Source organism: uncultured Nisaea sp. (assembly GCF_963974195.1).
In the GTDB taxonomy this organism is placed as follows: Bacteria; Pseudomonadota; Alphaproteobacteria; order Thalassobaculales; family Thalassobaculaceae; genus Nisaea.
The window spans coordinates 1-57,671 of the sequence record NZ_CAXBDC010000011.1 but is presented as its reverse complement, the minus strand read 5'-3'; the positions used below and the strand labels follow the sequence as shown (position 1 = coordinate 57,671).

The 57,671-nt window shown below is 63.1% G+C and carries 43 protein-coding genes and 2 tRNA genes (1 of these 45 running past the window's edge); 25 read left to right on the top strand and 20 right to left on the bottom strand.

Annotated elements, in window-relative coordinates; translation table 11 throughout:
* The 6 genes from AAC126_RS04440 to ectB form a co-directional block, all read left to right on the top strand.
* The coding region annotated (locus AAC126_RS04440) for an amino acid adenylation domain-containing protein (protein WP_339850478.1) crosses the window boundary (this coding region is incomplete at its 5' end): on the top strand, positions 1-3,545 show 3,545 of its 9,002 nt. 5,457 nt of the annotated region lie to the left of the window's left edge.
* Between the two features lie 10 nt (positions 3,546-3,555).
* Complete coding sequence (locus AAC126_RS04435) at positions 3,556-6,153, top strand: amino acid adenylation domain-containing protein (protein ID WP_339850476.1); 2,598 nt, start codon at positions 3,556-3,558, stop codon at positions 6,151-6,153.
* Between the two features lie 25 nt (positions 6,154-6,178).
* Positions 6,179-6,937, top strand: a complete 759-nt coding sequence (locus AAC126_RS04430) for an alpha/beta fold hydrolase (protein ID WP_339850474.1) — start codon at positions 6,179-6,181, stop codon at positions 6,935-6,937.
* Between the two features lie 24 nt (positions 6,938-6,961).
* Positions 6,962-8,083: a hypothetical protein gene (locus AAC126_RS04425; protein WP_339850472.1), complete on the top strand. Its 1,122-nt coding sequence runs from the start codon at positions 6,962-6,964 to the stop codon at positions 8,081-8,083.
* Positions 8,080-9,210, top strand: coding sequence for an FkbM family methyltransferase (locus AAC126_RS04420; protein ID WP_339850471.1), 1,131 nt, complete (start codon positions 8,080-8,082; stop codon positions 9,208-9,210). Before AAC126_RS04425 ends, AAC126_RS04420 begins: the two co-directional genes overlap by 4 nt.
* Positions 9,203-10,519: a diaminobutyrate--2-oxoglutarate transaminase gene (gene ectB, locus AAC126_RS04415; RefSeq protein ID WP_339850469.1), complete on the top strand. Its 1,317-nt coding sequence runs from the start codon at positions 9,203-9,205 to the stop codon at positions 10,517-10,519. Before AAC126_RS04420 ends, ectB begins: the two co-directional genes overlap by 8 nt.
* Positions 10,520-10,529: 10 nt before the next feature.
* On the opposite strand, the gene AAC126_RS04410 is transcribed toward ectB, so the two are convergent.
* Positions 10,530-12,317, bottom strand: coding sequence for an ABC transporter ATP-binding protein (locus AAC126_RS04410; protein ID WP_339850479.1), 1,788 nt, complete (start codon positions 12,315-12,317; stop codon positions 10,530-10,532).
* A gap of 356 nt (positions 12,318-12,673) precedes the next feature.
* On the opposite strand from AAC126_RS04410, the gene AAC126_RS04405 reads away from it, so the two are divergent.
* The 4 genes from AAC126_RS04405 to AAC126_RS04390 are packed head-to-tail and all read left to right on the top strand — an operon-like array spanning position 12,674 to position 18,255.
* A complete protein-coding gene (locus AAC126_RS04405) occupies positions 12,674-14,974 on the top strand; it encodes a TonB-dependent hemoglobin/transferrin/lactoferrin family receptor (protein ID WP_339850468.1) in 2,301 nt (766 codons plus the stop codon).
* 4 nt (positions 14,975-14,978) lie between these two features.
* Positions 14,979-16,754, top strand: coding sequence for an SbmA/BacA-like family transporter (locus AAC126_RS04400; RefSeq protein WP_339850466.1), 1,776 nt, complete (start codon positions 14,979-14,981; stop codon positions 16,752-16,754).
* Positions 16,751-17,434 carry a hypothetical protein gene (locus AAC126_RS04395; RefSeq protein ID WP_339850464.1) on the top strand — a complete coding sequence of 228 codons (684 nt, stop codon included), beginning with the start codon at positions 16,751-16,753 and terminating at the stop codon, positions 17,432-17,434. The genes AAC126_RS04400 and AAC126_RS04395 overlap by 4 nt, the downstream gene beginning before the upstream one ends.
* The gene (locus AAC126_RS04390; RefSeq protein WP_339850463.1) at positions 17,434-18,255 is read left to right on the top strand and encodes a ChaN family lipoprotein; all 822 of its coding nucleotides are present in this window, start codon (positions 17,434-17,436) and stop codon (positions 18,253-18,255) included. The genes AAC126_RS04395 and AAC126_RS04390 overlap by 1 nt, the downstream gene beginning before the upstream one ends.
* 39 nt (positions 18,256-18,294) lie before the next feature.
* Here AAC126_RS04390 and AAC126_RS04385 read toward each other — a convergent pair whose 3' ends face one another.
* Genes AAC126_RS04385 through AAC126_RS04355 form a run of 7 tightly spaced genes read right to left on the bottom strand, consistent with a single transcriptional unit; the run spans position 18,295 to position 29,209 of the window.
* Complete coding sequence (locus tag AAC126_RS04385) at positions 18,295-20,781, bottom strand: hypothetical protein (protein ID WP_339850461.1); 2,487 nt, start codon at positions 20,779-20,781, stop codon at positions 18,295-18,297.
* Positions 20,781-21,614, bottom strand: a complete 834-nt coding sequence (locus AAC126_RS04380) for a hypothetical protein (protein ID WP_339850460.1) — start codon at positions 21,612-21,614, stop codon at positions 20,781-20,783. Before AAC126_RS04380 ends, AAC126_RS04385 begins: the two co-directional genes overlap by 1 nt.
* Positions 21,599-23,296 (bottom strand): cyclic nucleotide-binding domain-containing protein, encoded by a 1,698-nt coding sequence (locus tag AAC126_RS04375; protein ID WP_339850459.1) that lies wholly within the window; start codon positions 23,294-23,296, stop codon positions 21,599-21,601. The genes AAC126_RS04380 and AAC126_RS04375 overlap by 16 nt, the downstream gene beginning before the upstream one ends.
* 11 nt (positions 23,297-23,307) lie before the next feature.
* Positions 23,308-24,375 carry a cytochrome c family protein gene (locus AAC126_RS04370; protein WP_339850458.1) on the bottom strand — a complete coding sequence of 356 codons (1,068 nt, stop codon included), beginning with the start codon at positions 24,373-24,375 and terminating at the stop codon, positions 23,308-23,310.
* Between the two features lie 20 nt (positions 24,376-24,395).
* Positions 24,396-25,661: a 2Fe-2S iron-sulfur cluster-binding protein gene (locus AAC126_RS04365; RefSeq protein WP_339850457.1), complete on the bottom strand. Its 1,266-nt coding sequence runs from the start codon at positions 25,659-25,661 to the stop codon at positions 24,396-24,398.
* 12 nt (positions 25,662-25,673) lie between these two features.
* On the bottom strand, positions 25,674-27,053 hold the full coding sequence (locus tag AAC126_RS04360; protein ID WP_339850455.1) for a hypothetical protein: 1,380 nt from the start codon (positions 27,051-27,053) through the stop codon (positions 25,674-25,676).
* Positions 27,050-29,209, bottom strand: coding sequence for a multiheme c-type cytochrome (locus AAC126_RS04355; protein WP_339850453.1), 2,160 nt, complete (start codon positions 29,207-29,209; stop codon positions 27,050-27,052). Before AAC126_RS04355 ends, AAC126_RS04360 begins: the two co-directional genes overlap by 4 nt.
* 36 nt (positions 29,210-29,245) lie before the next feature.
* Between AAC126_RS04355 and AAC126_RS04350 the strand changes: the two genes are divergently transcribed.
* Both AAC126_RS04350 and AAC126_RS04345 read left to right on the top strand, forming a co-directional pair.
* Positions 29,246-31,159: an amidohydrolase family protein gene (locus AAC126_RS04350; RefSeq protein WP_339850452.1), complete on the top strand. Its 1,914-nt coding sequence runs from the start codon at positions 29,246-29,248 to the stop codon at positions 31,157-31,159.
* 38 nt (positions 31,160-31,197) lie between these two features.
* Positions 31,198-32,145, top strand: a complete 948-nt coding sequence (locus tag AAC126_RS04345; RefSeq protein WP_339850451.1) for a CobW family GTP-binding protein — start codon at positions 31,198-31,200, stop codon at positions 32,143-32,145.
* Positions 32,146-32,225: 80 nt separating this feature from the next.
* Here AAC126_RS04345 and AAC126_RS04340 read toward each other — a convergent pair.
* Positions 32,226-32,300: transfer RNA gene (locus tag AAC126_RS04340), tRNA-Thr, on the bottom strand.
* A 131-nt stretch (positions 32,301-32,431) separates the two neighbouring features.
* Here AAC126_RS04340 and AAC126_RS04335 point away from each other — a divergent pair.
* From AAC126_RS04335 to yacG, 11 genes are all read left to right on the top strand, one after another.
* Entirely contained in the window at positions 32,432-32,611 is a 180-nt protein-coding gene (locus AAC126_RS04335; protein WP_339850450.1) for a hypothetical protein, read from the top strand.
* Between the two features lie 204 nt (positions 32,612-32,815).
* Entirely contained in the window at positions 32,816-34,126 is a 1,311-nt protein-coding gene (gene murA / locus AAC126_RS04330; protein WP_339850448.1) for a UDP-N-acetylglucosamine 1-carboxyvinyltransferase, read from the top strand.
* Between the two features lie 15 nt (positions 34,127-34,141).
* The gene (locus AAC126_RS04325) at positions 34,142-34,660 is read left to right on the top strand and encodes a DUF2948 family protein (RefSeq protein WP_339850446.1); all 519 of its coding nucleotides are present in this window, start codon (positions 34,142-34,144) and stop codon (positions 34,658-34,660) included.
* Positions 34,661-34,715: 55 nt separating this feature from the next.
* On the top strand, positions 34,716-35,378 hold the full coding sequence (hisG, locus tag AAC126_RS04320) for an ATP phosphoribosyltransferase (protein WP_339850443.1): 663 nt from the start codon (positions 34,716-34,718) through the stop codon (positions 35,376-35,378).
* A complete protein-coding gene (hisD, locus tag AAC126_RS04315) occupies positions 35,368-36,669 on the top strand; it encodes a histidinol dehydrogenase (protein WP_339850441.1) in 1,302 nt (433 codons plus the stop codon). Before hisG ends, hisD begins: the two co-directional genes overlap by 11 nt.
* 13 nt (positions 36,670-36,682) lie before the next feature.
* Positions 36,683-37,207: a UPF0262 family protein gene (locus tag AAC126_RS04310; protein ID WP_339850439.1), complete on the top strand. Its 525-nt coding sequence runs from the start codon at positions 36,683-36,685 to the stop codon at positions 37,205-37,207.
* 7 nt (positions 37,208-37,214) lie between these two features.
* Complete coding sequence (locus AAC126_RS04305; RefSeq protein WP_339850437.1) at positions 37,215-37,715, top strand: arsenate reductase ArsC; 501 nt, start codon at positions 37,215-37,217, stop codon at positions 37,713-37,715.
* Positions 37,716-37,812: 97 nt separating this feature from the next.
* Positions 37,813-38,031: a translation initiation factor IF-1 gene (infA, locus tag AAC126_RS04300; protein ID WP_028467089.1), complete on the top strand. Its 219-nt coding sequence runs from the start codon at positions 37,813-37,815 to the stop codon at positions 38,029-38,031.
* A gap of 19 nt (positions 38,032-38,050) precedes the next feature.
* Positions 38,051-38,671 carry a nucleoside triphosphate pyrophosphatase gene (locus AAC126_RS04295; protein ID WP_339850433.1) on the top strand — a complete coding sequence of 207 codons (621 nt, stop codon included), beginning with the start codon at positions 38,051-38,053 and terminating at the stop codon, positions 38,669-38,671.
* Entirely contained in the window at positions 38,664-39,983 is a 1,320-nt protein-coding gene (locus AAC126_RS04290) for a ribonuclease E/G (protein ID WP_339850432.1), read from the top strand. Before AAC126_RS04295 ends, AAC126_RS04290 begins: the two co-directional genes overlap by 8 nt.
* Positions 39,984-39,999: 16 nt before the next feature.
* A complete protein-coding gene (yacG, locus tag AAC126_RS04285) occupies positions 40,000-40,230 on the top strand; it encodes a DNA gyrase inhibitor YacG (protein WP_339850431.1) in 231 nt (76 codons plus the stop codon).
* Positions 40,231-40,234: 4 nt separating this feature from the next.
* On the opposite strand, the gene AAC126_RS04280 is transcribed toward yacG, so the two are convergent.
* Positions 40,235-42,076, bottom strand: a complete 1,842-nt coding sequence (locus AAC126_RS04280; RefSeq protein ID WP_339850430.1) for a methyltransferase domain-containing protein — start codon at positions 42,074-42,076, stop codon at positions 40,235-40,237.
* A 3-nt stretch (positions 42,077-42,079) separates the two neighbouring features.
* Positions 42,080-43,285, bottom strand: coding sequence for a putative 2OG-Fe(II) oxygenase (locus tag AAC126_RS04275; protein ID WP_339850428.1), 1,206 nt, complete (start codon positions 43,283-43,285; stop codon positions 42,080-42,082).
* A 169-nt stretch (positions 43,286-43,454) separates the two neighbouring features.
* On the opposite strand from AAC126_RS04275, the gene AAC126_RS04270 reads away from it, so the two are divergent.
* A tRNA-Phe gene (locus tag AAC126_RS04270) sits at positions 43,455-43,530 on the top strand.
* A gap of 307 nt (positions 43,531-43,837) precedes the next feature.
* Positions 43,838-44,383 (top strand): PAS domain-containing protein, encoded by a 546-nt coding sequence (locus tag AAC126_RS04265; RefSeq protein WP_339850426.1) that lies wholly within the window; start codon positions 43,838-43,840, stop codon positions 44,381-44,383.
* 107 nt (positions 44,384-44,490) lie between these two features.
* On the opposite strand, the gene trxA is transcribed toward AAC126_RS04265, so the two are convergent.
* From trxA to AAC126_RS04220, 9 genes are all read right to left on the bottom strand, one after another.
* Positions 44,491-44,811 (bottom strand): thioredoxin, encoded by a 321-nt coding sequence (gene trxA / locus AAC126_RS04260; RefSeq protein ID WP_339850424.1) that lies wholly within the window; start codon positions 44,809-44,811, stop codon positions 44,491-44,493.
* Positions 44,812-44,946: 135 nt separating this feature from the next.
* Complete coding sequence (gene addA, locus AAC126_RS04255) at positions 44,947-48,468, bottom strand: double-strand break repair helicase AddA (protein ID WP_339850423.1); 3,522 nt, start codon at positions 48,466-48,468, stop codon at positions 44,947-44,949.
* A gap of 3 nt (positions 48,469-48,471) precedes the next feature.
* Positions 48,472-51,474: a double-strand break repair protein AddB gene (gene addB, locus AAC126_RS04250; RefSeq protein WP_339850422.1), complete on the bottom strand. Its 3,003-nt coding sequence runs from the start codon at positions 51,472-51,474 to the stop codon at positions 48,472-48,474.
* 23 nt (positions 51,475-51,497) lie between these two features.
* Complete coding sequence (locus tag AAC126_RS04245) at positions 51,498-52,262, bottom strand: nucleotidyltransferase family protein (protein WP_339850421.1); 765 nt, start codon at positions 52,260-52,262, stop codon at positions 51,498-51,500.
* Positions 52,263-52,278: 16 nt separating this feature from the next.
* Positions 52,279-53,292 (bottom strand): phosphotransferase, encoded by a 1,014-nt coding sequence (locus AAC126_RS04240; protein WP_339850420.1) that lies wholly within the window; start codon positions 53,290-53,292, stop codon positions 52,279-52,281.
* A 23-nt stretch (positions 53,293-53,315) separates the two neighbouring features.
* On the bottom strand, positions 53,316-53,846 hold the full coding sequence (tsaE, locus tag AAC126_RS04235; protein WP_339850419.1) for a tRNA (adenosine(37)-N6)-threonylcarbamoyltransferase complex ATPase subunit type 1 TsaE: 531 nt from the start codon (positions 53,844-53,846) through the stop codon (positions 53,316-53,318).
* A complete protein-coding gene (locus tag AAC126_RS04230; RefSeq protein WP_339850418.1) occupies positions 53,843-56,299 on the bottom strand; it encodes a PAS-domain containing protein in 2,457 nt (818 codons plus the stop codon). Before AAC126_RS04230 ends, tsaE begins: the two co-directional genes overlap by 4 nt.
* A gap of 89 nt (positions 56,300-56,388) precedes the next feature.
* Positions 56,389-57,069 (bottom strand): hypothetical protein, encoded by a 681-nt coding sequence (locus AAC126_RS04225; RefSeq protein ID WP_339850417.1) that lies wholly within the window; start codon positions 57,067-57,069, stop codon positions 56,389-56,391.
* 21 nt (positions 57,070-57,090) lie between these two features.
* Positions 57,091-57,671: pyridoxal-dependent decarboxylase (locus AAC126_RS04220; protein ID WP_339850416.1), on the bottom strand; the 581-nt coding region annotated here is incomplete at its 5' end.

Genomic DNA, 57,671 nt, shown 5'->3' with positions numbered 1-57,671 from the left:
TGCAGGTGCAACATCAGGAGAACAGCCAGTTCGGCTATGTCCCGCTTGCCGATATCCAGCGGGACAGCGGGATCGCACCGGGCATGGCCCTGTTCGACAGCCTGCTGGTCTTCGAGAATTACCCGCTCGATCCGCACCTTCCGGCAGGACAGGACAGCGGCGCGCACTTCTCCGAAGGACGCGCGATCGATCACACCAACTATCCGCTGACCCTGATCGCGGCCGCTTATGGCGACGAAATCCGGCTTCGTGTCGGTTATGACAGCGCCCGGTTCGACCCGAACGGCATAGAGCGGATTGTCGCGTTCCTGACCACAGCGTTGCGGGGCCTGATCGATGCGGAGGCGGAACAGCCGCTCGACCGGATCGGGATCGTCAGCGCTGAGGAGCGCGCGGCTCTCTGGCACGCAGGGCGCGCGCAGTGCCGCCTGCCGGTCACGGATACGCTGATCAGCCGCTTCGCGTCCCAGGCCGCGCAGCATCCCGACCGCCTCGCCGTCACCTGTGCGGACGCCTCCCTCACTTATGGCGAGCTCGATGCCCGCGCGGAACAGATCGCCCGACACCTCCAGGCGCTCGGTGCCCGGCCAGACCATCTGGTCGGCCTGCTCGCGGAGAGATCCGTCGATCTCATCGCCGGACTGCTCGGGATCGTGAAATCGGGTGCGGCCTATCTGCCCATAGATCCGGCAACGCCCGCAGCGCGTGCCGGTTTCATGCTGGAGGATGCCGGGGCAATCGCCCTTGTGACGGAACGGGTCCACGCGGCCAGCATCACTGGACTGGACCTGCCCTGCCTTTATCTCGACGATCCGGCGGAAGAGACGGTAACGCCCCCCGCACCCGATAAAGCGAGTATGCCGGGCCCGGATCACATGGCGTATGTGATCTACACGTCAGGCTCCACCGGCCAGCCCAAAGGGGTCATGGTCAGCCATGCCAATGTGCTGCGCCTGTTCGATGCGACCGCGACGGACTGCGCTTTCTCGGCCGAGGATGTCTGGACGATGTTCCATTCCGTCGCCTTCGACTTCTCCGTCTGGGAGATCTGGGGGGCGCTGCTGCATGGTGGCCGCGTGGTCGTCGTTCCGGACGATGTCAGGCACTCGCCCGCCGCTTTCCACGACATGCTGGAGAATGAAGGCGTCACCATCCTGAACCAGACGCCGTCGGCCTTCCGCCATCTCATTCCCGAAGCCGTCGAACGCGGACGCACGCTTGCGCTCCGCATGGTCATCTTCGGCGGCGAAGCGCTCGACCTGCCGGGTCTGAAACCCTGGTTCAGCCTTTACGGAGAGGAACAGCCCCGGCTGGTCAATATGTACGGCATTACCGAAACCACGGTGCATGTCACCTGGTGCCCGCTGCGTGAGGGGGATTGCAGCAGCACGGCAAGCCTGATCGGCCGTCCCTTACGCGATCTCGACCTGCATCTGCTGGATGACCGGGGCGAGCCGGTTCCGGACGGTATGGCCGGGGAGATTCATGTCGGCGGGGCGGGACTGGCGCGCGGTTATCTCAATCGTCCCGCATTGACCGCCGAACGCTTCATCGATGGCAAGGTGGAGGGCACTCCCGAACGTCTGTATCGCAGCGGCGATCTCGCCCGGCGGCGTCCGGATGGCGGGCTTGAATATCTTGGCCGCATCGACAAGCAGGTCAAACTGCGCGGCTACCGCATCGAGATCGGCGAGATCGAAGCGACGTTGAGCCAGCACCCGGCAGTGCGCCAGGTGGCGGTGATCGCGCAACAGGATCAGGGCCGCCTCATCGCCTATCTGGTTTGTGACGAAGGTGCGATCCTGGAGCTGCGGGACTGGGCGGCGGCGCGTCTGCCCGCCTACATGGTCCCGGCACTTTTCGTGCCGCTGGAATGCATTCCGCTCACCCGCAACGGCAAGACCGACCACCGTGCGCTGCCTGAACCCGATGCCTACGCCAGCCCGGAAAGCAACCGGAGGGCACCGCAGACCGATATCGAGCAGCGGCTTGTGGAAATCTGGCGAGAGGTGCTCGGCGTCGGGACGATCGGCATCGATGACGATTTCTTCTCGCTCGGCGGACACAGCCTGAAGGCCTTGCAGGTCGTCTCCCGCACCAACCGGGATTTCGGGATCAAGCTGCCCATAGCCCTTCTTCTGAAGCATCCGACGATTGCCGCTCTGGCGCCCTTCCTCGGCAACCATGGCAACTCCAGCTACGCGCCGATCCGGCCTGTGCCCGAGCAGGAAACCTATCCGCTGTCCCATGCCCAAAAACGTTTCTGGCTCGAGGACCGGCTTGCCGCCGACGCCCGCTACAACATGCCGGCAGCCTTCGAGCTGCAAGGCCCGGTTGACGCGGAAGCCCTGCACCGGGCGCTGGAACAGCTGATCGCCCGGCATGAGACCCTGCGCACTATCTTCGTGGAAGTCGATGGCGAGCCGCGACAGCGCATCCTCGGCTCCATTGATGTTCCGCTGAAGAGCATCGCCCTCGACGGTGGAGAGGACGCGGAAGCGCGGACCCGCGCCATCGTCGCGGAAGAGAACCGGACGCGCTTCTCCCTTGAGGCCGCGCCATTGTTCCGCGTGACCCTGATTACCCGGGACGGCGGGCCGACCGTGTTCGTGCTCGTGATGCATCACATCATCGGCGACGGCTGGTCGATGGAGATCTTCTATCGCGAGCTTCTGACGCTCTATCGCGCCGCGCGGGACGGCACAGCCAGCCCGCTGCCGCCGCTGACAATCCAGTACCGGGATTACGCAATGGCGCAGGACCGGCGTGACCGTTCCGAAGATGCACGCTTCTGGGCGGAGCAGCTTGACGGCCTGCAAGGGCCGCTGCGCCTGCCGCACGATCTTTCCGGAACTCCGGGGGCGGTCGCGCAGGGCAACCGGGTGCGTCTGCTGTTGTCGGAAGGGAGCAGCACGGCTCTCCGCGCTCTTTCACATGAAAAGGGGACAACACCCGCCAATACCCTGCTCGCCCTCTTCAAGCTGTTCCTGTTCCAGCTCACCCGGCAGCAGGATATCTGTGTCGGGATGGCCGCCGCCAATCGCGGGAGACCGGAGCTTGAACCGCTGCTCGGCGCGTTCGTGAACCTGCTGCCGCTCCGCACCCGGATCACACCGGATCTCGAATTCGGAGATCTGCTCGACCGGGTAACCCGGACCAGCGCCGATGCTTTGGATCATCAGGATTACCCCTACGACCTGATCCTGCGCGGCCGGGGTCCGGCGGCGGACAACCGCGATCCGGTCAATGTCATCTATGCCTATCAGAATGCGGCCGACATTCATCCGGACGGTGCCGCACCCACCGAGGAGGGGCGCGGAACACCGCACGGAACGCCGGAAGGACCCGACGCAAAACCCCTCGACCTCATCTTCCCGTTCGCCAAGGTCGACCTCATGCTGCTGGTCGAGGATCCGGGCTCCGCCTTCGCGCTGACCCTGGAATATGACGCTGGCCTGTTCACGGCTGAAACCGCCGAACGTCACCTGCAGAGCCTGAACCGTTTCGCCGAGGCCATCGCCGCCGGCGCATCGGATGCGGCGTGAGAGGACAGATATGAAACTTTCCAGCTTCAACCTCGTCGAACCTACCGAAGATATCCGGGATGACGCGGCCCTGATCGAAAGCTTCAACCGCACCAGGCGTGACTATCCCAGAGACCGCACAGTGGCCGAACTGTTCTCGGAGCAGGCCGCGGCCCATCCAGACGCGATTGCGTTGAGTCTCGATGGCCAGAGCATGACCTACGGCGAGTTGGAGCGCAGGGCCAACCGTCTGGCGCATTATCTCTCCGATCATATCGGGCTGCGCGAGGGCGCCCTGATCGCATTCGGTCTGGAGCGTTCGTTCGACCTGATCGTGACGATGCTCGGCATCCTGAAAGCCGGGGGCGCCTATCTCCCGCTCGATCTTGCATACCCGGCGGAACGGCTGCGCTTCATGCTGGAGCATTCCGGAGCGGAGGCTCTCATCACCCGTGCGGATCTTTGCGCAAACCTTCCGGAGGCCGGCGCCCGCCTGATCCAGCTGGATTGGGACGGTCCCGCGATCAAGCAGGCGCCCGACACCCCGGCGATCAGCACCGGAGCCGGCGGCAACCTTGCCTATGTGATGTACACCTCCGGCTCGACCGGCCGCCCCAAAGCGGTCGCCGTGCCGCAGCGGGCCATCACCCGTCTTGTGCGCGGCGCGGAATATGCCGATTTCGGGCCGGACCAGGTGTTTCTGCAATATGCGCCGGTCTCTTTCGATGCCGCGACATTCGAGATCTGGGGGCCGCTGCTGAACGGTGCCCGGCTGGCTCTCGCTGCGGGCGGAAAGCAGAGCCTCGCTGATCTCGGCAGCCTGATCAGCCGCGAGGGCGTGACCACGCTCTGGCTTACGGGCGGGCTGTTCAACGCGATGCTCGACACATATCCGGAGAGCCTGAAACCGCTGCGCCAGTTGCTCGCGGGCGGCGAGGCTCTCTCCGTCGCGCATGTCCGCAAGGCGCTGGACATGCTGCCCGGCTGCCGCCTCGTCAACGGCTACGGGCCAACCGAGAACACCACTTTTTCCTGCTGTTACCAGATTGCGCCCGGCGACTACCGGAACGCCATTCCGATCGGGGCGCCGATCGCCAATTCGACGGCCTACATTCTCGATGACCGGATGCGGCTTCTGCCGCCCGGCACAGCCGGTGAGCTTTATGTCGGCGGCGACGGCCTCGCCATCGGATACTGGAACGATCCCGCTCTCACCGCCGAACGCTTCGTCGCCAATCCCTTCGCTTCCGGAGAACGGCTGTATCGCACCGGCGATCTGGCCTGCTGGCGCGGCGATGGCAGCATTGATTTTCTTGGCCGGCTGGACGATCAGATCAAGATCCGGGGTTTCCGGATCGAACCCGGTGAGATAGAGGCCGCCCTGCACCTCTATCCCGGCATTACCGGCGCCGTCGCGCAGGCGTGGTCCTTGGCGGGGCGTCACGACCGGCGCACACTCATCACGCATTACACGGCGGAAGATGCCATCGACGAGAGCGCGCTGCGGGAGCATCTCGAGGCGACACTCCCCGATTTCATGGTGCCCACGCACCTGATCCGGCTCGACAGCCTGCCCCTCAATCCGAACGGCAAGATCGACCGCGCCGCCCTGCCTCCACCCCCGATGGATGCGGATAGCGCACCCGAGCCACCCTCCGGTGAGACAGAAACCGCACTGGCGGAGATCTGGAGTGACCTGCTCGGAACATCCCCGGTCGGGGCGACAGACGATTTTTTCATGCTCGGCGGGCACAGCCTTCTGGCCGCCAAAATGGTCGCGACGATGGAGAAGAGATTTGGCGTAACGCTGCCACTGACCTCTGTGCTGACCCACCCCACGATCCGCGAACTGGCAGGGGTCATCCTGGACGCGGCACGGTTTGGCACGGCCGAAATCGACCAGCCCTGCGTGCGCCTGAGCAAGCGTCCAGGCGAAAAACCGCTCTTCGCACTGCCGCCCGGAACCACGGATGCCTTGAGCTATGGCCGTCTGGCCGGAGATCTGGAGAATGTTGATTTTCACGCCTTCAACTTCATCGAAGCGGAAACCCGGATTGGCGAGTACGCAGACCTGATCACCGGGGCGGACCCGGATGGCCCGCACATACTCTTCGGCTATTCCGGCGGCGGCAATCTGGCCTTCCAGGTGGCACTGGAGCTGGAGCGCCGGGGCCGACGCGTCAGCGACATCGTGATGCTGGACGCCTCCCGTTTCCTCAAACATTTCGATTATCCGGAAGAAGAGGCGGACCGCCTTGCCCGGACGGTTCTTGAAGCGGACGGCGCGGCCTCCATCGTCTCCAGCAGCGTGCTGCGGGACAAGCTCCACCGCCGGATCCGACGCTATTACGCCTTCCTGTCCTCAACCACCGAGACCCGGCCCGTCACCGCCAACATTCATCTGATCTGCAGCCCTGCGGGCGAGGACGAATACCGGGACGATGACGGAACGCTGATCGCCAGCAAGCAGGCCTGGGCAGAGGTCACACGCGGCGCGTTTCACCGGCACGAAGGCCATGGCGATCACGGCGCCATGCTGCTTGAGCCTTACTACCGCGCCAATGCCGCGCTTCTCGGCGCAATCCTGACATCCGCCCGGGCACCGGCCACGGCGTCCGCCACCCCGTAACCACTCGAAACCACCGGAGAGTGCAATGAACGCGACTGCGAAAACCGATCCCTGGATCCGATGCGCCAAACCGAACCCGGCGGCCAGGCTGCGGCTCTTCTGCCTGCCTTATGCGGGCGGCGGCGCCTCCCTGTTCCGGGATTGGGGACAGGCGCTTCCAGACTCTGTCGAAGTCTGCGCCATCCAGCTTCCCGGGCGCGAAGACCGGATCGCCGAGACACCGTTCCGGCAGGTTGAGGACTTACTCCCGGTATTGCTGGAAAAGCTGCGGCCCTATCTCGACCGTCCCATCGCCTTTTTCGGTCACTCCATGGGCGCATTCCTGTCCTACGAGCTGGCCCGTGCTCTGACAGAAGAGCATCGCGGCCCCGCGCATCTGATCGTCTCCGGCCAGCGCGCGCCGCACCTGCCGCTGTCGCGGCCGCCGAGCTACCACCTGTCCGACTCCGCCTTCTGCGACCGGTTGCGCAGTCTGAACGGCACGCCCGCGTCGGTACTGCAGGAGCCGGAACTCCTGACCATGATCCTGCCGCTGCTGCGGAGCGATTTCGAGATGAGCGAGACCTATCTCCGCACGTCCCGCAGCCAGCTGGAATGTCCCATCAGCGTGCTCGGCGGCGAAGAGGATGACGAGGTCGATCCGGCCGGGCTGGAAGCCTGGCGGGAAGCCACCGTCGGTCCGGTGAGCGTCAGGATGTTTCCGGGCGACCACTTCTTCCTGCAATCCCAGAAAGACGCGCTTTTGACACTGACGGAGCAGACCCTCCGGCCGCACCTGCACTGACCCTCAGAACGGAAAGGAAGCGACATGAGTGATCGCGACGCGGCCCTGGCATATGCCGCCTTCGAAGACCGGGATCTGGAAACGGCAGCACGCCGGGCCGACGCCGCGCTCCGCGCCGGTTTCACGCCCATCCGGCAATTGGGGGCCGTCATTGCCGCCCAGCGCGGTGATTACGCGGACGCGATCGCCAGACTGGAAGCCATGGAAGATCACAGCGAGGCCTCGATCGCCCTGCTGATCCGCCTGCACCTGCTGGCGGGCGATGCGGGTAAAGGCGGCCTGCTCCTGCTCGATTGCTGCAAGGCCAATGCGTTCGGCCCTCCCCTTCACCCGATCCCGCGCTGGCAGGGCGAGCCGCTTGAGGGGCGCCGCATCGTCGCCTGGGGCGGCGGTCTTGGCGATGACATCCTCTATGCTCGCTTCCTGCCCATGCTCGCCAAAAGCCACGGCGCCGAAATCACCCTGCAATGCCGCCCCGGCCTCGTGGAACTGTTCAAATCTCTCACCGGTGTCGACCGGGTGCTGCCTCTGGAAGCCGAGATACCGGAATGCGATTTCCACGTGCAAACGGCGGAGCTCGCGGCCCATTTCGGCATCCAGCAAAACAGGCCGTGGGATGGTCCCTATCTGCATGCCGCGCCGGTCGCGCTTGCCGGAGACGGCCTCAAGGTCGGTCTGGTCTGGGCGACGACTGCCAGCCATTGGGAAGGCGCCTCCCGCAGTGCATCGCTGGCCGAGATGGCACCTCTGGCGGAGATACCGGGGGTCAGCCTGTACAGCCTCCAGTTCGGGGCACCGACCGCGCAACTGACACCGCCGCCCAAAGGCATGGTCATCGAGGATCTCAGCGACCGGATCAGGGGCTTCGCCAATACCGCCGCGGCGCTCGAAGCTCTGGATCTGGTGATCTCGATCGACACTGTCGTCGCCAACCTGGCCGGTGCCATGGGTCTGCCTGTCTGGGTGGCAACGCCGGCCATGCCGGACTGGCGCTGGGGCCTCGAAGGCGATCACACTCCCTGGTTTCCGAGCGCGAAGGTTTACCGGCAATCGAGCGCGGGGAAGTGGCGGGGTGTGTTCGAGACAATGGCGTCCGATCTCGCCCGTCTGGCGCAACAGACCGACAAACGGCAGGCCAGCCGATGAGCACGGCATGCGATTGCACATTGTGCCGCGCGGACCCGCATCATCCGGGCAAACGCTTCCATGACAGTTTCCGGCGTATCGCCGCCTGCATGCCGGAAAGCGATCTCGCCTCCTGCCTTGTGCAATATGCGAAAATCTCCGCAATGGGGGATGGGGACGACCGGATCCTGCAGCAGATCGGCCAAATGGACGAGGCCAGGCTCGTCCTCGCGCGCCGGGCCGTGCAGCAGGATCAGGACGAGATCCGACGCAACCTCGCCGGAGCCACAGATAAAATCCCCGCCCTCGCCACGACCGGAGAGACGCGGGACTGGCTCACCGCCGTCGCCAGAGCCGCCGCGAACCACTCACCCGACTTCCGGCTTCGGGGAATGCAGCTTTCCATCGGGCTGAATGACCGGGAATACCGGATATTCATGCCGCCGGACTGGATGGCCTATGCCAACCTGTTCGAGGTACTGCTGCGCCGAAACTACGCGCATGATCATCGCCCGGTCGGGACGGTCTTCGATATCGGCGCCTTCATCGGCCTCTCGTCCGTCTATCTGCACAGCTGCTATCCGGACGCGGAGATCATCGCGGTGGAACCGGGACGGGCCAATCTCCGCGCTCTCGATAAAACACTCGGGCAGAACCGGAAACAGATCCGCTCCCGGACCATCGGCAAGCTCGTCGCGGCGGAGTCGGGGACCGCGACCATGGCCAGTCTGGCGGACGGGCCGGACACAACCAGCATGCTGCATTCGACTGTTTTCGACATTACCGCCGCGTCGACGGAAAGTGTCGAGGCCGTGGGGTTTTCGGAGCTGGTCGGCGACACCCGCCATTACGGTATCAAGCTGGATATAGAGGGCGCTGAATTCGGCCTCGCGCCCTGCCGGGACGTACTTGCCGGCGCGGAATGGATCCTCGGCGAATTTCACTTCGGACCATGGTCGCGCCCCGAAGACCGGTGGCTGCCGGATCTCCTCCGGCGCGACTTCAGCCTCGAATTGCAACTCCCCCGGCTCGAGATGACGCCCGGCGGGGAATATTTCTGCATTGCCCAGGATTACCGGGCCGTGAAGCCGGCGGAGACGGTACGCGCCGACATGGATACGTCACTCAGGAGCACCGAACATGCATGATATTTTTGAGGTCGCCGAATCCCAGGTCCGGAGCTATTGCCGAAGCTTTCCCGCCCTCTTCACCAAAGCCGTCGGCCATGAGCTCATCACCGAAGACGGACGCCGTTTCACCGATCTTCTGATGGGGTGCGGCGCGCTGAATTACGGGCACAACAATCCGCTGATGAAAAACGCGGTGCTCGATTATCTCCGCGACGACGGCATCCTGCAGGCCATGGACCTGCATACCGGCGCGAAACGGGAATTCCTGCAACGCTTCAAGCGCGTCATCCTGGACAAAAGAGGCATGCCGCACCGTGTGATGTTCACCGGCCCGACCGGAACGAACGCCGTGGAAGCCGCCCTGAAACTCGCACGCAAGGTGACGGGGCGCTCGACGGTCCTCGCTTTCACCGGCGGCTTTCACGGCATGACGCTCGGCTCCCTCTCGGCAACCTCCAACCGCGACAGCCGGCGCGCTTCCGCCCATCTTCTGTCAAACACACTGCGCCTCCCCTATGACGGTTACCTGCCCGATGAAGACGGCCTCACCTTTCTGGAGCGAAGCCTGGACGACCCGAGCAGCGGGATCGAAGCACCTGCCTGCATTCTGGTTGAAACAGTGCAGGGGGAAGGCGGATTGCGGGCGGCTTCGGCCTCCTGGCTGCGCCGTCTGCGGAGCATCGCCACCCGCTGCGGCGCGCTGCTGATCGTGGACGATATCCAGGCCGGCTGCGGACGCACCGGCAGCTTCTTCAGTTTCGAGGATTTCGGCATCCAGCCGGACCTGATCTGCCTCTCCAAATCCATCAGCGGTCTCGGCCTGCCGATGGCCCTGCTGCTGATCGCGCCGGACTTCGATATCTGGCAGGTGGGCGAGCATAACGGCACCTTCCGTGGCAACAACCTGGCTTTCGTCGCCGCCGCCGCGTCCCTGCAGTATTGGGAAGATGACAGCTTCCGGGATGATCTTGCCGACAAGATTACAATACTCGACAACCGCTTGCGGACGATGGCGGAGCGTTACCCGGATCATATCGACGAGGTCAGGGGGCGCGGCATGATGCGCGGTCTGGTTCTGCGCGGCGCCGATACGGCAAATACCGTGTCACGGAGCCTTTTCGCACGCGGCATTATCGCCGAAACCTGCGGTGCCGGAGATCAGGTCCTGAAGCTTTTGCCCGCCCTGACGATCCCGACCAACGCCCTGTGCGCCGCCCTCGACTGTATTGAGGTTGTGATCGCACAACTTCCCTCCCGGGGCAGAGACATCGCGGCTGTACGCCCGGCTCAGGAAAGGCCCCAACTCACCCAGATGGGTGCCGGTTAAGGCCCTTTCTTTACTCCCCGGCCAAAGTGCCGAGAGGTGAGGTCACGGTCCGATCATTGGCGATCGCAGCCTCTGCCGGTGCATCGCCCGTCTGGACCGCATGCAGGCTGCGGTAGCGGCCATTGGGCCGGGCGAGCAGTTCGGCATGGCTCCCCTGTTCAATGATCCGGCCTTCTTCAATGACGAGAATACGATCGGCATTGACGATCGTAGCTAGACGATGAGCGATCACCAGTGTCGTGCGGCCGTCGGACAGGTCGGCCAGCGATTGCTGAATGGCGCGTTCTGTCTCGGTATCGAGGGCGGAGGTCGCCTCGTCCAGGATCAGGATCGGTGGATTCTTCAGAAAGATGCGGGCAATGGCCAGCCTCTGCTTCTGCCCGCCGGAGAGTTTTACCCCGCGCTCGCCAATGACGGTATCGAGGCCATTCGGGAGCCCCGCGATCACATCATCAAGCCGGGCGCGCCGCACCGCTTCGGCGATCTCTTTCTCTGATGCTTCCAGCCTGCCATAGGCGATGTTTTCCCGGATCGTGCCCGCGAACAGGAAAACATCCTGCTGCACGATGCCGATATTGGAACGCAGCGATTTCAGCGTCAGGGCTCTGGTGTCGATACCGTCGATGGTGATCACCCCGCCGCTGACTTCGTAGAAGCGCGGCAGCAGCGAGCAGATCGTCGTCTTGCCTGCCCCGGAAGGCCCGACAAAGGCGATGGTCTCCCCCGCCTTGATGGAAAGGCTCAGATCCTCGAAAACCGGAGAGCCCGGCTGATAGTCGAACCGCACGGCACGGTATTCGATATCGCCCTTGAGACGGTCGACGGTTTGCGCATCGGAGCGATTGGTGATGTCCGGCCGGGTGTCGAGAAACTGCGCGTAGCGCTGGAAGCCGGCGAAGCCCTTCGGATAGGTTTCGATGACGGAGTTGATCTTCTCGACCGGCCGGAAGAAAACACCGATCAACAGCAGAAAGCCGACAAAGCCGCCCGCCGTGAGTTCCTCATGCACGACGAACCAGGCGCCGGCCAGCATCACCACCACCTGCACGAAGCGCATGGACAGGTAGGAGAGCGACATCGAGGCCGCCATCACCTTGTAGGCTTCGAGCTTGGTGGCGAGGTAACCGGCATTGTTCTCGGCAAACAGCTTGCGCTCGTGATCTTCGTTGGTGAAGGCCTGCACCACACGGATGCCGCCGATATTCTCCTCGATGCGGGCATTGAAGTCGGCAACCCGGCCGTAGAGCGCGTGCCATGTCCTGGTCATCCGCCGGCCATAGCGCGTCGTCACCCATGCCGTCAGCGGCACGATCAGGGCCGTCAGGATCGCCAGCGGCACATGCACCCAGAGCATCAGGAAAAAGGCACCGATCAATGTCATCAGGGCAATGAACAGGTCCTCGGGGCCGTGATGGGCAACCTCGCCGATTTCTTCCAGATCCTTGGTCAGCCGCGCCACCAGATGGCCGGTCTTCTGGTTGTCGAAGAACCCGAAGGACAGCTTCTGCAGATGATCGAAGGCCTTCCGCCGCATCTCCGTCTCGATCTTGATGCCCAGCATATGCCCCCAATAGGTGACAATGACCTGGAGTCCGGCATTGAGCATATAGATGAGAAGCAAGCCCAGAGCCGCGAGCGAAATCAGCCCGAGCTGGTTGGTCGGCAGCAACCGGTCGATGAAAACCGTCACCGCGATCGGAAAAGCCAGCTCCAGCACACCGGCGACGACGGCGCTTGAGAAATCAAGCGCAAACAGGCCGCGATGCGGACGATAATAGGCAGCGAAACGCTTCAGCAGTTCAGTCACGGCGTGACCCTTGTCATCTGTATGAACGCGGTAACCGTTCACCCGGAAAATCGGCAAAGGGGCGGCCGCAGAATTGTCTTTAACAGGCGCCTCCGCATCTGTCACGGATGCCTGATGTGGCAGCACCGGTTTGAGCATGAAGGCCGGACTGACAAAGGATATCAAAGCGCCACAAGAAAGCAGGTAAGCTATTACTTTTGCTGAATTAATTTATTGACAAAAATTAACATCGACTTATCGTATTCGCATCGGGGCGTTTATTTCACGCCCTTCCCAGCCAGCCATCCGCAAGCAAATCACCTTTGATACAAGCCCGAATGCTCATTCGGGCTGCCGCGGAGTGTTCAATGCAAAACCGCAAAGGCCGAGAGGCCCTCAAGCTGGCGATCGTCGCTGGCTATGCCCTCATTTGCGCCTCGCCAAGCGTTCAGGCCCAAGAGGTCACGACAAATCCAACAGAGACTGCTCCCCAAAAGATCAGCGAAAACAATCAGCCCGGCGTCGAAGGCGCGACGGTGCTGGAGCCGATTTCGGTCGTCGCCGGCCGTCAGGCAACATCTACGCAGGACATCCCCTCCCATGTGACAATCGTGGATAACGAGGCGATCACCAAATACGGTATTACCGACATGCAACAGCTCACCCGGTATATCCCGGGCGTGACTGTTGACCGGCAAACAACCGCCACCGACCCCTTCAACACCTTTGGCGGTTTCAATATTCGCGGCGTTGGCGGCAACCGGGTGCTGATGCTGTCAGACGGCTCGCGCGTCTCGGAGCGTATTACCGACGGGACGCGAGACTATCTGGACTTCAATTTCGTCAAGCAGGTCGAAGTGATCAGGGGCCCCGCATCCGTCCTTTGGGGGGCCGATGCAATGGGCGGCGTCGTCGCCGTTGAGACGCTGGATCCCGAAGACCTTCTGCTGGGCCGGAAATCGGGCGGGCAGGCGAGGCTGGGCTTCGACAGCTTCACGACCTCCGGCACAGCCTCTGCCGCAGCGGCCTACCGCCTGTCCGATACACTGACATCCATGATTGCGTTCTCGCGTCACAGAGGCAGCGAGGCCGAACTCAGCAATGCCAGGGCCGATGGCGGCATCTACGGCTGCCCGAGAGATCTCGCCGTCGGGCAAATCCCCTGTAACGAACTCGACGACACGCAGACGGATACCTATCGCGGTCTCGCAAAACTCGTCTGGGCACCGACCAGTGAGCACAGTCTGGAGCTATCGGCGGATCTTCTGAAGCGGTCCACCGCCGTCGACTACACAGTGAGCCGCGGCACACAGTCCAATGGCGACTATGTGAACGACTATGACCGCAATCTGGATCTCACCCGCGGGCGTTATGCGCTGGAGCACCTGTGGACTCCGGAAACCACGTTTCTGGACAGTCTGAAAACAATTGTCGCCTATGCCCCGCATGAATACGACAAAACCGGGACGGAGCTGGGCACGGCATCGGCCGGCAATGCCTACCGGATCGACGATACCCTGAACTATACCGAGGACTTCTTCGAGCTCGACGTCCAGGCCACAAAGTTCTTTGCCACTGGCCCCGCCAGCCATGACCTGATCTTCGGCTTTGACGGCGATTATTCGGTTCTCGACTATACCCGCATCGACAGCACCACAAACCTGGATACCGGTGCCACCTCGGAGACCCGTGCGGGTGGCTTCAATTTCGCCAATTCCGATACACGCCGCGCCGATATCTACATGCAGGACACGATCGGTTTTCTCGGGGACAGACTGGAAATCACCCCGGGCATTCGGTACGCGACCTACCGGATCGATCCGGACCCGAACGCCGATTATCAGATCGTCGACGGCTCCGAGCCACGCTTGCGCGAAGACACCGCTCTGCTGAAAAGCCTCGGCGCCCTCTACAGGCTGAACGACACCTGGTCCGTCTGGGGTAAATATGGCGAAGGCTTCAAGATGCCGACCGCCCAGCAGCTCTACACATCCCTTCCAGGCTCTTTCTTTGACCTGACGCCCTCCCCTGATCTGGAGCCGGAGGAAGTCACCAGTTACGAGGCAGGTGTGCGGACGCAGTTCGGTAACGGATATATCGGCGTGACCGGTTTCTATTCCGACTACACCAACTTCATCCAGAGCTTCTACAATCCGCCGGGCACAAACGACTACACGTACCGCAACCTGTCTTCCGTCGAAGTCTGGGGTATTGAGGTCGATGGTGCCTATCAGATGAATGACAGGCTCAGATTTAACGGAAGCCTGGCCTGGCAGAAAGGCGACCAGAAAGCCTCGGATGATTCCGAGACCGTACCGCACACGCTGCCGCCTCTGACGGCGGTCCTCGGGGCGGATTACCTGATCCCGGATTATGACCTCAGCCTTTCCGCTGTAACGACACTGGCCGCGCCGGTGAAGGAAGTCTCCACGGAGACCGGGTTCAAGCCGGGTGGCTATGCCCTGCTCGACCTGTTCGGACGCTGGCAGGTGACGGAAATGGCGAGCCTCAATTTCGGTGTGAAGAATGTCTTCGACACCCGGTATTTCGAAGCCGGTGCGGCGGACCGGACGACATCTCCTTCCACCTCCGTCGCCAATCAGAACCCGATCGAGCTCCAGACCGGAGCGGGGCGGACCTTCACCGCGTCACTGACAGTCCGGTTCTGATCACATGCGCATCATCCTGATGCGGATCCTCACCCTGACACGGCATGCCGTGTCAGGGCCCGGGTCCTGGTACGGCTACCTTCTCTATGCCGTCGTTCTCGGCTGCCAATTTGCGGGCATCTGGATTTCCCTGCGCCTGATCGCCTGGAGCAAGGCTTTCTACGATGCCCTGGAAAACAAGGATGCCATCGCGGCCCTGACCGAAGTCGGCACCTTTGCTCTTCTGATCGGCACATCGGCTGCGTTTCATCTTGCCGGGGACTGGTTGCGAAAGCGTCTGTTCCTGTTTCTCCGCCAAAGGCTGACGGAGCATGTCCAGGACGCCTGGCTATCGAACAAGGCCTACTGGCTGTTGCGCCCCGGCTTTTCAAGCGATCCCGTGGATAACCCGGATCAGCGCATTGCCGAGGACTGCCGTCTTTTCATTCACCGTCTTCTCATCGAAACCCTGGATCTCGTATCCAATATCGTCGCAATTGGCTCCTATATTACCGTCCTGTGGTCCCTGTCGTCGTTCTCGCTCGAATTCACCGTTTCTGGACAAGAGGTTTCCATTCCCCATTACATGGTCTGGGCCGCCTTCCTGTATGTCTCCCTGTCCACACTGATTACCCATCTGCTTGGGCGCCCGATCAAAGACCTTATCTTCACGCGAGAACGCCGGGAGGCGAATTTCCGGCGGGCGCTGATCCAGGTGCGTGAAGGTGCCGACGAAGTGGCCCAGTCTTCCGGGGAGCAGGCGGAACGCCGAAGATTAACCCGCCATTTCAATATGATACGCACAAACTGGCTGCGCCTGACCAACGCCGAACTTATCCTGGGATTGTTCGTGCGGCCGTATTTCCAGACGGTCTTGCGCATACCGACCTTTCTCGCCCTGCCAGCCTATTTCGCCGGCTCGGTCACTCTTGGCGGGCTGATGCAGCTCGCCTCGGCGTTCTCGCGGGTAACGACGACCTTAAGCTGGTTCATCTTCTCGTATCGCGATCTGGCGGAATTCGCGGCGGTATCCGAACGCCTTGATCTCTTGCTGAAATCGGCGGCATCCCCGGCACCTGTTCCCGGTTCCCCCCGGGAGATCGACCGCAGTCATGGTCATGATGCACGTTTGCATGTCCGGCGGCTGGCCCTCACCACGCCTCTCGGACTGGCTCTCAGCCCGGTGCCCGATGTGAGTCTTCGATCTGGAGAAACCGTGTGGGTGCAGGGCCCTTCCGGAATTGGCAAAAGCACTTTCCTGTCCGCCCTGTCCGGACTGTGGCCCTATGGCAAAGGCGAGATCGTCCTGCCGGAAGGAAAACTGTTGGCTCTGCCTCAATTTTCCCGCGTTTTCCCCGAAGGCCTGGCCCATTCGATCACCTATCCGGATGATCCCGAAGAGGTCGGGCGCGCGGCTGTCGAGGCCGCCCTCGTCAAGGTCGGCCTTAGCCATCGCCTGGAAGCTCTCGATAAGCCCAGTGAAGAAAGCTATGCGGGCCTGTCTGCGGGCGAGAGGCAGCGGCTCGCCCTTGCGCGGGTTCTGATCATCCGGCCGGATATCCTGATTCTCGACGAAGCCACCAGCGCCCTCGATGCCCATAGCGAAGCGGAGGTCCTGAGCCTCGTCCGCAAGGAATGCCCTGATGCGATGATCATTTGCGCGGCGCATCGCCCGCCTGATGCGCTCGGAGACTTCAAGGTACTGACGCTCGGCACCGGCCGGGAGCGCGACAGCGCCGTGCCGGAGACGGGCGAAACCGATCAATCCTATAATCTGCCGAAGAACGGAGCCACAGCATGAGCGATGCCGTGAAACGCCATGGACTGAACGCCACCCCTGTCGAAATCATGAAATTGCTGCCGGAGATGGACCGGATCCAGACCGGCGCCCGTGCCGACGGAGCCGTCCATGAGCGGCTGGGAAAGATCGAGACGGTCGAAGTGACGGACAGATCCGTCCGGATTTCCGGCGCCTGCCACGATCTCGTTCTCGATCCGTCCGCCCTCGTCTCGGTCGAGTACGACACCACCATGGAAATGCGTGACAAGATCTATCCCCGGCTGGACATGATGGGCAAAGACGGCGACGTGCTGTTTTCCTTCACCGGCCTCGAAGGGCTGGAAGCGATGGCGCCGCATCTCACGAAGTTCGAGCGCACCCCGATCGCCCCACGCCCCTGGCCGGCACGGGAGGAAACCGAGCCCGATCTCGAAAACGATCCGGCACGCCCCTTCCTTGAAAGCCTCATCGGCGCGGCGCCGGTCACGGTGCGCATCGAGACCCCGCTCTTCACCCAACAATGGGCGGGCGAAATCGCCAAGATGCTTCCCGCCGGCGGCTGCTTCAACATCATCCTGAAAGACTTCCACCTTCACCTGCCGGCAAACACTCTCTCCGGCTGGGAGGAGCGGGACGGCTGGCATCGCGGCATCCTGCTGGACCGCTCGGACAGCGCCCTTTCCATCGGCCCGGCTCAATGATGACCAGCAAGATTACTCCGGGCCAATGGATCAGCCCCGAGAGCGGAAAAACCCTCTCTCACGGCGACGTTCTGAAAATGGCTGCCGAGGCGGGCACCGTCCTTCTCGGCGAGCAGCACGACCAGGCTGCCCAGCATCGCTGGCAGCTTCATGTGCTGGCTGGACTGCGCGCCCTCAGGGACGATCTCGCTGTCGGGTACGAGATGTTTCCCGCCCGCCTAGATCCGGTGCTGAAGCGCTGGACCGACGGCGATTACGCGAGCGAGGCGGCTTTTCTGGATGACGCGGAATGGGGGACGGTCTGGGGCTTCCCTTCCGGGCTGTACATGCCGCTTTTCCGATTTTGCCGGCAATTCCGCATCCCGATGCATGGCCTCAATTGCCGCCGGCCACTGGTCACGGAAGTCGGGAAACTGGGCTGGGACGCGATCCCGGAGGCCGAGCGCGACGGGGTCACCCCCGCTCTGGCCGCAACCCGCGCCTATCGCCAATATCTGTTCGACATAACCGGCGGCGGATCCCCGACCAGAAAGTCACAGGGCCCCGACGACCCTGCTTTTGACCGGTTCGTGCGCGCCCAACAGGTCTGGGACCGCTCCTTCGCCTGCCGCATAGCAAATCTGCGAAACACTCCCACCGCACCGTTGGTCGCCGGCATTATCGGCCGCGGTCATCTGGAGTTCGGCCATGGAACACCGGCACAGCTTGCCGATCTAGACACCGGCCCGGTCGTTGTCCTGCTCCCCCATGTAGACAGCAATCCACCCGCGAAGGGCATCGCCGACGCTGTCTTTTGCATGGATGTACATGAAGACGGGTGATGAGCGGTCTGCTTGAAACAACCCGACCTATCAAGCTCATCATTCCGCAGGTGTCAGGACCTGCATCCGGGTTGCGATGGTTGGGGTGGGGAATGTGCCGACGTGGTAGGTGTGGCACTGGGTGCAGGTGTCTCCGGCACGGCCCGGTGCGTGACAGCCCGAGCAGGTTGCGACAGTCGGCTGGGAGAAGCCGGAGATCACGGCGGCATGAGGGTCGCCCTGGTTGTATTGATCCTGGAAGGCTGCCATGTTCGCAGCTCCCTCCGGGCGGGTCACGATGTGGCAGGTCTGACAGCCACCGGAATCCGCAATCAGGCTGAAATGCGGAGCGTGGGCGAAGCGCACGAATTCCCGGACGGCGGGATCGTAGCCCATCGGCAACCAGTTGACCGAACCAGCCCCTTCCCCGCGACCACTGTCTGCTGACGGGACGCGGTCGACGCTGTGACAGCGCAGACAGGTTCCCGGCGCCCGGGCATTGTCGAACGTCCCCATCAGCCGATTGGCTTCCTGAGCCGGCTGTGCCGCGGCTATATCGATCCAGGCCCGCATGAACGGGTCGGCATGTCCCGTCGGCCGATATCTCAAGGCGAACGCGCCCCGGTACCAGCCCCCGGCCCGCATCCATTCCTCGGCAGAGACATTCGGCTCAATCCGTGTCGGCAGGTCTGCGACACCTGTCTGGGTGACCGGTTCCGTCGGAGCACTGTCTGGTACCGGCACCAGAGCTTCAGGTGCCGAGGGCCCCGCCAGAATATCCGACTGATCGGGAGACGGCATCGCGAGGATGTCCGATTGATCCGGTAATGGCACTGCAAGGATGTCCGATTGATCCGGTAATGGCACTGCAAGGATGTCCGATTGATCCGGTGACGGCACTGCAAGAATGTCCGATTGATCCGGTGACGGCACTGCAAGGATGTCCGATTGATCCGCTGACGGCACAGCAAGAATGTCAGACTGGTCAGACGTAGGGGCCGGCGCGATGGCCGCATCCTGTGCAAGTGCCGGGCCCGGAATTACCCCCGGTAATGCCGGGAATGGCTGGGCGAGTTCGCTGGGTAAAACGGGGAACCAGTCTTTGGCGGCCGCTGCCAGAACCTCCATCGGCAGGTGACCCAGCAGGATGCCTGTCCGGTCGCTATCCGGCCGGCCGGCATCGTCGCCGCCAAGTCTCGCCTCGGCCGCCTGGACACCGTTGGCGAGAAGATCGCCGACAAGACGCTTGATCGCGAAGGCGACGGTCGCCACGGCCCGAATGTCCCGGGGGGCCACATCGCGCAGATCCAGCAGATCCACGCCGTCCAGCCGATCCATGGCAGCCGCGACCTCCGGCTCCCCCGCCAGCAGGCGCCGCATGAACGGGGTGAGCGGCTCCTCCGACCATTCAGGCCAGGTGCCGATGTCCACGCCACGGGCCTCCAGCTCCAGCAGGTCCAGCCCCGGCACGGTCAGAAAGGCGATGCCTTTCGGCCCGATAGCCCCGGCCCCGGCGATATCATCCTGGTGACATGAAGCACACATGGTCTCAAAGCTGCCTGTCAGCATGGCCCGCCCGTCATCCGACGGCAGGTGGCAGGTGTTGCAGGTCTCCGGCACCTTTCCAGCACTCTCGGCCGCGCCGAAATGCCGGTCGAGATGGGCGGCATGGTCGAAGGCGATCCGGGGCCTGCGGTCCGACAATGGCGTGTCAAACTCCGGATGACCGTTGGCGAAAGAGGCAAACTGGACGGTGTGACAGCTCTGGCACGCTCCCTCCGGTATCCCGGTGAGATCGGCTTCGACGCCGCGATGCTCGCGATGACAGGTGGCGCAACCGGCCGAAGAATCCGGCGCATCGGCACCACCGATATCGGCGAACAGCCATCCCGATGCCTGGAACTTGAGCGGTGTCGTGCTCTTGTCTCCGGCGCGACGGGCCAGCGCCGCCTCGGTCAGCGCGGCTGTCTGGGCGAGCGGCCGGGAATGTGCCTTCTCGGCATCCGCACCCAGCGCGTGACAGCTCTGGCAAGCACTGTCCCCTTCGGCATGACCGTCCGGCGCATTTCCGAAAGCGGTCATGACCCACCCGGCAGGTCCATCGTTGAAATTCTGGTGGCAGCCGGCACAGCCGCCGACCACGCTATGCTGGAAAGTAAGCGGCCCCGGCGACAGCAGGGCCTCGCGATCGGTCCCCGTCAACGCGATCATGACCAGACCGATCACCGCGACCACGACCAATCGCGTCACCCGGCGGCGCACGGCGCTCAGACTGCGGACCGGAACACAGGGGGGACGCTGCACAGCACATTGGCCATCAGGATGCGGGCCTGCGGCACAGGGGCCACCGGCGCTCGGCGGGCAGGTGCAGTGCCAGCGATCGCCCCGGCGTACCGGCGCACAATCCGCCATACCCTGACAGCGCCCCTTGCCATCCGGACCGCGCGGGCATGGCTGGCCGAGGGCAAGCCGCCCGCACTTCCAGCCCCGGTCCGGGCGGTCGTAGGAGCCGGCACTGACACCGGCATCTGCCCTCTGCTCTCGCATCACGCCCCCACCCTGAAGGCATAGGCAAGCACGGCATGCACAACCATCAGGATCAGCAGCCCATGCGCCAGCGGGACATGCACGAACAACCAGAGCCGCATGGCCGACTGGGCGGCATATTGATAATCCAGATCGTCCTTGGCCTCGACCAGCTCGCAGAGCCGGTCAAGAATGGCGCGCCCTCCAGCATCTACATACCGGTGCAGAGAACGGATCTGCTGGAGTTGACGGTGCAAATGGCCGTGATATCCGGTCAGGTGGGACAGCGCGTTTCTCGGGCCCTGAAAATAGGCGCTCAGTTCCTTCTGGTAATAATCGGCGATGGTGATCGATCCCGTGTCGCGGGCGGAGTCCACAGCCAGAATCTTCGCCTCCGCGGCAATCTCTGCCCGCCGGACGGCAATGCGGTCATAAAGCTCACGGGGGCCGTGATCGCGCATGCGCCTTGGCAGCATCCGGTTCAACCAGATCCCGACGGTTCCACTGATCGCGACCGCCACGAACGGCAGCCACAGCGCAACCTCGAACGGGCCGTCCGGCAGACCGAATCCGGTATGGGTCAGAAACGCCGCGACCGTGAACCATCCGGCATAGATATGCACCTGCTCCCAGGTCGACGCGTCGCCGAGCGGTAGCACCGGGATACGCCGGCGCAGGTCGAACAGCGCCAGACCGGCGATCAGCACGATCAGGATCCAGCCGGTGACGAACCGGGTGTCATGCAGGGTCGTCTCCGCCAGACGGGCCGCCGCGATGAGCATGGCGGAGGCAAGCGCGACGATCGCGCCGTTGCGGATCCGCCGCCGGGTGAAGAAAGTCAGCGATGCAGCCATGCCACCAACTCCTCCGGATCGCTCATATCGAGGCGCACCAGAGCATCATTCGGGCAGGCGCGCTGACAGGCGGGGCCGCCGAGTTGTCCCGCGCAAAGGTCGCATTTGGTTGCCCGGCGGATTGCCGCACCGGTCTCGCGATCGGTGATGACCTGGCCCGCACGGTCGGCAATCTCCACCATGACGATGTTGTCATAGGGGCAGCTCCGCGCGCAGGTGCCGCAACCAATGCAGGTCTCGTCGTTGATATGCACGTCGCCAAGGGACAGATCACGCTGGATCGCGCCGGTCGGGCAACCGATCAGGCAGACCGCATCAACGCAATGCATGCAGGCATGGGCGATCATCAGATCGTTATGCGACGGCCCCTGCCGCACGAAGCGCGGATTGCCGTCATGGGTCGCCGCGCAGGCCTTCACGCAATCGTCGCACCCGGTGCAGCGGTCCAGGTCGATCACCATGGACTGGGTGCCGTTGATGATGCGCTCGTCGATCAGGAAGTCGACCAGCGGCTGCTCGATCCCGGTCTCACTGTCGTCCCGCTTCCAGACCGGTGTGGAGGGCACCTCCAGGGGGGCCGCTGTCGGCAGCAGATGTTCCGGCAATGTGGGCAGGACATAACGCTCCATCACCACCGCCGGCACCCGAAGGATATCGAAATACCCGATCGCCCGCAGGCTGTAGCGAAGCGGCAACGCTGCGCCCCCGCGCCATTGGCGGACCAGTTCCTCGAAGCCGAAGACGTCGTTGTTCTTCAGGTACCCGACGGTCCGGTCGCCATGATCGAGATGCTCGGTCACCCGGCCAAAACCGGCGCGGACCATGATCAGGTCGTCGACAAGACTGCCTTCCTCGGCGATCAGCGGCTCTCCGGCTAGGGCTCCATCGCGGTTCGCCGGCACTGCGCCGGTTGGAAAAAGCTCCTGGACGCCATGGTTTTCGAAACGGATTTCCCCGGCGACCAGCGCGGTCGTCTCTGCATCCAGATGAGCGAAGAGCGGACTTTCCGCCAGATGCGCAAGCAGGCTGCGGGTGCGGTGCAGATGGTCGACCGCCTCGCGCAGGCCGGGATCGCGGGCACGCAGATCGCGCAACCCCTGCCATCTGAGCTCAATCAGCTCGCAGTCCGTACCGGCGAATACGGTCGCGGTACGCGGGGTGCGGGACAGGGCGGAGATCTCGCCGAACATGTCGCCATGGCCGAGTGGGATGGTCGAATTCTCCTCCATCACCCGATCAATATCCGGCAGATAGGCCCGGTCCCGGTCGGCCCGCAGATGCACCGTTCCCGATCGTGGCGACAGGGCGCGCGCCTCGATCTCCGGTGCGTTGCGCCAGAGCTGGGAGAGCGCCTGCCAGAACGGGCGGCGTTGCCGGGAGGCCGCGCGTCTCGTTCCGGGCAGATCGGCATAGAGTACACAGGCCGTTCCGGTAAGGATCACGAAAACCGAGTTCCCGTAATCCCCTTCGCGCACAACGATGTCGCCACGCTGGTAACGGTTGATCCGGGCATCGTTGCGCACGATATCCGCCAGCGACTGACCTGCCGGAAACCGCGCCGGGTCAAGGTCACGAAAGACTGGCGCCGCCAGAATGCGCGCGACATCCCCCGCCGCCAGATCCGGATCGAACGGATTGTCCCAACGCCGGGGCCGGCTGATCGCTGTGGCGGGAGAAGGCACCTGTGCGATCCTCAGCGGGCCGGTTTGCCCTTGTAGGCGGCGTCCGATGGCAGTACCGGGTCGAGGGCGCCGAAGCTGCTGCCGTCATATTTCTCGACAATCTGACGGGTGATCGCACCAACCTTGTCCGCCGCCGCCGACAGGGCCGCGTCATTGTTGAGCTTGAGTCCGGCACTGCCGGCCACGGTGCCCATCTGCGCAAGCTCATCGATCTTCAGATAGCCGTTCAAGGCGGCGACCGCCTGCCGGGCGGCCTGAGCGCGCTTGGCCATGGACACCGCGTAGGATGCTTTCTGGGTCGCCTTGCCAACTGCGCGCAGCGCCGTCTCCAGCTCGACCGCCCGCCCGACGACGAACATCAGCCGCTTGTCGTTGAGCGCGGCAGGTGCATTGGCGGCACCTTTGTTGTGCCAGGTATTGTGACGAACCTCACCCTGGGACCAGGTGACCAGCTCGAACGGGCTGCCGGCTTTGTGGCCGCCGGTATTCACCAGCTTCTCGTTCGGCACGACATGGCAGGAGAAGCAGTTCTTCGCCCAATTATACATATCCTGCGGGCGGATCATCCCGGCAGCCTCGGCCTTCTCCCAGCGGAGCGCGATCTCCTCCGGCGTTTCCTGGCCTTCCTTCTTGCCGCTGAAACCGCTGTGGATCGGCTGCCAGGCGCTCGCCGCTCCATGGCAACTCTCGCAGGAGATACCGGCAACCGCGTCACGCCCGCCACCGGCTGCTTCCACAGTCGTAAAATGGCAGTCCAGACACAGGCTCTCCGACTTGATCCGGCGCATGCCCATACGCTCGGCGATGTCGTTCGCCTCTTTCCTGCGGGTGAGTTCGGTGAAGGTCGAGAAGTGGTGCGTGCCCTTCCAGACTTCGGTCTCGGTCTTGTGGCATTCGGCGCATTTGGCCGGGCCTATCATCTTGAACGCCGAATGATCGGTCTGCGCCGAAGCGGGTACGGCGGCCAGCGCCACCGCGACAAGCAATGCCGAAGCCAGAAACGATGCCGTTGCGGCAAGCCAACCCTGAGTTCGCTTAATCCCCGTGACCCACATTACCGCATATCCCATTGGTTTCATTTTTATTTGTTCTAGTCCATTCACGCATCAAGGACCAGCCTGCCACGCGGCACCGCCATGCAGGCGAGGCAGGTTCCCGGCTCCGCTACTGTGGCTGGTTCCGCCACGTAGTCGACCTCTCCAGCCTTGATGGCGACCACGCAGGTGCCGCAATGACCCGCCCTGCAACCGCTCTCCAGTGCCACGCCGTGGCTTTCCGCCAGGGCGAGAATCGACCCCGCCGATCCATCCCAGCTCAGCGTCTTGCCGGAGCGGTCGAAGTGAATTTCCACACCGGGCTGAACTACCGGATCAGAGGCCTCGTGCGGTTGGCTCCGGACGGTCGCCGCACCGAAGGCTTCAACCCGGACATCTCCGGCCGGGACGCCCCATTCGCGCAGGTCTTCGGCGAGATTTTCCATCATCGCCGCCGGTCCGCACAGATAGAAGGCGAAGTTGCTTGAGGGCAGGCATTCCTTGAGCAACGCCAGATCGACCCGCCCCGGCCGGTCATAATCCCGGGACAGGACACACTCCCCGGTCGGACGGCTGTAGCAAATGACGACATGCAGGGTTGGATAAAGCTGGCGCAGTTCGGCGATATGCCCGGCAAAGGCATGCTGGTTCCGGTTGCGGACCCCATAGAACAGCCACACTTCCCGCTCCGTCTGACCGCGGCACACACTGTTCAGCATACTGAGCAAGGGGGTAATGCCGATGCCGCCAGCGATCAGTACGATCGGCTGGTCGGAAGCCGGATCGCAGGTGAAGCCGCCGGAGGGTGCGCGCACGTCGAGGATATCGCCTTCGCGCACGATGTCGTTCATGTAACTCGACACGATTCCCGGATCGCAGTCCGTGCCCTCCGGCGGCGCCACCTTTTTCACACTGATCCGGTAACAACCGCCATCGGGGGAAACATCGGCCGGAGCATCAGACAGGGAATAGCAGCGGACCAGTGGCTTGACCTGTCCCGGAATGCGCACCTGGAACGTCAGGAACTGGCCGGGCAGATATTGCGGCAGGGGCCGGCCATTATGAGCCGCCAACTCGAAGGAGTGGACATCCTCCGCCTCCCGGATCTTGCGCACGACCTTGAGCTTGCGATACCCGCTCCAGGAATTGACGGTCAGGTCGCGTTCCGCCTCGGCACGGCGCAGGGACAATTCGACCTGACGCTCGAACAGGCGGGCTTCGGCGGCAAAGCTGCGCCGTTCCAGATGACCGCGCCGCCAGGTCCCGAACAGGCCGAGCGCGACCTGCGCGGCCGTACCGGCGACGATGGCATAGCCGAGGATCTCAAGCATCCCGACCATCCTCTAAAACCTCACCAGCAATTCGGAACGCGCCCCGTAACCGGTATCACGGGCCTCCTCGCGGGACACGAAACCGTCGAGCTGCAGGATGAGGCGGGCGCCGATTGCCTGCTGGAAACGCAGGCCGATCGCGACCGCGTCGCGCTGATCCGGATCGGTCGCAATCCGGGTGCCGATCTCGGCAACGAGCTGGGTGCGTTCCTGATTGAAAAACATCTGATAGCCCGTGGCGGCGGCGACAACGTCCTCCGCCCGATTGCTCAGCGCCGCTCCATAATCGCCGAGATTGGGAGAAGCGAACAGGATGCCAACAGGGACCAGCGGACCACCGGCGAGCGGATCCCGGGCCGCCGAGGTAAACCGGTCTATCGCCCAGGCGCCGTTGACGTATAGCACATCGTCATTGCCCATCGGATCACCCGACAACTCGGCCAAAAGCACGGTGCCGGTATCGACCGCGGCGGAACTTTCGTCGAAGGCAACGGAATGGGCGAGACGGAAGGCGGTGTTCAACTTGCCGAAACGCTGCGTGGCGGCGCCCCCCAGGAACAGGCCGTCGGTCCCGTCACCGCCATCTTCGCTGCCAGTTACCCAGATCGCGTCCAAAGCAACGGTCGTGTCCTGGAAATCGGTTTCGGAGAACAGACCGACCAGCCTGGTCCTGTCGTCCCGCTGATTGTCGCTGCGGTGAATATTGCCCCAGCCAAACAGGCCGGTGACGCGGGTATCGACAGAGATATCACGGGCAATCAGCGTATCGCGGGTGACGGCGACGGCATCGATGGTGTCGTTAATCAGCAGACCTTCCTGGAACAGAAGCTGCTGACGACCGACAGTGAAGCCGATATCGAGACCGCCGGTATCGAACGGATCCGCATCGGGAAAGATCTCGCCAATCTCGCCCTCGAAGAACAGGGTCGTAATCTCACCACTGAACGCGCTGTCGAAACCTTCCTTGTCCGCCGGGCGGCGGTGATAGCCGGAGAATTTGCCCTCGTCACGCAGGGGCGACAGGCCGAGCAGCACCCGCTCGGTACCGCTGAGTCGCAGATTGGCGAACAGATCGAGCCGGTTCGCCCATTCCTGTTCCTCGGAGCCGCCGCCGTTCTTGTAGATACCGGCACCTGTACGGTACTGGCCGAAAACCCATAATGCCGGCTGCCATACCGCCCCGGTGGGAAGCTCGAACCCCGGATCCAGCGGGCCGGTGCCGAGCATTGCCGGGCCAATCTCCAGAAGAGGCCTCGTGCGCTCCGGAAGCGCGTCGCCCTTATAGGGAATGGCTTCCTCGTGCAGCGTCTTCACTTCAGCCGAAACAGCCGGGGCGAAGAGCATCGTCGCGATTGCCGGCAGCAACCGGATCCAGCGGCTTGCATGGCTCATTGGACCGCCGCCTTGCTCTGCTCACCCAGGCTCACGACCGCCGCCTGCTCGGCAATGGTCAATGTACCGCCGACGACCGCATCGGCCACCTGGCGTGCGCTCATGCCGTAATCGAAGCCGATATCCTGAATGGCCAGAATCAGGTTGACCGGCACCATCTGCGCCTTGAGCTTCACATCGATTGCATAGGGCCCAGCCCCCGTCAGCAACTCTGACGGCACCGTGTATTCGGCTGTCCGTGTGCCGAGCGGATCGATGGTCTGTTTATGCTTTCGCGTGCCGCGTGGCCGCCCGTAGATCGTCGTGGGGAAGGCCTCGGGACGCACGAAGGGCAACACGCCCTGGGACGTGTTGATAGGCAGCACCTGTTCGCGTTCACCGCCACGCAGCAGCCGGACCAGGAATTTTGATTGCAGATTGAACAGATCCTCGTCCAGCGGGAGTTCGCCCGCATGCACGTAGGCGGAATGTGTATCCCGCAGGTCGCCGTTCGGATCGCGGTCGCCGGAGCGATAGATAACCGCCCCATCGCCATTGGTCACGGTTACGTCCAGGAACATCAGCCGCTCGGCATCGAAGCCGGTCGGCACGGCATGGCCGTCTGTGATGTTGCGCACGGCCACCGAAAACGCGAGATCACCCATGTCCGCCGCAATAACCTTGATTTCCCCGAGTTCCAGACCGTTACGGAGAACCTCAAGCCGCCGCTCGTCCGCCTTCACCAGACGCTGTTTTTGCTCCTCGATGATCTTGCGCCCATCATACCGGTCGTCAATCGAGCGCCATGCCTCGGGGAAGGCATAGTCGCGCGGGGCCGCATCCTCGAACGCGTCGGTCCCCCACCCGGCCGCATCGTCGAACGCCATCCATTCACGCATGGTCTTGAAGCTCTGGGCTTTCACGTTCAGCGGGAACAGACCGGGGGGGAGAATGGAATGGTCCGGACCGGCGAAGAAATGACTGGCCAGTTTCCGGGGCCTGGTCGGCTGGCCGCCAACGATCGCGGCCGGGCCTTGCTCGTATCCGGTAGCGACACCCTGCTCCTTGCCCATATGGCAATCCTGGCACGTTACCCCTGCCTCGGACGCCGGTGATTGATGATACTCGGCGAAGGCTTCTTCAAGGCGGAAACCATTCACCAGAGTGACATCGTGGCAGGTGGAGCAGAAACCGGGGGTGACCAGCGGGAAAAACCGCTCAACCCCGGTATGAATACCCCGCCCGGGCGCATCCCGGTCGGTCGAGACCCGGTAGGTCTGCGGCTCCGCCAGCACCCGCTCCAGTTCCTCACCGCCCTTGGGGCCAAAGACCGGCTCGTACAGATCGCCCTCGACGATGGCGAGACGGCCGCTGATCTTGCCGTAATTGCGATTAACCCGATGACAGGTGATGCAGGTCACACCTTCCCGCGAGGTCTGGTGCCGGTCGAAATTTGAGACATAAACCGACTCCTCCAGGTTCATGCCCACGGGCGTATGACAGCGCACACAGAAATCGCCATTAGTGCCGCTGGTCTTTGCATTGATCGCTGCCTGCATGGTCAGGAAGACCGGACTGAGCTGGGCATAGGCGTGCTGGGAAGCCGACCATTCGCTATATTGCTTGGGATGGCAGGTCGCGCAGGTGGTCGCCGCCGGAAAGCGGTTCTCGGTGAACAGCTTCTCATGCTCCGCCGCGGCACCGGGCGCGCTTCCGGCCTCTTCCGTGGAGCCCCCCGCAGAAACCGGCGCCCCGATCGCAGGCGCAACGGATGGAGCAACCGGATCCGCGACCGGGGTTAACAGCAGATCGTCACCCCCCGACGGCGGCACCAACACCCCGTCCGAAGCGGCCGGTAAAAGCAGATCGTCCGAGGCCTTTGGCAGGAGAAGATCATCCGAGGCTGCGGGGGGCGTCCCGGGGAGCAGAAGTAAATCGTCTGACGGCGATGGTGCCGGTTGCAGCAGCAGATCGTCGGCCTGGGAGCTGTCCGTCTGCTCTCCCGCATTCGGCAGCAGCAGGTCATCATCAGCCGCCGCCAGATACTCGGCAACGCGCTGAAGAGATCCCGGCTCACCCGCGAATCCCGCTCCGGCCGAGAGCACAAAGAAGCCGATCGCTACAGGCAGAACGGTAGCAACGGCGATCAGATCGCGCTTCAGGCCGCTCTTCATCATACCCGGCTTTCCCCACATGGACTCCTTCCACCGACCATGCCTTTTGTCCGGGCGCCAATCAAGCCAACGAGTTCATTTACTTCACTTTTTTCAATTTATTTGAGATTGAGAAGCATTACGAAAAATGAAAAAACTGCCTCTACCAATGTGGGCCGCGCGCCGCTCCATCCTTCTGTTCCATGCATCAAGGCTTACAAATGGCAGTTGATCGCGCCGCAGAAGAAAACAGAAGCAGCCATCCGGAGATATTCGCGAACCACGGCTGGCGGTGATGAAGGTTGTCATCGCCGTCGAGTCCTGCCAGCATTTCCGGGGGCCTCTGTCCCCGTTGCATCAGATGTGATCCACCGCGCCGCACCGGATCACATGACCGCTTCTTTTATCCAGCCATCCCCGCGATCCTGCGGGACAAAATTTCTGCCCGACGCCCTCCAAAAAACCTCTTCGCCGAAAGTACCCTCAATGTCCCATGACCTGCTGATCCGCAATGGACGGGTGATCGACCCGGAAACCGGCTTTGACGAGATTTGCGACGTCGCCGTGAAAGACGGCATCATTGTCGCTGTCGGCACCGACCTCGGCACCGCCGGGCGGGAGATTGATGCGACCGGCCTTGTCGTCTCTCCCGGCTTCATCGACCTGCACGGCCATGGTCAGTCGGTCGCGGCGGACAGGATGCAGGCCTTCGACGGGGTGACGACTTCGCTGGAACTCGAGATCGGCGCCCTGCCGGTGGCGGAATGGTACGACCATCAGGCAACAGTGCCCCGGGTTCTGAACTACGGAACCGCCGCGGCCTGGGCTTTTGCCCGCCGCGCGGCCTTCGGCGGTTTCATCCCGAACGGCAAGACGAACCCGCTGAATAATATGGGCGGGTCGAACGACAACCGCTGGTCCACCGATGCCGCCTCGCCCGAGCAAACCGAAGCCATCCTCTCCCTCACCCGGCAAGCGCTTGAGGAGGGGGCGATCGGCATCGGCACCCCGAATGGATATCTCACCGGCGCGGGTCTGAAGGAGCTGTCGCTGGTCTGCGACCTCGCCGTCGAATTCGACCGCCCGACCTACACCCATATCGCCTATATGGCGAATATCGACCCGCGAAGCTCCGTCGAAAGCTATATCCGCCTGATCGGCCTCGCCGGGGCGACCGGCGCGCATATGCATATCTGCCACCTGAACTCCACCAGCCTGCAGGACATCGACCGCGCTGTGGAAATCATCGCCAAAGCGCAGGCGCAGGGCCTGCACGTCACGACCGAGGCCTATCCTTACGGCACGGGCTCCACCGTCGTCGGCGCGCCCTTCTTCGCCGACCCGGAATTCACAAAGCGTACCGGCAGCGACTACAGCGACATCGAACTGGTCAAGGACCACCACCGCTTCACCGATCGCGACGACATCATGCGGGCCGCGCATGAAGACCCGACAGATCTTGTCCTGTGGCACTATCTGGACATCGACGTGAGCGCCGAGCATCGCCGGATGCTCGATGCCTCGGTCACCTATCCCGGCGGCTCGATAGCATCCGACGCGATGCCCTGGGTACGTCCGGACGGGTCGATCTACGAAGGCACAGAGTGGCCATTACCGCCTGAAGTTTCGGCCCACCCCAGATCCTCCGGCACCTTCACGAAGTTCCTCCGCGACTTCACACGGGAACGCGAGGTCATGCCGCTGGTCGAGGCGCTGGCCAAATGCACCATCTACCCGGCCAGCGTGATCGAACGCTGTACCCCCCAGATCGCCCGCAAGGCGCGATTGCGCGCAGGCTTCGATGCCGACATCACGATCTTCGACCTCGCATCGGTCACCGATCGCGCCACTTTCACCGATATGAACCGACCGGCGGAAGGCGTCATTCACCTATTGATCGGCGGCACACCGGTTATCTCCGGCGGCCAGATGGACACCGCCGCCGCACCGGGCCAGGCCATTCGGTGCCCGTAGACATGCCGGTGCCTGCGGACATGCCAGAGCCCACAAACATGCCCGCCCCCAAAGACACGAACGTGCCGGTTGTCCTGGTCACCGGCTTTCTCGGCGCCGGCAAGACGACCTTCATCAACGCGCTTCTGCTGAACGCCAAAGGCTTGCGCATCGCCGCCATCGTCAATGATTTCGGCAGCATCAATATCGACGCCACCTTGCTGGAAAGCGCGAGCGATGCCGTGATCGGCCTCAAGAACGGCTGCATCTGCTGTTCGCTTCAGGGCGATCTCCTGCGCACCCTGCGCCAGGTCCTGCAGAACAGCCGGGACGGCCGGCCCGATCTCATCCTGATCGAGGCGAGTGGTGTCGCCGATCCCCAGGGCATTGTCCAGGCATTGATGGATCCGGTTCTCTTTCGGGCCGCCGCGCTCGACAGCATCGTCTGCATCGCGGATGCCGAAGACCTGCTGGACAGCCCGGGCCGCTGGCAGGACCCTCTGTGGCAGGCGCAGATCGCCGCCGCCGACATGGTGCAACTGAGCAAGGTTCCGGCAGGCGACGACCGCCTCCCAGCTCTCGCCGCCCGCCTCGGCGAGACAGGAAAGGCATATGTTCTCGGCACGGACGGCACCACGCTGGCCGTCACCGACCTGATCGGGCGCGCAGGATTCCGCCTGACACCAGAACAGCGCCCCGCGCTGGACAGCGGACGTTTCGCCAGCGTCGAATGGAGCTGCGATGGCCCAGTGTCATTGCCCCGGTTCCAGGCACTGATCGGAAGCCTGTCCGGAAGCCTCCTCCGTGCCAAGGGATGGATGCAGTTCCGGGAGAAGCCCGGTGACTGTGTGCTGTTCCAGATGGTCGGCCGCCGGGCGAGCCTGTCCCCGTCCGAGCGTGACTTTCAAGGCTGCCGGCTGGTTTTGATCGGAGAGAGCAAAACCTTCATGCCTGATGACATCACGGCAAGACTGGATAGCTTGGCGGAGCTCGCCAGCATCAAGTAAGCGCCCGTGCGTGCGTCTCTCTTGAGGCTGTTGCCCCAAAACCCGAGTCTTCGGATATGCGTTAAGCTATTGGGATGGAATGGTGCTGCCGGAGTGATTTGAACACTCGACCTCTCCCTTACCAAGGGAGTGCTCTACCCCTGAGCTACGGCAGCATCTTGCGGCTGAAAAGCCAGCAGCGAGGTAGGCCCCTCGCAAAGCGCGGCGGAACATGCCACAGGGTTTCCTGAGGTGCAAGCACGTTTCTTGACTGGAATTCATGGCCCGCTCACGGCATTCTCCGGCCATGGTAAAGTCCCAGAAAACAGCCAGTTCCTGCAACCAGAAGACCGAAGCCGATCTGCGTGCGGAACGGCGCGCCGCCGCGTTGCGGGCGAATCTGCATCGCCGCAAGGCGCAGGCACGGCAGCGTATCGACGATGCCGGTGATTCTTCTCCTGATACGAAAAAAGATGATCGAGACTGACGAGCGGCTGCTCGACGGGCAATGCCCCTGACAGGCCGTTATTTAATTCCGTCCCACGGCAAAGGCCCAAAATCCTGCCGCATTCTCGGTGAAAGCTCTTCTTCCGTGGGCTTGTGAGAGCGCACGGGGATAAAGTAAAACAAATCGGGGCTCGGTGCTGTTCGGACTGAATCGGACCGTCCCGCATGAAAACTGGGGATCTAGATGGACAAGTTGGTGATCAGGGGCGGCACGCCGCTCAAAGGGCAGATTCCGATCAGCGGAGCAAAGAACGCCGCATTGCCATTGATGGCGGCAACCTTGCTGACGGATCAGCCGGTCACCCTGACCAACATACCGAAGCTCGCCGATATCCACTCCATGGCGGCCCTGTTGGACCAGCACGGGGTGAAGCGCAAGACCCAGGATGAAGCAAGCGGCGGGCAGACCGTCGACTTCCATGCAAAGACCATCGAAAGCACCACCGCACCGTATGATCTCGTCCGCAAGATGCGGGCCTCCGTTCTGGTGCTTGGCCCCCTGCTGGCACGGGAAGGACAGGCCACGGTCTCCCTGCCTGGCGGCTGCGCCATCGGCAACCGGCCGGTTGACCTGCATCTGAAAGGCCTTGCCGAGCTTGGCGCCGAAGTCGCCCTGGAAGGCGGCTATGTGAAAGCGGAAGTGCCGTCCGGACGTCTGCATGGCGGCCGTGTCGTGTTCCCGGTCGTTTCCGTCGGCGCCACCGAGAACCTGCTGATGGCGGCCTGCCTCGCTGACGGGGAAAGCATCCTCGTCAATGCGGCGCGCGAGCCGGAAATCACCGATCTCGCCGAATGCCTGATCGCCATGGGTGCGGAAATCGAGGGCCACGGCACCGACACCATCCGCATCCAGGGCAAGGACAGACTCGGCGGCGCTGTCCACAAGGTGGTGCCGGACCGGATCGAGACCGGTACCTATGTCATGGCGGCAGCCATCACCGGCGGCGATGTCGAGCTGACCAATACCCGCGCCGGACTGCTGGAAAGCGTGTTCGAGATCCTGCGCGAGGCCGGCGTCACCATCGAAGAAAGCGAGCGCTCCATCCGGGTTTCGGCAAAGCGCGGCGGGCTCAAGGGCATCGACGTGATGACCGAGCCTTTCCCCGGATTCCCGACAGATCTGCAGGCCCAGTTCATGACCCTGATGAGCGTCGCGAACGGTGCCTCCATGATCACCGAGACGATTTTCGAGAACCGCTTCATGCATGTGCCCGAGCTGGCGCGCATGGGGGCGAACATCAATGTGCATCACTCCTCCGCCCTGGTGCGCGGCGTCAACCGGCTGATCGGCGCGCCGGTCATGGCGACGGATCTGCGCGCATCGGTCAGCCTCGTGCTCGCCGCCATGGCGGCGGACGGGGAGACGGAAGTGAACCGGATCTATCATCTCGACCGGGGATATGAGAATCTGGTCGAGAAGCTGAGCGCCTGCGGCGCCAACATTCGCCGTGTCGCGACGCATGCGGATGCATCCGCGGAAGAAGAAACCGTCTGATTGGCAGGATCATCCATGGCACCCAGAGATATCAGCCTGCTTGATGTCGGCGACAGGCCGCTCCGGGTCCGTGTCGAGGATGCCGAGGATCTGGCCATCGCGGCCAGCCTGCTGCAGGACGCGCTGCTCCCCGTACGCGAGATGACGTTCGAGCGGCAGGACGACCGCTTCGCCATGGTCGTCCACCGCTATAAATGGGAGTCCGCCCCCTCCACGGATACGGTGCCGGCCGACGGCGACACGCTCTATAGCGAGCGCGTTCATTGCGGCATCCGGTTCGAGGGAGTCGGCGCGGTCCGCACCCATGGCCTCGACCGAAGCAAGCGGGACCATATTCTGAACCTGCTTACCATTCACGCCTCGCCAGGGCAGATTGACCTCGCCTTTGCCGGCAACGTGACCATTCGACTCGCAGTTGACCGCATCCTGTGCCATATCGAGGACCTCGGCGAGCCTTGGCCCACCGTCTTTACCCCGTCCCATCCCGATTCCGACGATGAGACGGCTCCGGCGGACGAAGCCTCGGGCGCCTGATCGAACGGCCGGCCGGGCATAGCGGCGGCTGTCGGACGCAAACAGGAGAGACGCGGTGACCGCGAACCAGCCACTGATCCTCGCCCTGCCGAAGGGCCGGATCCTGAAGGCAATCACGCCCATTCTGAAACGGGCGGGGATTGAGCTTGAGGACGACTTTTTCAACGAGTCTTCACGGCGCCTTCAGTTCCATACCAACCAGGCGGATCTTGAAGTCATCCGCGTGCGCAGCTTCGACACGGCGACCTTCCTCGCCTTTGGCGCCGCCCATCTCGCCATTGCCGGTAGCGACGTGCTGATGGAATTCGACCATCCGGAAATCTATGCGCCGGTCGATCTCAATGTCGGTCACTGCCGCCTTGCCGTGGCCGAGCCGGCGGAGCTTGCCGCGAAAGAGAACCCGCAGCACTGGAGCCACCTCCGGATCGCCACGAAATATCCGAATGTCACGCGGCGCCACTTCGCCGCCCGCGGCGTGCAAGCTGAATGCATCAAGCTGAACGGCGCCATGGAGCTGGCACCGGGCCTCGGCCTCTGCCGCCGCATCGTGGATCTGGTGGAGACCGGCTCCACCCTGAAGGCGAACGGGCTGGTCGAGGTCGAACAGATCGCCGCCGTCAGTGCGCGCCTTGCCGTCAACCGCGCTGCTCTCAAAACCCGCCCGGGTGCGGTGAAGGATCTGGTCGACCGTATCGGGGAGGCAGCCCTTGCCGCGTAAACTGATCGCCGGCACGCCGGATTTCGGCGATGCATTCGAGGCGCTGGTCGGCTCCAAACGGGAGACAGACAATGATGTCTCCGATACCGTTGCCGGTATTATCGCCGATGTGATCGCGCGCGGTGACGCCGCGCTGATCGATCTCAGCCGCAAGTTCGACAATATCGACCTAGCCGAAACCGGCATCGCGATCTCGGCCGAAGAGATAGCAAAAGCACGTTCCGCCTGCTCCGCCGAAACGCTCGCCGCGCTGGAGAAAGCAGCAGAGCGGATCGAGGCCTTTCACAAGGCGCAACTGCCGGAAAGCATCGATTATACGGATGCGGATGGCGTCGGCCTCGGCCTGCGGCATACGCCCGTGGATGCGGTTGGCCTCTATGTGCCCGGCGGCAAGGCCGCTTATCCCAGCTCCGTGCTGATGAACGCCATGCCGGCCAAGGTCGCGGGCGTGCCGCGCCGGGTCATGGTGGTGCCGACGCCGGGGGGCGAAATCAACCCGCTGGTGCTTGCCGCCGCCGAGCTTGGCGGGATCACCGAGATTTACCGGGTCGGCGGCGCGCAGGCCGTGGCCGCGATGGCGTATGGCACCGAAAGCATCAGACCGGTGGACAAGATCATCGGTCCCGGCAATGCCTATGTCGCGGCAGCCAAGCGTCAGGTGTTCGGCAAGGTCGGCATCGATTCCATCGCCGGACCGTCGGAAATCCTGGTGGTCGCCGATGCCGAGAACGATCCCTCCTGGATCGCCATCGACCTGCTGTCCCAGGCCGAGCATGACGAAGTCGCCCAGTCGATCCTGATTACCGACGATGCGGATTTCGCAGCCGCCGTCGAAGCCGCCATCGCCGAGCATCTTTCCACCCTGCCCCGCGCCAACATCGCGGGCGCGAGCTGGAACGATCATGGCGCGGTCATCGTGGTCGAGGATCTTGAAGACGCCATCCCGCTGGTCGACCGGCTGGCGCCGGAGCATCTGGAACTTGCCGTCTCCGACCCGGACGCGATGGCGGCGAAGATCCGGCACGCGGGCGCCATGTTCCTTGGCCGTCACACGCCGGAAGCCATTGGGGACTATGTCGCGGGCCCCAACCATGTGCTGCCGACGGCGCGGACCGCGCGCTTCTCTTCCGGCCTCGGCGTGCTTGATTTCCTGAAGCGGACCACCTGGGTGAAATGTACCCCGGCCAGTCTCGCCGCAATCGGCCCCGCCGCCGTGACCCTGGCGGAAGCGGAAGGGCTTGGGGCGCATGCCCGCTCGGTCGCCATCCGCCTCGGAGCCGCCGCCGAGTAGGCGGGAGCAAGCCATGGCGCGCGATTTCGGCGACGGCCCGATCGAGGAAGACGAGGATGCGGGCCGCGCCAATGCCTGCATCTCCAAGATCGAGCTGGATGAACCCGCCGTTATCCGCCGCAGTCCCGAGGTCGAGCATGAGCGCGCCGTCGCCATCTATGATCTGCTGGAAGACAACAGCTTCGCCCCGGCGGGCGACGATCAGGGCGGTCCGTACGAGCTCAGATTGCGGATCGAGGAAAATCGCCTGCTGTTCGACATCAGCGACCCGGCGCGCGGCGGCAATTACCAGATCTGGCTCGCCATGTCGCCGTTCCGCCGTGTGGTCCGGGACTATTTCAAGATCTGCGAAAGTTATTACGACGCGATCAAACGGCTGAACCCGTCCCAGATCGAAGCCATCGACATGGGCCGGCGCGGGTTGCATAACGACGGCTCGACGCTGTTGATGGAACGGCTGTCCGGCAAGGTCGATATCGATTTCGACACTGCCCGGCGGCTCTTTACCCTCATCTGCGTTCTCCATATCCGGGGATGAGCCGGAGATGACGGATCGCCCCTCTCTCCCCGACACCCCCTCTCCTCTGGGTGAACCCATCCGGGAGCCGAGCGCCGTTCTTTTCGCCTGCACCCAGAACGCCGTCCGCTCGCCCATGGCTGAAGCCATCATGAAACATCTGATCGGCATGAAGGCCTATGTGGATTCCTGCGGTGTCAGAAACGGCGACCTCGATCCTTTCGCCGTCGAGGTGCTGAAGGAAGTCGGCATCGATATCTCGCGGCACGCACCGAAGAGTTTCGATCAGATGGAGGACGATTTTTTCGATGTCATTGTCTCTCTATCGCCCGAGGCACAACACCGGGCCATCGAGATGACCCGCACCATGGCGTGCGATATCGAATATTGGCCAATGCTGGACGCCACCATCATCGAGGGCTCCCGCGACATGCGTCTCGACGCATACAGGCAGGTTCGCGATGAGTTGATGCGGCGCATCAGAAAGCGGTTCGCAGCACTGCTGGATGAAAACCAAACACCGGAATAACCCGCGCGCAGCCCGGCCATGACCAGAAAAGACCTTGACCCGATGCACCGCTCGGCGCACTTATTTGCCCGATCTTCGAAGACTTGAAGGAGCAGGAATGCCGAAAGAAGACGTTATTGAATTTTCCGGGACCGTTTCGGAACTCCTTCCGAACGCCATGTTCCGGGTGAAGCTGGACAATGAACACGAAGTGCTCGCCCATACCAGCGGCAAGATGCGCAAGAACCGGATCCGGGTTTTGGCCGGTGATCGGGTGAACGTGGAAATGACCCCTTACGATCTGACTAAAGGTCGTATCACCTTCCGCTTCAAGTAAGTCTTCCGAGGTGACGGCCATGTCTGGCCCCCTTCGATTGCGCGCCCCTTCCGGCGCGCATTTCGTTTTGGCCTCCGCCTCGCCGCGCCGGCTGGATCTGCTCGCCCGCATCGGGCTCACCCCCGATGCCGTCAGTCCCGCCGATATCGACGAGACCCCGAAGCCCCGTGAATTGCCGGATGCCTATGCCGAACGTGTCGCCTGGGAAAAGGCGAACACGGTCGCGGCCGCGCATCCCGATGCTTTTATCCTAGCCGCCGACACCGTTGTCGCCAGCGGACGGCGAATCCTGCCCAAGGCGGAAAGCGAAGCCGAGGCCCGGAAATGCCTTGGCCACCTTTCGGGACGGCGTCACAAGGTGATCGGTGCCATCCGGCTGATCGCCCCCGGTGGTGAGACACGCTGCCGGATCGCCACCACGACGGTCGCCTTCAAACGGCTGACCGATATGGAAATCGACAGCTACATTGCGTCCGGCGAATGGGACGGCAAAGCCGGCGGCTATGCCATCCAGGGCCTGGCCGCGATCTATATCCGCATGCTGTCCGGTTCTCATTCCAATGTCGTTGGTCTCGATCTTTATGAGACCCACGCCCTTTTGGCCGGGTTCGGCTTCCGCTACGGTGGGAGCCATGCGTGATCCAGACCGCCTGATCATCGACCGCTCGCCCGGCGAGACCCGGATTGCCGCTCTTGCGGGCGATACCCTTACCGATTTCTGGGTCGACCGTATCGGCGGCGCGACCCGGCGCGCGGGCGAGATCGTGATCGCCCGCGTCACCGCCGTCCGGCCGGAACTGAATGCCGCCTTCGTCGATCTCGGCCATGGCGAGGCATTCCTGAAACTCGGCAAGAAAACACCACCCCCGGAAGGCGCGCTCGTACCGGTCACGGTGATTACCGATGCGGCCGGCCGCAAGCAGCCGCAGGCAACACGGCAGATCTTCCTGTCCGGCCGCTGCCTCAGTCTGAGGCCGGACGAACAGGAATTATCCATTGCCGCCACGATCAAGACGAAGGGCCAGCGGGAGAAGCTGAAAAATCTGCTGCAGCCCCTGCTGCCACCGGATGTAGGTCTCTATGTCTCAGCCAAAGCCATCGAGCTGGAAGACATCCAGCTGCTCACGGATCTCGGCAATCTGCTGACCGAATGGAAAGGCGTCGAGGATGCCATCGCAGCCGGCGACGGGCCGAAGACAATCCGTCCCGCGCCGGATCTCTGCTCCCGGATATCCGCCCTCTTCCCCGCGGCCGTGACGGCCGATAGCGACGCGGGATCGCTCTTCGCCGAAGAAGGCATCGACAGCCAGATTGACCGCGCCCTCGCGCGGCGCCTGCAACTCTCCAGCGGCACTGCACTCACATTCGACGAGACGGAAGCGCTGGTTGCCATAGACGTGGATATAGCCAGCGCCGGGACCAGCCCGAAAGGCTGGACCCGGTTGTTCGAAAACATGGCGGAGGATATCGCGGCAGAGATCAGGCTGCGTCGTCTCGCCGGCCTCGTTCTGGTGGATTTTCCGAAACTTCCCACCAGGGCGGACAGGGATCGTGTCGCCGAAGCCATGCAGAAGGCTTTCGAAGGCTGGCCTTCCTTCGGCATCGCGGCGACGGACCAGCCGCCGCAGGTCCTTGGCTGGACCCGGAGCGGGGTGCTTGAAATCACGGTGAGCCGGACTGGCCGGTCACTGCGCGATGACCTGATGCGGCCCGTCGAACAACACCCGCGCGCCGCGACAATTGCCCTCGAGGCCCTGCGCCGGGTATTGCGGGAGACAGGCAGCATCGCGCAACCGGAGTTGATCTGCGCCCCGGATGTAGCCGACTGGCTTGCCGGTCCCGGCTCCAAGGCCTGGGAAGAGACGAAAGAACGGCTCGGCGGGTTCCTGAAAATCACGGCGGACCCGGCCTTCCGGCTGGAACAAATCGAAATCGGCCCGGCGCGGCGATAGAACGAGAGAGTATCCGATGGGTGATATCAGCGAATTCGACAAGAAAAAGCGCAAGCGCAAAGCCGGTTGCGCGATCTGCGGCAAGCCGATGGTGACGGAATTCCGGCCGTTCTGCTCCGACCGCTGCAAGACCATCGATCTCGGCCGCTGGCTCGGCGGGGACTACCGGCTGCAGACGAACGAGGTTCCCGACGAAGGCGAGTTGCTCGATCTCGCCCGGGCAATGGAAGAACGCAAGGAACGCTAAATCCTCAGGCCTGGCACCAGAACTGGTACATGGCGAGGAAGCTGTCCGGATATTCCCGCTCGATGAGATCCCAGTTGGCCGGGTTCGTCGCCGCCGGATCATCCGGGAAACGCTCCCGGTAAAACGCCTTCAAAGCCGCCGTCGGCGTTTCTACCCCGACCAGCTTAAGCCCCAGCGTCTTCAATGCCGCCCCCACTTCCGGCCAGCCATACCGTACCTCGCGCCGGTGATAGAGCAGATCCCGGCACCCGCTGAGTGAATAGAAATCACCGGTCTGCAAGACGATGGCGGCCGGGTCGTCTTCGGGGAGTTTCAGGATCGCGTTTCGCCGGAGACGGATCTCCCCGGAGATCGCCTGTGCATCTTCCGCGTCGATCTCCGCCTGCAACTTGGCGAAGCGGGCGCGGGCAATGTCGCTATAGAGCGCAACCCGCATCAACCCGCCCGGCTTCAGCAAGCCCCGCAAGACCGTCCAGCCCGCCATCGGGTCCGCCATATGGTGCAGAACGCCGGAACATTCGATCACATCGAAGCGCTGTTCCAACGCACCGAGCCCGAGGATGTCCGCCTGGGCGAAGCTGATATTCCCCCGCCCGAGTGAGTCCGCCATACGCGCCGCATAACCGAGCGACCGCCGGCTGAGATCGACCGCTGTAACCTCAACGCCCGCATAGCGCGCCGCCGTCTGGATCGCGTGTCGCCCGGTACCGCAACCGGCAACCAGAAGTCTGGGGCGGGCGGTATCGATGCCGTCGAACCGCATCGCCGGAAAGCGGTCACGCAGATGGCTGTCCAGGGATTTGCACCGGATCTGGCCATCGACACTGCGCCAGCGCGGATAGGGATGAATTTCGTACTGGTCGCGGACCTTTTCGGAGGTGGTATCCGCAATCGGCGTCAGAGCAGGCAGCGCCGCCGCACGCGCCTTTTCCGCCTCGGGCTCCGTGACGGCACGGGAAAGAACGAGCGCTATCGTGTTATCCCCTGCACCGTCCTGCAATGCCTTCACTGCCGCCGGAATCGTTGCCGGGTCGCGATAGAGAGCAACCAGCAGGGCGTCCTCGGGCGTCAGGGTTCCCCGGGCAAGCAACGCCGCTACGGCCGCCGTTTCATCCGCCGCTTCCATCCAGGCATATTCCGCGGTCATCGCCTGCAATGCCAATGCGGCGAGCGGCCCCGCTTTCACGGCGCCGGGCCCTTCAATCAACCGCCGCCGTCTCTCGGCCGTCATCCAGGCTTCAAGCCTCGGGTCGGGCACAGTGGTCCAGGTGAGCAGCAGGTCGAGCAGCGGATCAGCGGGCCAGGGAGGCGGCGCCCCGCCTTCCGCACGCAACCAGCGCCAGGCCGCATCCGCGCCCTTGGCATGGGCACGATTCGCCAGCACAAGCGACAGGGCCACCGGGGCCAGCCTTTGAAGATCGATATCCCGGCGCGCGAAGAGCCCGATCATCAGGGCTTTCATTTTCGGGTCGGGGCTGGTGAAGCGCAGCCCCGCAAGCGTATCCAGCAGCTCCGCCAGATATCCCGCATCGGGGGCACGCCGGTGTGCGCTTTCAAAATGCAGCACCGCTCCGGCCTCATCCCCGAGCGCAAGCAGCACACGCGCCAGATTGGCTTCCGCCACCACATAGTCCGGCGCCAGCTTGAGGGCACGGCGATAGGCCTGCACCGCTTCTTTCGGGCGGCCCGCGGCTTTCAGCGCAACGCCGAGATTGTTCTGCAGCTCCGGCTGGCGTGGATTTGCCCGCGCGAGCGCAGCGAAAATCTCAACCGCCTCGTCCGCACGCCCCTGACGCATCAGCGCGGATGCCTCGCGCAGCCGCGCCATCGGATCGGACCTATTCACTGCTCAGCCATCGATATGCAGGTCGAAGGCGATGCTGATCCGCTCGCCGCCGCCCCGGAACGGCACCGTGCTGTGCCAGACATAGGACGGAAAGACCACGGCCATGCCGAGCTCCGGACAGATGGCGTCAAGCGGGCGTGTGCCGCGATGGGGAATGCCGTAGCCCGGCCGGTTGAATTCAAGCCAGCCGGCCCGCTCCTCATCTTCGGGAGTGACCGTCTCCGGAATGGCCGCGTAATAGGTTCCGCTAAGCCAGCCCGCATTATGGATATGCGCACTCTGATGCCCTTCATCGCCAAGGATATTGGCCCAGATATTGACAGCATAACCCTGTGGGATGCGGGCAAAGAAAGGATGCGACGGATCCTTCGGCAAACCGGAAATATACGCGTCCAGCCCTTCGGAAAGCATCCGCTCGAAGGCGGCAATGGCCGGTCCCTTATGGTCAAAGAGCTGCGGCACGAAAGCGCCGCCCCGGATCGCCCGGCGCAACGGATCGAGTTCTCCGGAGATATTCGGGTGATTGCGAATCTCTTCGGACAAAGCCGCATTGAAATCCGCATGGTCCGCATAGCCGGCCGGAACGGGAAAACGGATCGGCCGTGTCGCCGTGCCCTGCGCGATGAGGTGATCGACTTCGTCATACCGTCCCAGCTCTTCAAGCGAGATGGAGTGATATGCGGTTGCCCGGACATGCGTCGGATAACGCTCCAGCACCCGGCCCGTCACCGACAAAGCGCCCTTCACGTCGCCTTCGATCAGCAATGCCTGGGCCAGATTGTTCGCCGCCGCGACATTTCCCGGCTGCCCCACAAGAGCGCGTTTATAGAGGCGGGCCGCCTGCACATGATCGCCCTGAAGCTGAAACTGGTTACCAACACCAACGAAGGGGCCGGTATTGCCGGGACCGGTGACGAGAGAGCGGCGCCATGCATCAGATGCCGCCTCAGGCTTGTCACGCGCATCCAGAATATCGCCGCGTGCATTCCATGCCTGCATGAAGTCAGGCGCAGTCCGGACAGCCAGCGCTGTCAGCCTGTCCGCATCCTGAAGGGTGCCCTGTTTCAGGTGAATCCGCGCCCTGAGCGTTGCCGCCGGAGGGTTGCCGGGATCCACGTCGAGAATCCGGTCGTAAATCTCCGCAGCCGCCTGATCCCGGCCGGCATTCTGGTGTGAAATCGCGAGCGATAAAGCTTCGGATAATTGCATCTGTGCGCCACTCCCCGGCAAGCTGATCCTTGGATAGCGCCGATGACCCCCGTCATCAAGCGGGCCACGAAAAAAAGCACTTATTGGGCGCTGGACAGCCCGGATGATATCTTCTATACACCTGCCTCTCGTCGGTTCTGCGGTGCTTGCGCAGCGGCATCGACAGTGTGCCCAGGTAGCTCAGTTGGTAGAGCAGCGGATTGAAAATCCGCGTGTCGGTGGTTCGAATCCGCCCCTGGGCACCACTTCCCTCCAGATTGACCGATATTTTTTGTAATCACCGGCAAGATAGTCAGCCGGAGTGGTGGTTTCCCTTAACCAGCACATGCGAATACCTTACGGTGCCGCCCTTATTTTAAAACCCGCTTCATTTTTGCCCTAACCGACAGGCACTGAAGCATTCTCCACATTGAATCAATTCAAAAATAATTTTACGCAACTATTTAATATTCATTATTTATAGACAAAACATCTGTAAACTTGATTTTCTCGAAGTCATCACTAACCATATTCATCATTGAAAACCTTTTGGGTTAACTTTCAAAACCATACATGAACTTGGAAAATAGAGATTATGCAGGCGTCGTCGCCGATGCAGCGACGCTCGATCATCCTGAGCATCGCGCGCTGTTTTCCCATTGGATGGAAAACCGGCGGGGAGAAGCTGTACCGCTGCGCAGCACGTTTGATCCGCTCGAATTTCATCGTTCCATGTCCAGAATGGCCATTATCGAGCGTACCGCAGACGCTGGAAAAGAGAGCTTCCGGTACAGGCTTGCGGGCACCGAGATTGCCCGGCGCGCCGGGCGTGACCCCACCGGGAAGAGTTTCGAAGAGCTCTATCAGGGTACGTATCTTGAGACTGCGATGCAGACCTATCTGGACATCGCCTCATCCAGACGGCCTCACTTCTCCCAGCGGGTTTACCCGATCGGCGACGATGGCAGTGCCCTGCGCTATGACCGGATCATCTTGCCATACAGCTCGGACGGAACGCTGATCGACCAGTTCATCCTGCTGATTGTCGTCGTTGAACAGAACACACCGGTAAAGCAGGTCGGCAGTTTCTCCGTCTTTGGTGACCGGAAGAAAACCTGACCGTTCTCCTGCTGCTACAAAAGCGGCCCGGTACAAAAGCGGCCCGGCATAAAAAAACGGGCGCCAACCAGGCACCCGTTCCTTTAATTCAAGTGATCTGGCTGCTGTCAGAGTGCTTCGTCGATCCACTGCTGGAGCTGCGCCTTCGGCATCGCTCCCATCTTGGTCGCGGCAACCTGACCTTCCTTGAACAGCATCAATGTCGGGATACCCCGGACACCATATTGCTGCGGGATCTGCGGGTTCTCGTCGATATTGATCTTGGCGACGGTAACCCGGTCACCCATCGACTGCGCCATTTCCTCAAGAGCCGGGGCAATGGCCTTGCAGGGGCCGCACCATTCGGCCCAGAAATCGACCAGAACCGGTTTGTCGGAATTCAGAACGCTGTCGGAAAAGCTGGAGTCGGTGACTTTAACCGTCGACATGGGGCAATCCTCGTTTGACAAATCTCTCATGCCGGGTTCGGCCCTCGCATGGACAGTGAATCTAGGAAGCCGGAACACCCGCGTCAAGGCAACGGGTGTCGCGTTCAAATTTCCGGAATGAAATCAAAGGCCGCCTTATCCAGAGACGGAGCCCGGACCATATCCGTCGAGCAAATCACCCGGCAAATCGGTCAAAAACGGCCCGTCCGTCCAGAGCAGAAGGCACCGCACCGCACGCCCCTCGAACATCCGGGCAAGCAGCGCCCGGTAGGCCGCCATCTGTTTCAGATACATCACCGGAACATCCTCCAGCCGTTCCGGCGGCGGCCGGTTCGTCTTGAAATCCACCACCGTCACCCGGCCGTCCTCGACCAGCAGACGGTCGATCTGGCCCGAGACGATTGTCACCTCGCCACCGCCAGCCCCGACCTGCCCGACGATTGGCACTTCCGCGCGTGAGCCGGGCGCGAAAAGCCCGGCCCAGTCCGGATGCTCCAGGACTGTCATGATCTCGTCGACATAACGCTCGGCAAGCCCTGCAGCGAGGCCGTGAACGGGACGCTGCAGGAACGCCAACCCTGCGTCCTTGCGCCTTTCGGCGGGAAGGTCAGGTAGCACCTGAAGCAAACGGTGCAATAACTGCCCGCGCTTGAACCGTCCTTCGTCGATAGCGGAAAGCGGCGAGCGGGTGGCCGGTTCCTGCTCGCTCGGACGGGATGGCATCAGCGGTCGCGGCGGCACCGGCTCCGGCGCAGGCTGTGCCAGCACCCAGAGCGGCAGGGGAGGCTTTTCGGAGACCTTTCCCGCCTCCATGGCCTTTGGCTCCACAGCCCGCTCCTGTGGCGTCTCATAACGCAGCAACGGCAGATCAGACCCGGCGGCACCCGAGACCACGGGATCTTCCACCGGCGTTGCAATCTCACTCAGCGCATTCCGGATCAGCTCGTACCAGTTGCCTTCCGGCGCCCGCTGCTTCGTCGCCCAGCCGCCGATATAAAGCCGGTCTTCCGCCCGGGTCATGGCGACATAAAGCAGCCGCCTATATTCCTCGTTCCGCTTGCGCTCCGCCGCTTCCTTCGCCGCCGTGCTGGCGGGTGCATCCTCAGGCTTGGCCGGAGCACAGAGAGGCACCGGCACGCCATCTTCCCGCTCGCCCCAGAGAATCTTCGCCGTGCCGCGTGGAAGCTGCAGCGTGTCCGGCATGAAGACGATAGGAGCCTGCAGGCCTTTCGAGCCATGCACGGTCATCACCCGGACACGGCCGCCCTCCCCGCCTTCCATATCCCGCTTGATATCGCTCTCGGACGCTTCCAGCCAATGCAGGAAGCCCTGCAGAGAGGCGACATGGCCGCGCTCATATTCCAGCGCCTGTGCCAGGAATTCATCCAGTGGATCGGCGGCTTCGATGCCGAGCCGCTCAAGAATGCGGCGCCGCCCGCTCGGTTCTCCCTCGGCCAGGATGCCGGCGAACAGTTCATAGGGCGGTGTCGTATCGGTCCGCGCCAAGTACGACGAAAGCAGCCGGTCCGCCATGGTAAAGCGCGCATTCTCCGGCGCCCGGCGGCGCAGCTCGCGCCAGAGCCGGTGCTCCTTGCGGTCATGGGCGAGATCGAACAGCTCGTCCTCATCGAGGCCGATCAGCGGGCTTTTCAGGACTGTCGCAAGGGTCAGATCGTCATCCGGCAACAGCAGGAAACGTCCGAGCGCAATCAGATCCATGACGGCGATCTGATCGCTCAGCACCATGCGATCGACGCCCGCCACGTCGATATCGCGCTCCTTCAGGGCGCGCACCATCTCATGCACGAATCCGCCCCGGCGGCGCACCAGAATCATGATATCGCCGGGCCCGATCGGGCGCCCCTTCGAGGGCAGGATTTCGCCCCGGTCGATCCACTGGTGAATACGCCCGGCAATGGCCCCGGCGAGACGGGAAGCCGGGTTGTCGAGGCCGCGCTGGGTGACAGGCACGGCCCAGGCGCCTTCATCCTCGCTCTCCACCGGCTCGAACGGCGGCCAGAGTTCGACCAGGCTTGCGTCTCCACTGCGGGACACGCCATGCCGGATCGACAGGAACTCACCATCCGCATCGGCCTCCAGCACACCCTCGGCGGCGGGACGGCTGTTGAACAGGCGATCCACCAGCCCGAGCACGGCGGCGCCGGACCGGAAAGAGACTTCCAGATCGACCGAAGCCCAGCTCTTGGAGGCCGTCTCCACCCGCGCCGCGAAATGCCGGCGCATACGCAGGAAGCCCTCCGGGTCGGCGCGCTGGAAACTGAAGATCGATTGTTTGACGTCGCCCACCGCGAAAATGCTGCGTCCGGCCCCGCGCACCTCCTCATAGGCGCCTTCACCGGAGAAGAATTCCTCGGTCAGGGCACGGACCACATCCCATTGCTCCGGGTTCGTGTCCTGCGCCTCGTCGATCAGGATATGGTCGAGGCCGCCATCCAGCTTGAACAGCACCCAGGCAGCCACACCGGGACGGCGCAGCAACTCGCAAACGGTCGCGACGAGATCCTCGAAATCCACCAGCGCCCCGCGCCGCTTTCCGCCTTCATACTGTTTGAGCACGGCGGAAGCGATGCGCAGAACGGCAGCCGTTCGCTCCGCCAGTCCGATGGTGTTGAGCAGTTGGCGCACAGCGATCAGGCGCTCCGCCTCCCGCGCCATGACGGTCTCGATATCGGCGAATGTCTCGACGGCCTTCTTGGTCGCGAGCCGCTTCCGCATATCGCCGTCACCTGTCAGGAAGACCGAGCCGTAACTCTCGAAGAGATCGATCCGGGTGTCGGGGTCCGCCGCGAGGAATGTCGCGAGACTATCCGCCCGCTCCACATCCGTCTTGCTGCTGCCCCCAAGGGCTTCCATGGCGCGGCGCAGGCCAACCGCATCGAACGCCGTGTCGGATACAGCGTTCCGCATCACGCTCTCCCGGCTTTCCCCCTCCGGCAGATCGAGATGGGAAAGCAAGGCCTGTGTGATCTGTCCCGGCCCGCCAATGCCTTCGAAGAAGCGGCCAAGCCGCGCCCGCTCCATCAACAGCTCAGAGACCAACCCATCGAAGGTCTCTTCCGCGAAACGCCGGTTGATCAGGCGGAGCGCCTCGCCAAGCGGGCTTTCCGGTTCCGCCGAAGCTTTGTTCAGAACCCGGTCCCGCGCGTCGGAGAGGCGTTCGGCTGCCGTCCGGTCGTCCATTACCTGGAAATGCGGCGGCAGTCCGGCCTCCAGCGGGAAGCGCTTCAGAACGGCCTGACAGAAGGCATGAATGGTCTGGATCTTCAGGCCGCCCGGTGTGTCGAGGGTGCGGGCGAAGAGACGCCGGGCAAGGGCAATCTGGTCCTGCATCGGCTGCCGTCCGAGCAAACGATCGAGCTGGCCACTCAGATCCGTCTCACCGATGACGGCCCATTCGGAGAGCTTCGCCGATATACGGGCGGACATTTCCGCTGCCGCCGCCTTGGTGAAAGTGAGGCAGAGGATGCGACCCGGATCGGCACCCGCCAGCAGCAGGTTCAGCACCCGGTCCGTCAGCACCTTGGTCTTGCCGGTTCCCGCGGACGCCGCAACCCAGACCGAGGCGGCGGGATCGGCGGCCCGGCGCTGGGCCCGGTCGGCCTCGGCGATCACCCCACTCGGATCATGCTCCGCCATCGCCTAAACCTCCCCCGCCGCGGACCATTCCTTGACCCGGGCCAGATGCTCGTAATCGGAATAGCGCGGAGCGTGCTCCGGTGCCGGACGGGAACGGTAGGGCGTCACGGGATCATCGAAAGCCTCGATCAGTTTCAGCAGCCCGTCCTCAGCTTCCTCGATCAGCTCTTCGAGAGTGCCTTTCAGGGGTTTCCGTTCGCCTGCTGGCTCGCCTCCACTCAGCCGCCAATATTCCAGCGCCCCAATCGCTCCTGCCGGAATTTCCGCGAAACCGTCCATGGCCAGCATCATTGCTTCCAGCGGAAGCTGCGGAGAAAGCCCGGCCCGCACCTGCTTGTCGGTCGGCGGTGCACCGGTTTTGTAGTCGACAATGACGTAGCTGCCATCCGCCTGCCGCTCGATCCGGTCCGCCTTGCAGGTCAACTCGACGGATGCGAGAGGGCCACGGAGCATGATCTGCCCCTTGCGTTCGGTCCAGATCCGGGAAAGTGCGGCACGGCGCGGGCCGTCCATCGTAACAACCCATTCAGCGATCCGCTCGAAGCGCGGCCACCAGAAGGCATGCACGGAAGGGCGGAGCATGGCGGGGGCGAACTGTTCCCGGCCGATCTCCAGCAATCGTTCCAGCGCCTTTGGCGGAAGCTCTTCCGGGAACTCGCGGACAAACAGATCCAGCGAATCATGGATCATCGTGCCCCGGTCTGCCGCCCCCGGATCCTCGTCGATCTCATCCAGACTCTTCAGACCAAGAATACGCTTTGCATAGATCGCGTAGGGATCGCGCACCCAGGTTTCGATCTCGGTGACGGAGAACTTCCGAGGCCGCACCTTGACCGGTGGACAGGGCGCAGGAGGACGAACCGGCTCCAGTTTTTTCGGGGCATCCAGTGCCTGCTGCCAGAACGGATAGGCGGCCACCTGCCGGCCGATCTTGTCCTGCAAACTCAGCGCCCGGAGAACCGTTTCCATACGCAGCCACCAGCGCGACGCGACGGTCGGCGCACCATCGACCCGCTCGGCCCGGGTCAGCACCACCTGGGGCGCCGAAGCCGCCATCTGGAAATCGTGCGCGGAAAGACCGATGCGCCGCTCCGGCGACGGCAGACCGAACTCGGCCCGCATGGGACGGCTCATCCAGGGATCGGCGCCGGGATCCGGCGGCCAGGTGCCCTCGTTCAAACCGCCGAGAACCATCAGGTCAAATTGCTGCAACCGGCCTTCCAGCGGGCCGAGAATGGCCAGACGCGGATGCGTACCGTATCTTGGTCGGTGTACCCGACCGACCAGCAAGGCCTCCAGAAACGCACCGTAGGACCGGCCCTCTATCGGCGGGAAGTCACGCACGGCCTCGACCAGCTCACCAAGGAAGTTGGCTGCGTCCTCGCCCGCCTCTCCGGCCCAGAGCCTGCGGTCGCCGGTTTCCTCATTCGTTGCCGCCAGCGTTTCAGCCACGGCGTTGTGGGCGGAAAGCAGGTCGATCAGGGAGGTCGCGTCGCTGTCCAGCAGTTCCGAGAAATGCGTGACGGATGGCGCCAGCTTGCCGATCCAGTCAAGCGCATCCTGCTTTTCCTCTTCAGGGTACGCATCGCGCACCGCATTCAGCAGCCCCTCGATACCCGGCGCCGGGCGCGGGCCACGCAGGACACTGCGCTCCAATGTGCGCACGCGGCGGCGGAAGCGTGGAACCTCCATGCCGCCAGCGGCAAGCGGGTGTTTCAGTGCCGCGAGCAGGGGCACCGGAGCACAGGCGGTGGCCGCCATTTCGGCGGTTGCCAGCCAGAAGGTCATCGGGCCGGTCGCGGACAGGGGTTGCCCGGCGGAATCGTCCACCTCGATATCCCAGCGCCGGAGCGCCGACTTCACCCGGCGTGCCAGCACCCGGTCCGGTGTCACAAGAGCCGCCGTCCGGGTCTCGTCCTCCAATGCCTCACGCAGCATCAGGGCGATGGTTTCAGCTTCCTCGTGATGGCCGGGACAGGCCAGCATGGACAGGCCGTCGATACCGCCGGACAGAAGCTCCGCATGCTCTTCCGGGAGCCGCCGCCAGGCTTCCGTCGTTTCCGCCGGGCGCAGGGTCTCCTGGATCAACCGGCGGCGCGGTGACCGCACCGCACCGGCTCCAGACGACGGCCATTCGCGCACATCCGACCGGTCTCGACCAAGACTCTTCAAGAGATGAGCCAATCCATGCTGGGCATGGCCCGGGTCCTGCCCGATGGCGGCCCAGGTTACCTCATCCGCATCCCGATCCAGCCCCGGCAGCACCACGGCGCCGAGCGGCAGATCCAGCACCGCGCCCATGAGGCGGGCGGTGGCCGGAATGCTACCGGTCGAGCCGGCGACGATGACAGGGTCTTGCGGCGGCTGTTCCGCCCAGCGAGCCGAAAGCCGGTCGACAAGAGCGGAATGCCGGAGCGGTGCTTCCACCGCCCCTTCCTCTGCCAAGAGAGCCGGCCAGAATTCGGTGGCAATGGAGAGAAACTCCAGCACTTCCTGCCAGTGCGATGCGTAACGCTCCTTCGCCAGATCGGCGAGGCCCGCATACGGCACCTGTTCGGTATGCACCTGATCGAGAAAACTGGCGAGTTCGCCCGCCAAGAGGGCCGCATGATCGATCCCGGCCGCCTGGATCGCGGTGCCACTATCCTTGCGCTCAAGAAAACGCTGAACCAGCTGGGTCAAGAGAAGCTGTCGGCGCAGGCCCGGGATCGCGGGCGGCAGATCGCCAGCGGCGGCGGCACCGTCCAGCCCGCTGAACCCGGCCTCGTCATCGTCGATATCGCCAACCGGACGCAGCGCGGGCAGCAGCATCTGACGGCCATTGCCGAGACGGAGGAAACTTTCGCGAAGGGTCCGGACGGCGCGGCGGGTCGGCACCAGGACGGACATCCGGGCAAGGACCATCGGGTCCTCATCGGCTTCCTGCCAGAGGCCCCGCGCCAGGGTGTCGGCGAAACCGTCCGTCGCCTCAATGGCGTAGAGCCCGCCGATGCCGCCGATGCCCATGCCGTCTCCCTTGTTAGCGGACCTCAGAAAAAGGGCACATCGGGCACATGCCCCTGCGCGAAAAGCCTCCGCGCCTGCTCCAGATCCTCGATCGTGCTGATATGATACCAGAGCCCGTCATGCAGGGCACCGTAGAGGCGTTCCGCCTCCTCGGCCCTGTCATAGAGCAGATTCAGGGAAAATGCCCCGTCCGGCGCGCCGTCGAACAGGCGCGGATGCAGGATCGAGGCGCCCATATAGGTATAGGGTGCAACCCGTCTCTCTTCCCGGCGGGTCAGATTACCCATCGGCCCCATGGTGAAGTCCCCCCTGCCGAGGGAGCCCGAGACGCGGGAGGAAGGATGCAGCAGCAACAGCGCATCCATGGTCTTCACGTGCCAGGCCTCGGCCAGCCGCGCCAGCGTCGGCTTCATCGCATCGACCCAGAGACTGTCGCCATTGATGACGAAGAACGGCGCCTCGCCCAGCAGCGGCAGGGCATTCACAACGCCGCCGCCGGTATCGAGCAGGCTGTCCTCGCGACTTATGACGATTTCCACATCCGTCCGGCCGGCAAGATGCGCTTCGATCTGCTCGCCAAGATGGAAGACATTCACCACCACGCGCTTCACACCGACCGCGACCAGCCGCTCCAGGATATGGTCGATCAGCGGCTTGCCGTCGACTTCAGTCAGCGGCTTCGGAACCGTGTCTGTCAGCGGCGCCAGCCGCGTGCCGCGACCGGCAGCGAGCACCATCGCGGTCTCGGGGATCGTCGTCTTTTTCGTCTTAAGGCGGGTCAGCAGCATGGTGGTCGGAACTTCCTCAGGCAGCGCATCCGCCCGGCGGCGGTGTCACGCGATGGGACTCTGGCACGTGTTTTTCGATCCATTCCCGGACGGGTGCAAGAGCCTCGTCGGATAAATTTTCCAGAGCCAGCCTCCAGAGCCGCGGCATATGCACCAGATAACCGTGTTTGCCGTAAAGCACCGTCTGACGCGCAAAGATTCCCAGAACCTTGAAATGACGCTGCGCGCCCAGCACGCGGTAGGAGGCAAGAAATGCCTCCCGGTCCGCAATCTCCGGCATGGCCGCGAAATAACGCTCCATGACCGACGAGATGACGGATTGCGGGATGTCCCGGCGACAATCCTGCAGCAGCGATACGAGATCATAACTGGCGGGGCCGGTCACCGCGTCCTGAAAATCCAGCAAACCGCAGGCGGCTATGCCGGAGCGGCCCGGAAGCAGCATGATGTTGTCGACATGGTAATCCCGGAGGACGAGCACGTCCGCGCCGCAGCGGACCGCGGGCAGGCAGGCACGCCATGCGTCGGCGAAGGCCTCGCGGGCCGCATCGTCGATTTCAAGTCCGACACCGGGGCGGAGATACCAGTCGACGAACAGCATCACCTCATGCAGCAGCTTTTCGTCGCTGTAGGCCGGCACCCGCCCCGCAACACCATCAAGCCCGCGCTTTGCCAGATCCGTCAGCAGATCCGCCGCCAGATCATAGAGGGCGCGTTCATCCTCACCCGCCGCGAGTGCACGGGTGTAGGTGATATCGCCCAGATCCTCCAGCAGCAGAAATCCATCCGTCTGATGGGCGGCCAACAGACGCGGAACGCTGTAGCCGAAACCGGAGAGGATTTCGCCCACGGCAACGAACGGCCGGACGTCTTCCTTTTCCGGCGGAGCATCCATGACGATCGCGGTTTGACCGTCGGCGCGCTTCAGCCGGAAGTAGCGCCGGAACGAGGCGTCGGCCGCAAGCAGCACCTCCGCCGCATCGCCCCAGCCGGCCCCCTGCCAGAACGCGCGCCGGCTCGTATCTCTCATATCGGCAGTATTCACAGTCACCATCAGGTCCACGTCAGCCCCATTCCGGCTTCCTCGCAGGCGCTGCTGAAAGCCGCGCGCCATGTGTCCGGAACCCGCGCCGTAACCCGGCGCGCTTCCGGTCCCGCGGCTTTATCCGCTGCGAAGTCGAAAATCAATTCAATGGCATCCTTCGGGGCAAAGGAGCCGAGACGGTCCGGCCATTCGACAAGACAGATCGCCGTGCCAAAGGCTTCATCCAGCCCGAGCTCGAGAACTTCATCCGGATCGCCGAGCCTATAGAGATCGGCATGCCAGACCTCCAGCTCGGCCCCGTCACGATCAAGCGGGCCATATTGCTGCACCAGGGTGAAGGTCGGACTGGGCACCTCTTCGTCCGCCCCCATCAGCGCGCGCACAAAGGCGCGGGCGAAGGTCGACTTACCGGCGCCAAGCCCCCCGGAAAGCAGGAAAACGCCGCCCGGAACGGCAAAGCCCGCACACGCGCGGGCCAGGCCCTCCGTTGCAGATTGCCCGTTAAGCTCAAGGCGCGCCTCGGCAGCACCTGCCGTCATAGGATCAGCTCATCCGCCAGGGCTGAAGCCGCCCCCGGCGTTACGGCATGGCGCGGAAGACGGCACTGGATGCACAACCCGGCACCCTCAACCGGCTTCACCGACATGGACCCGCCATGCAATTCGACCAGCCGCCGTACCAGCGGCAGTGCCAGATCCGGCCCCTGTGCCCTGCCGCCCCGATCCGGCCCGGAGAAGGCCTCGAAAATCAGGTTGCGCATCTCTTCGGGCACGCCGCTGCCATCATCCGTGACGGCAAACAAGATGCTGTCGCCCTCCGCGCGAACAGAGAGATTGATCCGCTCCCCCTGCGACGTGAACTGCAGTGCACTGGACATCAGATTGAACAGAATTTGCCGGAGCCGGCGGTCATCCGCCTCGATCACGCTCACCGCCTCGTCGAGATCGATCGCGATCTCGACACCCTGGCTGCGGGCCCGTTCCTCGATCAGCAACACCGCCGCATCGGCAACCTCCCGGACATCGAGTTCCCGGGGCTCAAGCGTCAGATAACCCGCCTCGATAGAGGCAAGATCAATGATATTGCCGATCAGCGCGGACAGACGGCCTGAAGATTCAAGAATGGCTTTCAGATATTCCTGCTGCTTCTCGCTGACCTCACCGACATAGCCATCATTAAGCATCTCGGCGAAACCGATGATCGCATTCAGAGGCGTGCGCAGCTCATAGGACACATTGGCGATGAACTCGCTCTTCAGCCGGTCCGCGGTTTCCAGCGCCTCGTTCCGGTCCTGCAATGCGCGCTGCACATTCAGCGTATCGGTCACGTCCAGGAAATTGACCAGCGTCGCGCCATCCGGCAGCGGGACGAAGGAATATTCGAGGGCGGTTCCATCCGGCCGCTCGGTCCGGCCATGCTCGGACACCCGGTCGGCGAAGCGGGCGGCGAATTCCTGTTTGTAATCGTCCCAGTCCTGCTCTTCCAGGACCGGGAAGAGGGGGCGCATCGCGTCAAGAACGTCCGAAACATGCAGCGACTGATCCCGGAATTCCGGATCGAGATCCCACATACTGAGGAAAGTCGGATTGGACAGCGTCATGCGCCCGTCCGCCCCGAACACGACAACGCCTTCGGCAAGATTGTCGATGGTCTCGCGCTGCACCTCGTTCAGCGTATTGTAACTCCGCTCCAGAGCCAGCCTGTCCGTTACATCCTCGAAAGTCAGGAACAGGCCGCCGAAAGGATGCGACATCACCACCATGCGGAGCGTGCGGTCGTCCGGCAGGAAAAAGAAATCTTCCATCGGATCGATCAGTCGGGTGAAAAGCCCGTTCCAATGATCCCGGTAAGCCCGGAAATCCGATTGCTCCGGCAACCGGCGCAATTCCCGGAGCAATTCAAGGAATTCGGTGATGGTCGGATCCGCGTCGAGCTGCGCCGGATCGACCTGCCAGAGATCGGCAAAGGCGCTGTTGAAGAATTTCAGACGCTTGTCCGGACCGAAAATCGCGATCGCCGTGGTCAGGCCTTCGAGCACATCCTCATGCGCAGCGATATGCCGCGCGATCTCGGCCTGCGCTTCTTCAAGAGACGTGACATCGGTGGCCCAGCCGACCGTCCCGCGTGCATCCGGACTTGGCGCCTCGGTCACCTCGAAAAGCCTGCGTTCGCCATCGACAACGATAAAGCGGCTTTCCGAGTAGAGCGCCCCGAGCCGCCGGGCGCGCCGCGAGGTATCGCGCGCCGATTCCGAATCCAGATCGATGACATCGGCGGCGATATTGGCAAAGCGGATATGCAGGTTTTCGTCTCGCCGCCAGAACGGAATGGTCTGCAAGTTGATGGAGGCCAGCAGATCCTCGTTCCGGCGCCTTCTGCTCCGCGCCTCCTCTTCCGCGATCACCCGGCTTTGGGATTCTTCCGAAATATCGACCAGTGCGATAGCCGCCCTCGGAGACACTCCGGTTCCCGCCTCCACCGGAACGCCCGAAATCCTGAGGACACGGGAGCCGTTCCGAATCTCGGTCACAAAGGAAAAGGCCTTCCCTTCAGCCATCAGGGTCCGGACAACGGATTCCAGCGTGGCCCCCGCGCCATCGGCGAGATAACCGGCGATATCGTTGATGGTGCGCAGCCGATCCGCATCGGCGCGCAGCAACGTGCCGACAGACGGGCTGACATAGCGCAGCACCGATCCGCTTCCGGCCGCACCATCCGTGATCATCCCGATCACGCCGACATGAGGCACCTGCAATGCCGCATCACGCCCGTCGAGAGCCGCCGCGAGCGCATCCCGCTCTGCACGCAAGGCGTTGAGACGCCGCCGGTACAATATCCGGGTGACGATCAGGGCGATGGCGGACGCGAGCAGAAACGCCAGAATCACCGCCATAAACGGATTCATGGAGATGCTGATGGAGAGATTATCCATCGCTTCCTTGTTTACCGCATGCGCGGCAGGACTCATGACGGCCAGGGCAAAGGCCGTCATGAGCAAAACCCGGAAGCGGAACGCATATCTTCTCATGCGAGCCAGAGTACGCGCGCGGCAACCCTCGCTCAAGTAAAGACGCCCGCCGCTTATCGGTTGTTTCCAAATAGGAATCCGTAAATCGTCCGGTCCAGACTGACCGCATCGATTCCGGCATCTTCCAGCGCCTCGGCAAGGCCATCATTGGCATCACGTACCGCTGCCTCCGTGGCGCCATCCAGCAGCACGACCCATTCCGGGGTCTGTCCCGGCGGCACCGGCTTGCCCTGTGCCACCAGACCGGCGTTACTGACATCGATATTGTTCTCGGCAAGACAGCCGCCGAGCATGTTCAAGCGCTTGCCCAGCTCAGGCAGCACAGCCGTCTTGAGACTTTCGCGCAGCCGGTCCCGCATGCCTTCTTCCGGGAACAGGCGCGTCACCCCCAGCCAGCCGCACACCCCGTGAGTCTGATCGATGGTGATATCGGCCGTCAGCCGGTCAAACTTGGTGAAGCCCGCCATGACCTTCTGGCTCCACTCACTCTGCACCGCGAGCCGGGCCATATAATCCGGGTCCGCCAGGTCCTGCACCGTGCCGGTCTCGTAGCTGGCGAAATATTTCACCCGGGCATCGGCATCCGCCGCGACATAACGCCGGGCACGGTGAAAACCAGGCATCCAGACGCGCTCATCGATATGCTCGCGATTGTACCACTCGTTGTATTCGTCCTCGTCTTCCGGCGCGACCTCGGTGAAGGTCATCAGCATGCCGGTTCCATACAAACCCATAATTCCCCTGGCTCCTGTTGTTCAGAGTTCCGTGTCGAGACTGCGTGCGATTTCGGTGACCACGTCCCAGCCTTCGCGGACATGGTGCTGTTCGGTGTTGGTCTGCCCGATGGAAAAGCGGATGGCCGCCCGGCCCCGGACCTTGTTCTGGGTGAGGTAAATCCGCCCGTCATCATTGATCCGCTGCAGCAAGGCCGCATTCAGGCGGTCGAGCGTCTCCGGCTCGTCGATGCCAGCCGGGTGATAGCGAAAATTGATCAGCGCCAGAGAGCGCGGCGCGACGATCTCGAAATCCGGTTCGGCGGCGATCCATTCCTCAAGCATTACCGCGAGATCGATATGTTTGCGGATAATCTTGCGCAAACCCTCGGCGCCATAGGACCGGATCACCATCCAGAGCTTCAACGCCCGGAAGCGGCGGCCAAGCGGCACGCTCCAGTCCCGGTAATCGATCACCGCGCCCTGCTCCCGGCTTTTCAGGAATTCCGGCAGGATGGACAGAGTGCGGACCAATGCATCGGGATCGCGCACGAAATGGGCGGAACAGTCGAAATTCGTCAGCATCCATTTGTGCGGATTGAAGACGATGCTGTCGGCATATT

Excerpts from the sequence above, each read along its gene's own strand:
- AAC126_RS04435 (WP_339850476.1), top strand. The coding sequence starts at position 3,556 with ATGAAACTTTCCAGCTTCAACCTCGTCGAACCTACCGAAGATATCCGG.
- AAC126_RS04430 (WP_339850474.1), top strand. The coding sequence starts at position 6,179 with ATGAACGCGACTGCGAAAACCGATCCCTGGATCCGATGCGCCAAACCG.
- AAC126_RS04425 (WP_339850472.1), top strand. The coding sequence starts at position 6,962 with ATGAGTGATCGCGACGCGGCCCTGGCATATGCCGCCTTCGAAGACCGG.
- AAC126_RS04420 (WP_339850471.1), top strand. The coding sequence starts at position 8,080 with ATGAGCACGGCATGCGATTGCACATTGTGCCGCGCGGACCCGCATCAT.
- ectB (WP_339850469.1), top strand. The coding sequence starts at position 9,203 with ATGCATGATATTTTTGAGGTCGCCGAATCCCAGGTCCGGAGCTATTGC.
- AAC126_RS04405 (WP_339850468.1), top strand. The coding sequence starts at position 12,674 with ATGCAAAACCGCAAAGGCCGAGAGGCCCTCAAGCTGGCGATCGTCGCT.
- AAC126_RS04400 (WP_339850466.1), top strand. The coding sequence starts at position 14,979 with ATGCGCATCATCCTGATGCGGATCCTCACCCTGACACGGCATGCCGTG.
- AAC126_RS04395 (WP_339850464.1), top strand. The coding sequence starts at position 16,751 with ATGAGCGATGCCGTGAAACGCCATGGACTGAACGCCACCCCTGTCGAA.
- AAC126_RS04390 (WP_339850463.1), top strand. The coding sequence starts at position 17,434 with ATGACCAGCAAGATTACTCCGGGCCAATGGATCAGCCCCGAGAGCGGA.
- AAC126_RS04385 (WP_339850461.1), bottom strand. The coding sequence starts at position 20,781 with ATGCGAGAGCAGAGGGCAGATGCCGGTGTCAGTGCCGGCTCCTACGAC.
- AAC126_RS04380 (WP_339850460.1), bottom strand. The coding sequence starts at position 21,614 with ATGGCTGCATCGCTGACTTTCTTCACCCGGCGGCGGATCCGCAACGGC.
- AAC126_RS04370 (WP_339850458.1), bottom strand. The coding sequence starts at position 24,375 with ATGAAACCAATGGGATATGCGGTAATGTGGGTCACGGGGATTAAGCGA.
- AAC126_RS04365 (WP_339850457.1), bottom strand. The coding sequence starts at position 25,661 with ATGCTTGAGATCCTCGGCTATGCCATCGTCGCCGGTACGGCCGCGCAG.
- AAC126_RS04360 (WP_339850455.1), bottom strand. The coding sequence starts at position 27,053 with ATGAGCCATGCAAGCCGCTGGATCCGGTTGCTGCCGGCAATCGCGACG.
- AAC126_RS04355 (WP_339850453.1), bottom strand. The coding sequence starts at position 29,209 with ATGATGAAGAGCGGCCTGAAGCGCGATCTGATCGCCGTTGCTACCGTT.
- AAC126_RS04350 (WP_339850452.1), top strand. The coding sequence starts at position 29,246 with ATGCCTTTTGTCCGGGCGCCAATCAAGCCAACGAGTTCATTTACTTCA.
- AAC126_RS04345 (WP_339850451.1), top strand. The coding sequence starts at position 31,198 with ATGCCCGCCCCCAAAGACACGAACGTGCCGGTTGTCCTGGTCACCGGC.
- AAC126_RS04335 (WP_339850450.1), top strand. The coding sequence starts at position 32,432 with ATGGTAAAGTCCCAGAAAACAGCCAGTTCCTGCAACCAGAAGACCGAA.
- murA (WP_339850448.1), top strand. The coding sequence starts at position 32,816 with ATGGACAAGTTGGTGATCAGGGGCGGCACGCCGCTCAAAGGGCAGATT.
- AAC126_RS04325 (WP_339850446.1), top strand. The coding sequence starts at position 34,142 with ATGGCACCCAGAGATATCAGCCTGCTTGATGTCGGCGACAGGCCGCTC.
- AAC126_RS04310 (WP_339850439.1), top strand. The coding sequence starts at position 36,683 with ATGGCGCGCGATTTCGGCGACGGCCCGATCGAGGAAGACGAGGATGCG.
- AAC126_RS04305 (WP_339850437.1), top strand. The coding sequence starts at position 37,215 with ATGACGGATCGCCCCTCTCTCCCCGACACCCCCTCTCCTCTGGGTGAA.
- infA (WP_028467089.1), top strand. The coding sequence starts at position 37,813 with ATGCCGAAAGAAGACGTTATTGAATTTTCCGGGACCGTTTCGGAACTC.
- AAC126_RS04295 (WP_339850433.1), top strand. The coding sequence starts at position 38,051 with ATGTCTGGCCCCCTTCGATTGCGCGCCCCTTCCGGCGCGCATTTCGTT.
- AAC126_RS04290 (WP_339850432.1), top strand. The coding sequence starts at position 38,664 with ATGCGTGATCCAGACCGCCTGATCATCGACCGCTCGCCCGGCGAGACC.
- yacG (WP_339850431.1), top strand. The coding sequence starts at position 40,000 with ATGGGTGATATCAGCGAATTCGACAAGAAAAAGCGCAAGCGCAAAGCC.
- AAC126_RS04275 (WP_339850428.1), bottom strand. The coding sequence starts at position 43,285 with ATGCAATTATCCGAAGCTTTATCGCTCGCGATTTCACACCAGAATGCC.
- AAC126_RS04265 (WP_339850426.1), top strand. The coding sequence starts at position 43,838 with ATGAACTTGGAAAATAGAGATTATGCAGGCGTCGTCGCCGATGCAGCG.
- trxA (WP_339850424.1), bottom strand. The coding sequence starts at position 44,811 with ATGTCGACGGTTAAAGTCACCGACTCCAGCTTTTCCGACAGCGTTCTG.
- addA (WP_339850423.1), bottom strand. The coding sequence starts at position 48,468 with ATGGCGGAGCATGATCCGAGTGGGGTGATCGCCGAGGCCGACCGGGCC.
- addB (WP_339850422.1), bottom strand. The coding sequence starts at position 51,474 with ATGGGCATCGGCGGCATCGGCGGGCTCTACGCCATTGAGGCGACGGAC.
- AAC126_RS04245 (WP_339850421.1), bottom strand. The coding sequence starts at position 52,262 with ATGCTGCTGACCCGCCTTAAGACGAAAAAGACGACGATCCCCGAGACC.
- AAC126_RS04240 (WP_339850420.1), bottom strand. The coding sequence starts at position 53,292 with ATGAGAGATACGAGCCGGCGCGCGTTCTGGCAGGGGGCCGGCTGGGGC.
- tsaE (WP_339850419.1), bottom strand. The coding sequence starts at position 53,846 with ATGACGGCAGGTGCTGCCGAGGCGCGCCTTGAGCTTAACGGGCAATCT.
- AAC126_RS04230 (WP_339850418.1), bottom strand. The coding sequence starts at position 56,299 with ATGACGGCCTTTGCCCTGGCCGTCATGAGTCCTGCCGCGCATGCGGTA.
- AAC126_RS04225 (WP_339850417.1), bottom strand. The coding sequence starts at position 57,069 with ATGGGTTTGTATGGAACCGGCATGCTGATGACCTTCACCGAGGTCGCG.